The following is a 57,671-nucleotide window of genomic DNA, read 5'->3' on the forward strand; positions in this document are numbered from 1 at the left end:
CCCACGTCTGTGCCGGACCTGGCTAATAGGCCCAGCGGGCGCCGTAGGCGAGGCTGGGGGTCAGGTCCCGGAACCGGAGGTGCACGTCGCCGCAGGGGTCCGGGGTGAGGGACTGGTGGTGCGGGACCGGGTCGTCGACCTCGCGTTGGAGCACCTGGTGCAGCAGCCAGATCCGGGGTGGCGGGCGGTCGCGGTCGAACCGGACCCGCAGGTCGAACAACTCGCACGGGAAGCGGGGCACGCAGACCACGTGCGGACGCACCAGTTCGCGTTCCGGCAGGCGGAAGTGCAGCGCGAAGTCATGCGTGTCGCCGCAGGCCAGCGGCCGGGGCAGGGCCAGGGTGAAGGCGAACCGGTCGGACGACTCCATCCAGTGCTTGGTCAGCGTGCCGCCGTGGACGACGCCCACGTCCAGGCGGCCGGTCCGGGCGGCGGCCGCCTGGAGGTGCGGCGCCACCAGGGTCACCGCGAGGTCGAGCTGGGTGAGGTCGTTCTGGTGGGACACGATCGTGCGCTGCTCGATGGCCTCCGGGAACGTCCGGTCGGCCACCAGCGTGATGCCGAGCTCGGTGGTGTGCCATCCGGTGTCGGCCCCGGCGATGGCCGCGACCCGGTCGACCGAGCCGATCATCAGCTGGGCCAGCTGGTGGATCCCCTCGTCGACCCGCCGCCGCGCGGTCCGCGGATCGCGGTCCAGCGCCAACCCGGCCCAGCGGACCCGTTCCTGGTAGGTCGGCAGGCGCGAGTCCGCGCTGACCGCGAACGCGGCGAGCACCGCGACCCGCAGGTCCGGCGGCAGCGCGCCGGACAGGACGTCGAGTCTTCTGGCGAGCTTCCGCCGGATCTCGGCCGGATCGTCGCCGGCGACCACCTGGCAGGCCTCCTGCAGCGCCGGCCCGACCCGCTCCCCGATTCTGCTCGCGTAAAGACCCCGTCCCTTGCGCAGGGTCTTCAACTCGTTAACCAGTTCCCCATGCACGTCCATTTGGCATCAATCCGTCTTCAGATGGATTTGTCGGGTCGTTTCCCGTTGCCCCTCCCACCGGGTGCGGGAAACGCATTGCCGGAGCCGACCGGCCACCAGCACAGTTGGGACAAGCGCCGCGCGGTATGACCGGCTCACATGAGAAGAGACGCAGATGAACATCTTGTGCGCGTTCTCCGTCACCATGCGGATGACGCTTCTGGCCTTTGTCGCCGGACTCGCCATTGGTCTCGTTCTCGGCTACCGTACGAGCGTTGATCCGCCCGAGCAGAGCCGGCCGCCGGCGGCCGGAGCCTCGTCGCCCCAGGCCACCGGCGCTCCCACCCTCGGCTGGTCCGTTCGGCCCCACTAATGAACCTCCATCGGATTACCTCCCGCCTGACAAGTCCACTCCGGAATCAGCAGCGGCCGGTGGACATCCTGGACCCCGGGGATGGACCGGATATGGACCAAACCTGCATACGTGCCAATCACGGCTCACGAACCGGCCAGCAGGCACCTGGCGAACCCGCACAGGGCCGCGCCCGGGCTCACCGCCTCCCGCCCGACGAAGGACCGGAACGTGCCGACCCTGCCGATCGTGGCCGGATCCGCGTCCCCGACCCCGAACGCGATCATGTTGGGATGCGCCGGCCAGGACGGATCGGTCAGCGCTGCGTGGGCCGCCGGCCAGGTCACCGGATCCGTCGGCTGGCCGTCGGACAGGAAGAACACGGCCGGCCGGTGCACCCGGTAGTCCTGGGCGGCGAGCGTGGCCGTGTCGCGCTCGATGGTGTCACGCAGCAACGTGAACGCGGCGCCGAAATTGGTGGCGCCGGCCGGGGTCAGCCCGTCGACCTCGGTGATCTCGCGCGGGCGCCGCAGCGGCACCACGACCGTGGCCGAGTTGGAGAACCCGATCACGCAGATCCGGGTGCGGTCCGCCACGACCGGGTCGGCGCCGGCCGTCCGGCACAACTCCAGGACACTGCCGTTCACCGCGTCAATGTGCTCCGTCATGGAGACGGAACTGTCGCAGACGACATAGCAGGGCAACACGTATGGGGATGGCATATACGTGGTTCTCCTCGACAGAGCTGCCGGACAAGTCACGTCAGCGTGCCGTCGAGACGTTGATGGAACATGGACCAGAAAAAGATCAGCCGGGCGACACCGGTGGCATGGTTTCGGCGATGTTTCCCTCGACGAGAAGTGGGAGACAGGTGTGGAGTTTCGGTTGTTGGGCCCGTTCGAGGCGTGGCACGACGGCGCCCCGGTGGAGCTGGGTGATCTTCAGCAGCGCTACATCCTGGTGGTGTTGCTGCTGCACCTGGGCCGGCCGGTGGCCACGGACCGGCTGATCGCCACGGTGTGGGGGGACAACCGGCCGAGGACGAACCTGGTTCCGGGCTACATCGCCAAGATCCGCAAGCTGCTGAAGGACGCCACGGAGGTGTCCCTGGACACCACCCCGACCGGGTACGTGCTGCGGGTGCCCGAGGACCGGCTGGACACCGTCAGGTTCACGAAGCTGTGCGAGGAGGCGGACCAGGCCCGGCGCAACCGGGACCGCGACCGGGCGACGGCGCTGTTGCGGACCGCGGTGGCCCTGCGGCGGGGTCAGTTCCTGGAGGACCTCGACATCGACCGGGTCGGCGGCAGCGAGGTGATCTCGCCGGACGAGGCCTATTTCGACGCCCTGGGTGATCTGGCCGAGGGCGAGCTGGCCGAGGGCAACCACCGGTGGGTGCGCGACCAGCTCTGGCCCGCGGTGCACGCCGAACCCAGCCGGCAGCGGCTGGCCCAGTTGCTGATGCGGGCACTGCTGACCAACGGAGACCGGGTCCAGGCGATGGAGGTCTATCACCGCACCCGGGAGGCCTTGGACGAGTACGGCATGGAGACCTCCACCGACCTGCGCCGCCTGGTGTGGCTGGCGCAGCACGGCGAGCCGCTGAGCACGCTGCCGCCGCGGCCGGCCACGTTCACCGGGCGGGCCGAGGAGCTGCAGGTGATCGAGTCACACCTGCGGGAAGAGGGGCCTGGTCTGGTGTGGTTGAGCGGGTTGCCCGGGGTGGGCAAGACGGCGTTGGCGGTGGAGGCGGCGCACCGGCTGCGCAGCCGGTTCACCGACGGCCGGCTGTTCATCGAGCTCAACGGGTTCACCCCGAACACCGAACCCACGCCGGCAGCCGAGGCACTCGCTCGGCTCTTGGCTGACCTGGAGGTGCCGGCCGAGCGCATCCCGGCCGGCGCGGCGGCCCGGGCGGAGCTGTACCAGGACCGGCTGGCCGGCACGCGCACCCTGGTGGTGCTGGACAACGCCCGGTACGCCGAGCAGGCCCGGCCGCTGCTGCCCGAGGATCCGGGTTGCCTGGCGATCGTGACCAGCCGGGTGACCGGGGACCTCGACGCCGGCATCAACCTGCGGCTGCGCCCGCTGCCGGCGGACAACGCCGCGGAGCTGTTCCGCCGGCTGGTCGGGACCCCGCGCGTGCACGGCCGCTCCGCCCAGGTCACCGACGTGGTCACACGCTGCGGCCGGCTGCCGCTGATGATCAGGGTGGTGGCCGCCCAGTTCCGCCGGCACGAGCAGTGGCCGCTCGACCATCTCATCCGGATGCTCATGCAGGCCGGGCCCTGGCGCCGGGACGCCGGCTTCGGCGACACCGGCGCGGTCCCTTACCTGGTGTCCTACCAACAACTCGACGGCCCCCAGCGCACCCTGTTCCGGCTGCTCGGCCACCTCCCCGGCCACGACCTGAGCGGCTACGGCGCGGCCGCGCTCATGGCCTGCGACCTAGCGGACGCTCGGAAGTTGCTGGACGGGCTGCACGCGATAAGCCTGCTCGAGGAGAGCACCCCGGAGCGGTACCACCTGCTCGACCCGCTCAAGGAGTTCGCCACCTCGCTCGCCGGCCCGGACGGCCCCCACGAACCGGCCGAGGCGCTTGGCCGGCTGCTCGACTTCTACCTGGTCACCACCTCCGCGGCGGCGGCCACGGCATTTCCGTTCGATCGCGAACAGCAGCCGGCGGTGGAGCGGAAGTGCCTGGTGATGCCGATGTTTCCGGACCAGAAGGCGGCATTGGCCTGGCTCGGCGCGGAGCGGCCCAACCTGGTCGCCGCGATCACCTACGCCGCCGAGCACGACTTCCCGGAGCACGCCTGGCGGCTGGCCGTGTTGCTGTCGCGGTTCTTCGGCACCAGCGGGCATCTCAAGGACTGGACCCAGACGCTGGAACTGGCCAAACGCACAGTACTGGCCAACCAGGACAACCGCTCCGGACAGGCTCACGTGTTGCTGCGGCTGTCCACCGCGCACTGGCGCTCCGGGCGGCTGACCGAGGCACTCGAGGTCGCCGCGCAGGCGCTGACCCGCTGGGTCGCCCTGGGCGACGTCCAGGGCGAGGCCGACACACTGTGCGCCATCGCATTGCCGATGGTCGGTCTGGGTGATCACGAGCGGGCCATCGCCCATTTCGGCGCCGCGCTCGACAGGTACGAGAGGACCGGGGACCGCAGCGGGCAAGCGCATGCGCTCAGCCAGCTCGGCGCCCTCAACGAGCAGCAGGGCGACCTGGAGTTGGCCGAGCGCCAGCAGGTCACCGCCGTCGAGCTCCTGCGCACCGTCGGCTATCCCCGCGGTCTGGCGCACACCCTGGACAACCTGGGCTCGGTGCGGCAGCGCCTGGGCCGGCTGGACCAGGCCATGGCCAACCACGCCGAGGCACACGCGCTGGCCGTGGACATCGGCGACCGCAGCCTGCAGGCCTACACCCTCAACTACATCGGCAACGCCCACCGCCGCGCCGGCCGCCTCAACGAAGCGGTCCAGTACCAGGAGCAGGCCGCTGCCGCCGTCGCGAACACGATCACCGACGCGAACCTGCAGACCCGGCTACACCTCGACCGGGGCGTCACGTGCCAGGCCCGCGGCGAGCAACCGGCCGCCCTCGGCGCTTTCCAGTCAGCCCTCGACCTGGCCACCGGCACCGGCGACCGCCGCACGCAGGCCCAAGCCCATCACGGCATCGCCCAAGCACTGCACGCGCTCGGCGAGCATGACCGCGCCACCGGCCACTGGCACACCGCCGAGGCCGAGTTCGACCAGCTGCGCGCACCCGAAGCGGACGAAATCCGCCACGAACGCCAGCAGTTGCCGTGCGCCTGCGCCGGTGGTTAACCCGCCAGCTGGGTGGTTCTCAAGGCGCGGCTCAGGTCCGGGTAGAGCTCGCGCACGGCGTCGTGGTTCCGCCGGCGGGCCAGCGTGATAGCCAGTTGCTTGAGGTCGGACCGGATCGTGGCGGAGTCGACCGGAACGGCGTCCGCCAGGACTTCCCGGGCCAGCAGGCAGGCGTGATCGATCTCCCCCTCCGAGGCGTAGGCAAGAGCCCGGATGCTCCCGAACCGGGCGCGGGCGCGGCGAGCGGACGCCGGAATGTGAACCACGTGCCGGTCGAGGAGCTCCGCGGCCTTCGCCGGAGCGCCAAGGTGGTTGAGCGCCCAGGCACGGATCAGCGGCACCTCGTCGGTCACGCTGGACGAGCCGAGCACCAGACCATGGGTTCCGGCCGGGTCGGCCACGGCGAGCAGCTCGGCGGCCCGGTCGAGCGCACGCTCACACGCGTCGCGGTCGCCGTCGAGCGCGTGCCCCTGCGCCTCGCACCGCGCCGCGAGACCGCGAATCCGCGGACCCACCCCGCGGTCCGCCTGCGCGAGCTGAGCCAGTTCGATTGCGCTGAGCAGGTCGTGCCGGCACAGGGCGATCTCCGCCTTGCGAACCAGCGCGTAGCTGGCCAGCTGCTGGTCCTGGCCGGCCTCGGCGAACACCACCGCGCGCCGCAGCCAGTCGAGTGCCGCGGGCTCGTCACCGGCTTCCTGGCTCAACCAACTGGCGTACTCGGCCACTCGCGAGGCGAGCAGCAGCAGCTGGGTGCGCACCGGTTCCGCGTTGCCCTCGGCCAGCGCACGCAACGTGCGCACCTGCGAGATCACCGGGTCCAGCACGACGGCCGGGCTGGTCAGCATGCCGAGGCGGCGGTAGTCCTCGAACGAAGCTCGCAGGCCGGTGATCACCTGCTCGTCGACGGCCGGCCGCATCCCGCGGGTGACCGCGAGGCCGACGATCGCCCCGGCGCCGGCCAGCACCCGGCGGCGATCAAGGTGGTGGCGGGGGTCCCCGCCGTCGTCCAGCGACATCAGCCACACCTCGTCATCGCTGCTCTCCTCGGCGACCTGCGGCCCGGGCACGGCCGGGACGAGAGCGGAGAGCACCCCGCCCGCGTCCAGCTCGGCGTCGCACCGCCGGGCCAGGACCGGGTTCGGCGGCTTCAGATCGTTTTCGATCTTGCTTAAATAGCTCTTGCTGTAGTTGATCCGCCGGGCCAGCTCGCTCATTGAAATGCCAGCGGCCTGACGGTGTAGCCTCAACTGTGTTCCAAATGACACAGTCACGGCGCCTCCCAGGTGACGTCCCTCCCCTGCCTCACCCGGATTACATCATTTGTGACAGGCGGGCGCAATATCATCCCGGCGGAGCCCGGCCTCCCGACGGGAATTAATCCGGGGTGGCCGGGCGGCGATCCAGGCCCGTCACTTGTCCCACAGATGGTCGTCGACCCCGGCTGGGGACGGGTTCTCGCTGGAGCTTCCGGTGTCCGCAATCGACGGCGCGGTGCTGAGAACCGGAATCGCGAGGGCGAAGAACACGGCTCCGGCGAGCGCGGCGACCTTGGCCGGGTTCAGGGCAAAACGGAGCAAGGACATGACGGCCTCCATTGTGTGATCGGCGCCTGCCAGGTTTGATTTCGGGCGCCTACAAAGAGGATTGGCGATGTCCTGCGCACCAACAAGAAGGTGACCGTTTCCAACAGAATGGGAAACGGTCAACGGGCGGAATTGTTCCTACGGCGTGATTCGGCCCAGGGCGAAGGCGCTGAGCACCGCGAACGAGCTGCCGGCGTGCGGCAGCTCGCCACCGCGCACCATCGCCAGGACCCGCTCGAACGGCAGCCAGTGCAGCTCGAGGTCGGCTTCCCCGGCCTCCAGCCGGGCCGGCCCCTGCCGCAGCCCGGTGGCCAGGAAGGCGTGCTCGCGGAGGTTGGTGAACGAGTCGGCGCAGGTGATCGCCCCCAGGCGCTCCAGCCGGTCGGCCGAGATCCCGGTCTCCTCCCGCAGCTCGCGGCGGGCCGCCGCCTCCGGGTCCGGATCGGTGGCCTCGATCCGCCCGGTCGGCAACCGCCACTGCGGCGCGTCATGCACGTAAATCCACTGCCGGGTCACCGCCAGCCGCCCGCTGTCGTCGACCGCGAGCACGGTCACCGATCCCGGCACGATCACGTGGTCATACGTTCCCCACGACCCGTCCGGCCGGGTCGTCTCGTCCCGGCGCACCTCGAACCACCTGGACGAGAACATCACCGTCGACGACTGGCGCGACCAGGACGCCGTTCCGCTCACGGCTCCTTCGATCATGCGGCCAGTCAATCACAAGGGAACGCAGCGTAACGGCCTGACACGTCCTGACCGGAAAATGCCCAAAACACCCTCAGATCGGCCATGGCCACGGAGGCATGCCGTGATCTAACGTGCCATGCGCATGTGTGCATCGGGGTGCGCACGGGTGGGCCAAGGGGCGCACTGAACAACGAAAGGGATTCCATGCGACGTAGACGATTAGTGGGAGCCGCGGCCGCCCTGCTGCTCGTTCCTGTGCTGCAGGTGCTTCCGGGGTCGACGGCCGGCGCGGCGGGGCCTTCGGGTACCGCATCGGCCGACGCGCCCGACACCAGGGAGCTGAAGCGCACGGACTTCACGCTCGACGGCAAGAAGGTCGACACCCCCCAGCGCTACCAGCCCAGCGCCCAGCGACGCGCCGCGGTGGCCGCCACGACCCCGCCGGTGGGCACCGTGCGGCAGTGGCTCGGCCTGGACGACTTCAACGGCATCCTCTACCGCAAGAACTACACCCTCAAGGGCGTCGGCGACAAGATCGAGGTATGGGTCTCCAACGACACCGCATTCCCGGCCGGTGACTGCCGCGCGCAGATCCCCAACTCCACCACGGTGACCGACGCGCAGGTGGCCGGCCTGGTCGACCAGTTCGACCACAACATGTTCCCCAAGGAGACGGCGACATTCAGCACGCCGCCGGACCGGGACGGGAGCAACTCGCTGATCCCGCCGGACGCCAACGGCAACGGCGGCGTCTACACCGGTGCCGGCGACAGGACGGTCGCGCTGATCGACAACGTCCGGGACGACAACTTCTACGACTTCCCGGCCGCGCCGACCTACATCGCCGGCTTCTTCTCCGCGCAGTTCAACCAGCTGTTCGACCGCAACGTGATGACGATCGACGCGTTCGACTGGGCGCACCGCACCGGCGCGACCGTGCCGGACGAGCCGACCAACGACCTGTGCACCAGCCGGCCGGCCCGGCCGCGGCTGTACGAGGGCACGTTCGCGCACGAATGGCAGCACCTGCTGCACTTCTACACCGACCCGTTCGAGACCACCTGGATGAACGAGGGCCTGTCCGACTTCGCCCAGACCCTGGTCGGCTACGTGGACGGCACGAAGACCGTGTTCGACAGCGGGTTCGACAACCACATCAACTGTTTCCTCGGGTTCGGCAGCGTGCAGACGCCGTTCAACACCAACCCGAGGGACTGCGGCGGGCCGGAGAACTCGCTGAACCTGTGGAACGAGGGCGAGACCGGGACCAAGGTGCTCGCCGACTACGGCAACGCGTACTCGTTCATGCTGTTCCTGTTCGACCGGTACGGCACGGCGTTCATGTCGCGGCTGCACCGGGACGGCGCGCTGCAGGGCTTCGCCAGCCTCCGGGCCGCGCTGCAGGGCGTCGGCGTCACCGACATGTACCAGGTGCTCCACGACTTCCAGACGATGAACCTGGTGGACAAGATCGTCGGTGACTCGCGCCGAGGCGTCATCCTCGGTGTGCCGAAGAACCGGGTGACCACGCCGAGCCTTCGCTCCACGGTCAACTTCGGCAACCCGGACGTGAACAACGACCCGGGTGCCGGCCCGAACGGCGCGGACTACGTGCAGCTGCAGAAGGCGAACGGCACCGTCCTCAATGGACGCGACCTGCGCTCGCTCAGCTTCCAGGGCGCGCGGGCACTGCCGCCGCTGCCGCTGATGTGGACCGTGGTGTCCAACGACCCGGACCGGAACGGCAACCCGGTGTTGTGGTCGGGCAACAGCACCAACCTGGACGCCGCGGCGGTCACCTCGGTGACGGTGCCGGCCACCGACCCGACGCTGCGCTTCCTGGCGAAGTACGGCGCCGAGTTCGGCTTCGACTACGCCTACGTGCAGGTCTCCACCGACGGTGGGGCGACCTACACCTCGGTGGCCGGCGACAAGACCGTCGACGCGCCGCTCGGGCCCGGACTCAACGGCACCACCACGGGTTTCGAGGCGCACTCGTACGACCTTTCCGCCTACGCCGGGAAGACCGTGCTGCTCAGCTTCCGGTACGTCAGCGACGGCGGCGTGAACGAGGGCGGTTTCCTCGTCGACGACGTCACCCTCGGCGGCACCGCGATCAGCGACGGCGCCAGCCTGGACCGCTTCGACTCCCCCACGGAGGTCAAGCCGATCCAGGTCAACAACTGGAACCTGCGCCTGATCGGCGTCGACGAGCAGCACTCGCTGGCCCTGCAGGTCGAGTTCAACGGCAAGGACTCCGTGCGCCTCGGCCGGCTGCAACTCCTCCTGCTCTCCCTGTTCCCCAAGGTCGTCGCCGTGGTCGCCTACGACGAGCCGACCGAGCAGGTGCAGCAGTACGCCCCCTACACCCTCACGGTGAACGGCGTGACCCAGCCGGGTGGCGCCAGCACTCCGTAACCTCTTGTAACCTCATGTCGCCGGTTGTGCCCCCGACGCGGATCGCGTCGGGGGCACACCCCTGTCCACGGGGTCGTAGTTCTGCAGCAGGGCCATGCCGAGCGAGGTGAGGGCGTGCAGAACGGTGTTGCGGTTGCGGCAGGTGGTGATCAGGCCGGCTTCGCGCAGGATGGAGGCGTGCTGGCTGGCACCGGCGGAGGAGATGTTGAGGCGCTGGGCCAGTTCGGTGGTGGTGCAGCTGTCGGTCAGGGCCTGCAGGGCGGCGGCGCGGGTGTGGCCGACGAGCGCGGAGAGGGCCTGGTCGTTGGTGTCGGGGGCGCTGCAGAGCGCGGTGACCGTGGCGGCGGAGATGGGGATGGGGAAGGCGAGGGTCGGCGGGCCGTCAGGGTTGCCGGCGCCGAGGATGCAGGGTTTGTCGTAGAGGAACAGGGACGGGCAGAGCTGCAGGCCGCGGCCGGACAGGTGGACGTCGACGTCGCGGTCGGCGGGGGCCTCGAGGACCGGGGCGCGCCAGCGCAACTTCGGGTGCAGCGTGCTCAGCAGGTGCTCGACCCCTTTGGCGATCACGATGCGGCCGCGGGCGTCCCGCTCGACCTCGAGCTGGGACTGCACCCGGCTCCAGTACGGATCCACGGCGGCCTGGCGGAACTCCAGCAGCGCGGCCAGCATCCGCGCGCGCCGCTGGTCACCGGTGCCGGCCGGCCGGTCCAGCACCCACAGCAGGTCCGGCACCGGGCGGTGGTACCGGGCCAGCGCGGCGAGCGCGTCGGCCCGCCCGCCGAGCCGGTGGCGGACGTGCCGGCGCCAGCCGTTGAACGCGACGCTTCCGCCGCGCACGAACAAATCCAGGGCGAACAGGCTCTCGGCCAGCGGGCCGAGGGTGGCTCTCATCCGGACCCGGGCCATATCCTGGGCAATGAAGTGAAATCTTAACACGCGAAAACCCCCGACAATTTCAGCGCACGTAGGAATGCCCGATGACGGTGGGTTCGCCGCGGTGATGCCGGCGCTCGCGAGTGGTACGCTATGCGACCAAAGGCATCGAAAACAGCAGGTTAACACCGGCGCAAGGGGAACCGGCGAGCGAAGGGTCGCGTCCTTCTGAGATGCCGCCGTCTTCTTGCGTCCAGTTGCAACGCTAACTCGCCATTGTTGAGCCGGCAACTCGGCCCACACTATGAGAGAACGACTGACCACGCCGGTGGTTATGCAAGAGTGTTCTTCGGCTTTATTCGCCGGCAACCAATTCAGCGGTAAACCTGGATCTACCGCCATTCGGCGCCCCGGTGGCGGCGTCGAGGCGGGTGCCGATGTCGGCGACCAGCCCGGCCTCGCCCGACACCAGGTAGAAGTGGTCGCCGGGGAACACCGCCAGGGCGAAACCGGCCGTGGTGATCTCGGACCAGGCGCGCAGCTGCCCGACCCCGACGGTCGGGTCCGCGTCGCCGGCGTAGGCCACCACCGGGACCTGCACGAGCGGCTGTGACGGGCGGTAGGAGTCGGCGACCTGGTAGTCGGCCCGGATCACCGGCAGCATCAGCTCGCGCATGTCCGGGTCGTCCAGCACGGCGGAGTTGACCGGGTCCAGCATCCGCACGTCGGCGAGCAGGGTTTCGTCGTCGTGGTGCACGTCGCGCGGCCGGTGGTGCCGGGGCGGCAGCCGCGCGGAGACGAGCAGCAGGACGATGTCCGCGCCGTGCGACCGTTCCAGCCGCACCGCGACCTCGTGCGCGAGCGAGGCGCCCATGCTGTGGCCGAACAGGGCCAGCGGCCGGTCCAGGAACGGCAGCAGGGCGCTGGCCACCAGGGTGGCGAGCCGGTCCATCCGGTCGACGCAGGGCTCCCGCAGCCGGTCCTGGCGGCCCGGATACTGCACGGCGAGCACCTCGACGTCGTCCGGTAGCCGGTGCGGCCAGGAACGGTAAACGCTGGCCGAACCCCCGGCGTGCGGAAAGCACACCAGCCGGACCCGCGGCTCGGACACCCGCCGGTACCGGCGAAACCAGTCGGTCATGTCCACACCTTTCGGCGGATAGGCCACGCTACCGCGCCACCGGCCGTCCGCCAGCAACATTCGGCCCTGACTGAACACCCTTGCCACCGCCGGTGGAAACGGTAAATGATCGTGCGCGGACGACCGGCGAAAGGACTCCGATGTCCAATCCCTTCGAAGACGAGAACGCCACCTACCGGGTGCTCGTGAACGACGAGGGTCAGCATTCGCTCTGGCCGTCCTTCGCCGAGGTGCCCAGCGGCTGGCACGTCGTGCACGACGAGGACACCCGCGCGGCCTGCCTGGAGTACGTCGAAACCCACTGGACCGACATGCGCCCGGCCAGCCTCATCCGCGCCATGGAGGAGCGGTGATGCCCTGAAGGCGGCCTTCAGGGCGTTGAGTGTCCCGAAGGACGCCTTCATCGCGCTCCAGTCAGCCGCGCAGGTAGGTGAGGACGGCGAGGACCCGTCGGTGACCGTCCGAATGGGACAGTCCGAGTTTGGTGAAGATGCTGCCGATGTGCTTGGCGACGGCGGCGCGGCTGATGCCGAGGGTGGCGGCGATGTCGGCGTTGGTCCGGCCCTGGGCCATGACCGCCAGCACTTCACGTTCGCGGGGTGTGAGGCGGTCCAGCGACCGGGTCACACCCCTGGTATCGCTCACGAAACGACCTTACGGCGGGCGCCGGGGCTCGGCTTGACGCGCGTCATCTGGCTGGGGTTTCGGGGTGGAGGGCGGGGAAGCGGCGCAGCGTGGGGCTGAGGGTGGTGCCGAGCGCGACGGCGGCGAGGGCGGCGGCGCAGATCGGGACGCCGGCGCCGCCGGCGCTGGTCATCAGGATGCCGCCGAGGAGTGGGCCGAGGGCGCCGGCGGTGCCGCCGGCGAGGCCGGTGACGCCGGCGAGGCGGCCGCGCAGCTCGTCCGGGGTGATCATCATCTGGTAGGTGAGGATGGTCGTGTTGGCCACCGGGGCGAAGAAGGCGGCCACGCCGATGATCACGCCGAGCGGGAGGCCGCCGGGGACCAGGGTCATGGTGGCGGTGAGGGCGGCGGCGATCCAGGAGAAGCCGATGACGATCACCGGGGCGGGCAGGGCCGAGTGCAGGCGGGCGGCGGCAACGGCGCCGAGCAGGCCGCCGGCGCCGAAGAACGCCATCATCAGGCCGATCTCGCCGGGGCCGGCGCGGTCCTCGCCGGCGACCGCGAGGATCACGATGACGAGGGCGCTGAACACCAGGTTGGTGAGCACCACCCAGACCATCGTCGTGCGGATCACCCGCTGCCGCAGCACCCAGCCGAACCCGGCGAGGGCACCGCGGCCCGTCTCGGGTTCGGCCGGCTCCTCGCGCGCGGGCAGCCGCAGGAACAGCAGGCCGGCGAACGACACCGCGTAGGAGATCGCGTCGGCCAGGAACGGCACGATCCGGTTGATGCTGAACAGGAAACCGCCGACGGCCGGGCCGGCGAGCCCGGCCAGGTAGGTCCGGGCGGCGTTGCGCGCGACCGCGTTCGGCAGCTGTGACTCGGGCACGATGCGCGGAACCGTGGCCTCCTCGGCGGGTCCGAACAGCGAGCTGAACGCGCCTTCGACGATGGCGACGAGCACGACGTGCCCGAACGAGTAGTGCCCGAGCAGCAGCGCGATGACGAGGCTGGCCAGCGCGAGCGCCCGGACCCCCTCGCACAGCAGCATGATCTTCTTGCGGTCGAAGCGGTCGGCCAGCACCCCGCCGGGCACCTCACCCACCATGTGCGCCGCCGCGGTCGCCGCCGACACGATGCCCATCTCCAGCGGCGATCCGGAGGTGGCCAGGATCAGCAGCGGGAACGCGATGTACGACATCTCGGTGCCCAGCTCGGAGATCACCTGGCTGGCCCACAGAATGTTGTAGTTCCCATTCCGCGACAGCGGAACCGGAGCGGCGCCGACCCGGACCATGCTCACCACGACAACCTCACCTCGCCCCGGATTGCCCGGCGGCCTCGCGAGCGCGTCACACACCTACCCAGGGGCGTAACACAGCTACGCGAACGCGAGACACACGCCGGTTCGCGGCTCCGCCTCGGCGTGTCTCGCGTCTGCGTAGTCGTGTTACGCGTCTGCGTAGTCGTGTTACGTGTTGGCGTAGTCGTGTTACGCATTCGCGTGTTCATGCCGTGCCGCCGATCTCACGTAGGGCCTGCAGGAACTCGTCGGCCAGCCGGCGGATGGTGGACTCGCGGTGCAGGTTGGTAGACCAGGTCCAGGAGAAGCCCAGCTGTCCGTTGTGGACACTGCCGGCCAGTTCGATGAGCCAGGGGCGGGTGGCGGCCGGATCCTGGTCCTCGCCGATGGGCAGTAGATCCGCGCCGAACGGGCCGGAGCCGTCGCCGGCCGCGGCGTCGAACTGGCCGAGGTAGTTGAAGCTGATCTCGGGGAGGACGGCGCCGGCCAGTTGCGGCGCGGCCCGCAGGTAGCGCAGCGCGCCGTAGCCGAGGCCGCGGCCGGGCACCGCGCGGAGCTGGCGCCGGACCAGGCGGATCACCTCGGCCCAGCCGCCGTCCGGCGGGACGATCAGGGATACCGGGAAGAGCGTGGTGAACCAGCCGACGGTCCGGGACAGGTCCACGTCGTCGAACAGGTCCTCGCGCCCGTGGCCTTCCAGGGTGATCGCCACCCGGTCCCGCCCGGTCCACCGGCACAGCACCTGGGCGGCCGCCGCCAGGAGGACGTCGTTGATCCGGGTGCGGTACGCGGCCGGCACGGTGCGCAGCAGCGTCGTGGTCTCGGCCACGCTCAGCTCGGCGGACAGGGTGGCCGTCGAGGCGACGGTGTTCTCCCCGCCGCCGTCGAGCGGGATCGGCATGATCTCCACGGACGCCCAGCGGTCCAACTCGCCGTCGAACCGGCCGGCCTCGGTGTGCTCGGCCAGCCGCCGCGCCCATTCCTGGTAGGAGGTCGTCCTGGCGCCGAGGTCGACCGGATCCCCGGCCAGCGCCTGGCGGTACGCGGTGTCCAGATCGGACATGAGGACCCGCCAGGACACCCCGTCGATCACCAGGTGGTGCGCGGTGACGAAGAGCCGCCGGCCGGTGCCGAGGTCGAACAGCAGCATCCTGATCAGCGGGCCGGTGTCCAGGGCGAAACCGCGCTGCGCGGCGACGGCGGCCGCCTCCATCGCGGCGTTCTGATCCTCCACAGTGGACAGATCGATCCGGGTGAGCACCTCGCCGGGCTCGGCCACGGCATTGTGCTGCCACCACCACCCGTCCACCGGCGTGAACCGCAGCCGCAGCGCGTCGTGGTGGTCCAGCAGCGCCGCAACCGCCACCCGCAACGCGGACTCGTCCGCGCCCTCGGCCAGTTCCACGAACACCGACTGGTTGAAGTGCGCGGCCGTGCCGGCGTGCTCGGCGAGGAACCAGTGCTGGACCGGGATGAGCGGCACCGCGCCGGTCACCGGTGCGCGGCCCGGCCGCGCCGGCTCGTCCGGCGTCGCCTCGCCGGCCAGCTCCGCGATGGTCTGCCGGAGGAACATCGCCTTGGTGGTGAGCCGGAGCCCGGCCCGCCGCGCCCGGGCCACCACCTGCATGCTCAGGATCGAGTCGCCGCCGAGCGCGAAGAAGTTGTCGTGCACGCCGACCCGCTCGACGGCGAGCACCTCCGACCAGACCTCCGCCAGGGTCTGCTCCGTCCCGGTGCGCGGCGCCACATAGCCCTCCGGCGTGGCACCGACGTCCGGAACCGGGAGCGCCCGCCGGTCCACCTTGCCGTTCGGGTTCAGCGGCAGCCGGTCCAGCAGCAGAATCACCTGCGGGACAAGGTATTCCGGCAGCTGCTCGGCCAGGAACCCGCGCACCTCCTCGATCGCGAGGTCCCCCTGCGGCACCACGTAGCCGATGAGCCGCTTGTGCCCCCCGGTCCCGGCATGCGCGACCACGGCCGCCCCGGCCACACCGGGATGCCGGTGCAGAACGGCCTCGATCTCGCCCAGCTCCACCCGGAACCCACGCACCTTGACCTGGTCGTCCCGGCGGCCTAGAAATTCCAGTACTCCACACGTCGTCCACCGCACCAGGTCGCCGGTCCGGTAGAGTCGCTCGCCGGCGTCCCACGGCGCGGCCACGAACCGCTCCGCGGTCAGCCCCGGCCGGCGCAGATAGCCCCGCGCCACACCGAGTCCGCCGATGAACAGCTCGCCGGGCACGCCTGCCGGAACCGGGTTCAGGTCCGCGTCCAGCACGAAGATCCGGGTGTTCGCGATCGGCCGCCCGATGGGCACCGGACCCGCCGGGGCCTCGGTGATCCGGTGGCAGGTGGTGAACGTGGTGCCCTCGGTCGGGCCGTAGCCGTTCACCAGCCGGAGGCCCGGGACCGCCGCCAGCACGCGGGCGCAGTGCGCGGGCGAGAGCACGTCACCACCGGCCAGCAACCACCGCAGCCCGGCCAGCAGCTCCGCCCCGGCGTCCACCACCTCGTGGAACATGCCGGCGGTGAGCCAGAGCACGGTCACCCCGGCCGAGGACAGGAACTCGCCGAGGCCCTCGACCGACGGCACCTCCACCGGGGCGACCGCCAGCGTCACGCCGTTCAGCAGGCCGCCCCAGATCTCGAAGATCGAGGCGTCGAACGACACGGGCGCGAACTGCGCCACCACGTCCGACGGCTGCCACTGGATGACGTCGGTGGCGCAGGCCAGCCGCAGCACCGACCGGTGCTCCACCGCGACGCCCTTCGGCCGCCCGGTCGAACCGGACGTGTAGCAGACGTAGGCCAGGTTCTCCGGACGCACCCCGGTCTCCGGCGGGCACGCCGCCGGGTCGCGTCGCTCGGTGTCGACGCACAGCACGGCGGCGGCCGTCGCGGGGAGCCGGTCCCGCAGCCGGCGCTCGGTGAGCACCACCGGCGCGGCGGCGTCGGTGAGCATGAACGACAGGCGCTCCGGCGGGTAGCCCGGATCCAGCGGCAGGTAGGCCCCACCCGCCTTGAGCACCGCCAGCAGGCAGACGATGACGTCCAGGCCGCGTTCCAGGCACACGCCGACCAGCACGTCCGGCCGCACACCGCGGTCCACGAGCTCGTGGGCGAGACCGTTGGCCCGCGCGTCGAGCTGCGCGTAGGTCAGGCTCGAGCCGGCGAACGTCACCGCGACGGCGTCCGGCGTCCGCGCGGCCCGGTCGGCGAAAACCTCGTGCACGCACCGGGTTGCCGGAAGCTCGGCGGCGGTGTCGTTCCAGTCCACGAGCAGCTCGCGCCGCTCCGGCGCGGTCAGCAGCGACAGCCGGCGCACGGCCGTGCCGGGGTCGGTCGCGATTCCTTCCAGCAACGCGGAAAGATGCCCGGCCATCCGCTCGATCGTGCTCGCGTCGAACAGGTCGCTGCTGTAGTCGATGGCCACCGCGAGGCCGTCGCCGGCCTCCTCGAACTGCACGACCAGGTCGTGGCTCACCGCGTCGGTGGGCAGGTCGACGTCGTCCAGGCGCAGGCCCGGCAGGTCCGTCCCGCGCGCCGGGGTGTTCTGCAGCACCACCAGCGCCTGCACCAGCGGGGTGCGGCCGGGGTCGCGGTCCGGCGCCAGCACCTCGACCAGCCGCTCGAACGGCACCTCGTCGTGCGCGAACGCGTCCAGCACGGTCGAGCGGACGCCGGCCAGGAAGTCGGTGAACGACGCCGAACCGTCCACTTCGGAACGCAGGACGACCGTGTTGACGAAGAATCCGATCAGCGGCTCCAGCTCGGCCCGGTTCCGGCCGGACACCGCCGTGCCGACCGCGATGTCGCGCTGCCCGGAGTACCGGGCGAACAGCACCTGGACGGCCGCGACCAGCGTCATGAACAACGTGGCGTCCGCCGCCCGCGACACGGTCCGCAGTCCCGCCAGGATCTCCGCGGGGATCCGGACGTCGTGGTTGGCGCCGGTCGAGGTGCGCACCGCCGGACGCGGCCGGTCGGTGGGCAGTTCCAGCGGGGTGAGGCCGTCCAGCCGCTCCCGCCAGTACGCCAACGCATCGTCCACGTTCGCCAGCCGCTTCCGTTGCCACACCGCGTAGTCCGCGTACTGCACCGGGAGCGGTGGCACGGGGTCGGGCTCGCCGCGCACCGCGGCGGCGTAGCGGGCGCCCAACTCCTCGGCGAGCAGGCCCATCGACCAGCCGTCGGTGACGATGTGGTGCAGCGCCAACGAGAGCACGTGCTCGTGCGGGCCGAACCGGACCAGGGATGCCCGGAACAGCGGGCCCTGCCGCAGGTCGAACGGGCGGGCCGCCTCCGCGCGCAGGATCACTGCTCGGTCCTCTTCGGACAGTGCGGAGGCGTCGACGGTGTCGAGTGCGACCGGAGCCGGCGGGTGGATCACCTGCACACCCCGGCCGTCCACGGAGTCGAACGTGGTCCGCAGCGACTCGTGGCGGGACACCAGCCCGTCCAGCGCGGCCGACAGCGCGGCCACGTCCAGATCTCCCGACAACCGCAGCGCGGCCACGGTGTTGTACTCGGTGCCGCCGGGCTCGAAGTCGTCCAGGAACCACAGCCGCTGCTGGGCGAAGGACAGCGGCAGTGGCTCGGCTCGGTCGGCGGTGGTGATGGGCGCCGCGCCGGCACGGTCTCCGGCCGAGAGGGCGGCCGCGAGAGCAGCGATCGTGGGAGTGTCGAACAGCTGGCGCGGGGACACCTCGACGTCCAGCGCGCCCCGGATCCGGGAGGCGGCCTGGATGCTGAGGATGGAGTCCCCGCCGAGGTCGAAGAAGCCGTCCTCGACGCCGGGCGCGGCGATGCCGAGCACCTCGGCCCAGATCTCCGCCAGCACGGCCTCGGTACGGTTGCGCGGCGCGACGTGCGGCACCCCGGTGTCCACTGTGGATGCGAGGGCGGGCAGGGCGCGGCGGTCCAGCTTGCCGGTCGGGCTCAGCGGCAGCGCGTCCAGCGTCACGAACGCGGCCGGCACCATGTACGCCGGCAGCCGTTCCAGCAGGAACGTGCGCAGCTCCAGGAGGTTCGGCTGCGCACCGGCACCGGGCACCAGGTAACCGACGAGCCGCCGGTGGCCGCCCTCGTCGTGCACCGCCGCCGCGGCCGCGGCGACCGAAGGGTGTGCGGTGAGCCAGTTCTCCACCTCGCCCAGCTCGATCCGGAAGCCGCGGATCTTGACCTGGTCGTCGACCCGGCCGAGGAACTCCAGCACCCCGTCCTGGCGCCAGCGGACCAGGTCGCCGGTCCGGTACAGCCGGCCGTAGGGCGAGCGCACGAACCGCTCCGCGGTCAGGTCCGGGCGGTTCCAGTACCCGCGGGCCACGCCGCCGCCACCGACGTACAGCTCTCCGGCCACGCCGGCCGGCATCGGGTTGCGGTCCGGATCCAGCACGTACACCGTGGTATTGGCGATCGGCCGGCCGATGGGGACGAACTCTCCGGTGCCGAGCTCGCTCGCCACGGGCCGGAACACCGTCGCGTCCACGGTCAGCTCGGTGGCGCCGTAGGCGTTCACCGCGGCACCCGGTTCGACGCGGTCGAGCAACGCGGCACAGTCGCTGGTACGCCAGCCCTCCGAGCCGACCGACAGCAACCGGAACGAGTCGAACCGGATGTTCCTGCGGACCGCTTCGTGCAGAAGCGCGTTCAGCAGGGACGGCACGATCTCCAGGACCGCCGGCCGGGTCCGCTCGATCAGGTCGACCAGCGCGGGCGGATCGGTGACCGTCTCGGTTGGACAGATCACGAGCGAGCCGCCGAAGGTCAGCGAGCGGATCACGTCGGCGACGAACAGGTCGACCCCGATGCCGGACACCGACAGCACCCGGGGCTTCAACTCGGTGAGCCCGTAGTCCTGGTCCCAGGCATGCGTGATGTGGCACAGGTTGGCGTGGTCCACCATGACCCCCTTCGGGGTCCCCGTGGTGCCCGAGGTGTAGATGACGTAGGCCAGGTTCTCTTGGGAGACAACGATGTCCGGCGCGGACCGGGACCCGCCGGGCAGGTCCTCCAGGCACACCGCGGTCGCGTCGTGCCCGGGCAGCCGGTCCAGCAACGCCTTCTCGGTGACGATCACCGCGGCCGAGGTGTCGGCGAGCACGAACGCCAGCCGCTCGGCCGGGTAATGCGGATCCAGCGGTACGTACACGCCGCCGGCCTTGAGCACGCCGAGCAGCCCGATGACCGCGTTGTGGCCGCGCTCGACGTACAGGCCGACGCGGACGCCCGGACCGACCCCGAGATCCGCGAGCCGGGCGGCGAGCTGGTTCGCCCGCGTGTCGAGCTCGGCGTAGGTCAGCGCCTCGGTGCCGTGCTCGACGGCGACCGCGTCCGGATGCTGCCGGACCTGGTCGGCGAACCGCTCGGGCAGGGTCCGGGTGTCCGGGTTCCCGACCTCGGTGCGGTTCCACTCGACGAGCATCCGGTGCAGCTCGGCGTCGCTCTGCATGGGCAGCTCGGCGAGCCGCCGCTCGGGATCGGCGAGCAGCCCGTCGAGCAGGATCGCCAGGTGCTCGCCGAGCCGCTCGACGGTGACCGCGTCGAACAGCTCCGGGTCGTAGTGCAGCAACAGGTGCAGCCGGTCGTCGGTGTGTGCGGTCAGGGTCAGCGGGTAGTTGGTGGCGTCGTCCTCCTCCATGTCCCGGACCCGCACGCCGACCCGGTCGAGCAGGTCGGGGTCGTACGGGTAGTTCTCGAACACCACGAGCGTGTCGAACAGGTTGGTGCCGCGCGGAACCTCGCTGACCGCCTGGACCTCGGCCAGCGAGACGTACTCGTACTGCCGCGCCTCCACCTGCTCGGCCTGCAGCGCACGCAGCCACGAGACGGCGTCGCGGGTGCCGTCGATCCGCACCCGGACCGGCAGCGTGTTGATGAACAACCCGACGATGTCGTCCACTCCGGACAGTTCGCCGGGTCGCCCGGAGACGGTGGCACCGAAGCACACGTCCTGTTCGCCACTGTGCCGGGACAGCAGAATGGCCCACAGTCCCTGCAGGATCGTGTTCACCGTCAGCTGGTTGCGCCGGGCCAGTTCGAACAGCCGCGCGGACTGCCCGCCGGGCACCGCGACCGGGACCTCGACGGCACCCTTCGCGCTGTGGGCCCGCACCGGTGGCCGGTCGAACGGCAGCCGGGTGGGTGCCTCGAAACCAGCCAGAGCGGCGCGCCAGTGCTCCGCCGCGGCGGCCCGATCCTGGCCGGCCAGCCATTCGACGTAGTCACGGAACGGGCGGCGCGGCAGGGCGGCCGGCTCGGTGCCACTGACCAGTCCGGTGTAGACGGACAGCGCCTCACCGGAGACGTCCGCCGTGCTCCAGCCGTCCAGCAGCAGGTGGTGCATGGTCTCCACGAGCAGTACCGAGTCGTCGGACAGTCGGGCGATGGCCATGCGCAGCAGTGGCGGCGCGGTGAGGTCGATGCCCGCGGCCCGGTCGGCTGCCAGGTACTCCGCCAGCGCCACCCGGCGCTGCTCAGCCGTCAGGTCACGCCAGTCGAACCGCGCGACCGGCAGCCGGACGTCCCGGTGGACCACCTGCACCGGCTCGGGTAGCCGCTCCCACGCGATCGCGGTGCGCAGTACCGGGTTCCGGTCGACGACCCGCTGCCAGGCCACGGCGAGCAGGTCGGGATCGGTCACCCCGTCGAGCACGGCGGAGGACTGGTTGAGGTAGACGTCGTCGTCCGGAGTGGACAGTGAGTGGAACAGCATGCCGCTCTGCATGGGCGTCAGCCGGTACACGTCCTCGACCGCGCGGCCGTCGCCCACCAGAAGATCCACTGTGGACTGATCCAGCCGGGCCAGCGGGAAGTCCGACGGCGTGGCACCGCCCGCACCGGGTTCCGCGCAGTGCCGGGCGATCTGCCCCAGGGCGGCCACCAGCCCGGTCGCCAGGCGCTCGATCGTCGCCTCGGTGTGCACGCCGGCCGCGTAGGTCCAGGAGAACGTGAGCCGGCCCTGCTCCACCATCCCGACGATGTCGATGAGGAACGGGCGGATCTCCCGCGGATCCTGGATCTCGCCGGACAGCTCGGAATGGCCGCGGAACAGGACGCCCTCGCTCATTCCGTCGACCTGGCCGTGATAGTTGAACGAGATCGCCGGCCGCACACCCGCGCCGGACCAGGCGGGGCTGAGGTAGCGCAACACGTCATAGCCGAGCCCGTTGCCGGGCACCGCCCGCAGCTGCTCCTTGACCGACTTGAGCACCTCACCCCAGCCATCCTCGGAAACGTCGAGCACGACCGGGAAGTGCGTGGTGAACCAGCCGACGGTGCGGCTGAGATCGATGTCGGAGAACAGCTCCTCGCGACCGTGCCCCTCCATGCCAACCAGCACGCGCCGCTCGCCGGTCCATTCGGACAGCACCCGGCCGAGCGCGCTGAGCAGCACGTCGTTCATCCGGGTCCGGTAAACCGGCGGCACCTCGTGCAGCAGCGCGGCCGTGGTCTCGGCGTCGACCGCCACGGTGACGGTCCGCTCGGAGCCGCTGCGGTTCTCCCCCGGCAGGTCGACCGGCACCGCCGCCGGCAGCTCGGCCGTGGCGGCCCGCCAGTAGTCGAGTTGATCATCGAGGCCACCGCTGGCGGCGAACTCGGCCAACCGGCGGGACCAGGCCACGAACGACGTCGTCCGGGGCTCCGGCTCGCGGCCCTGATACGCACTGTCCAGATCGGACAGCAGGATCCGCCACGACACGCCGTCGACGACCAGGTGGTGGATGCTGAGCAGCAGGAGCGAGGGCAATCCCTTGCCGCGCACGAACAGCACGGCCTTCGCCAGCGGCCCGCGGGCCAGGTCGAGGCTCGCGTTCGCGGCCGTGGCCAGCTCCTGGATGTCCTGATCCGTGGCGTCGACGGTCTCGAATACGGTGTTGTCCTCGCTGGGAGCGTTGACCTGCCGCCACCGGCCGTCCACCCGCTCGAACCGCATGCGCAGCGCGTCGTGGTGCGCCACCAGGGTTTCGAACGCCGTGCGTAGCCGCTCGGGGTCCACACCGCCGGCCAGCTCGAGGCAGACCGGCATGGCGTAGTGGTCGGGGTTGACCGTCTGCGTCTCGAAGAACCAGTGCTGGACCGGGGTCAGCGGCGCCGCGCCCGACACCGGCCCCTGCGGCTCGGCGGCCGGCACGTCCGGCGTCACCTCGGGCGCCAGCGCCGCAATGGTCTGCCGCTGGAACAGCTGCTTGGACGTCAGGCGCAGCCCGGCTCGCCGCGCCCGGGAAACCAGCTGGATGCTCAGGATCGAGTCGCCGCCTAGGTCGAAGAAGTTGTCCAGGACACCGACCCGGTCGACGCCGATCACCTCGGCCCAGATCCCGGCCAGGGCGTGCTCCACCTCGGTGCGCGGTGCGACGTAGGCATCCTCCAGCTCGGGCAGCCCCTCCGGGGCGGGCAGGGCACGGCGGTCGAGCTTGCCGGCCGGGGTCAGCGGCAGCTTGTCCAGCGGCACGAACGCGGCCGGCACCATGTACTCGGGCAGCCGTTCCTCCAGGTAGGTGCGCCACTCGGCGGCGGTCGGAGCCGCGCCGTCGCGCGGCACCACGTAACCGACCAGCCGGGTGCGGCCGCCATCGGTCAGCGCCGCCGCGGCGGCCGCGGCCACGGCCGGATGCGCCGCCAGCCAGTTCTCCACCTCGCCGAGCTCGACCCGGAAACCGCGGATCTTGACCTGGTCGTCGACCCGGCCGAGGAACTCCAGCACCCCGTCCCGCCGCCAGCGGACCAGATCACCGGTCCGGTACAGCCGGTCCGCGCTCCACGGCGACCGGATGAATCGCTCCGCGGTCAGGTCCGGGCGGTTCCAGTAGCCGCGGGCCACCCCGCCACCGCCGATGTAGAGCTCGCCGGGAACCCCGACCGGCACCAGCTCGCGGTTGGCGTCCAGCACGTAAACGGTGGTGTCGGCGAGCGGCCGGCCGATCGGAACGAACTCTCCGGTGTCCAGAGTGGACTGGTCAAGGGCTGGACGGTACACGGTGCCGTCCACGGTGGTCTCGGTCGCGCCGTAGGTGTTGACGGCGGCGGCCGGATCGACGCGACCGAGCAGCTCCACGCAGTCGCTCGTGCGCCAGCCCTCCGAGCCGACGGTGAGCATGCGCAACGAGTCCAGCCGGGTGCCCCGGCGCACCGCCTCCTGCAGCACCGCGTTCAGCAGGGTCGGCACGATCTCCAGGCCCGCCGGCCGGGTGCGCTCGATCAGGTCGAGCAGCGCCGGCGGGTCAGTCACCGTCCCGGTAGGACAGATCACCAGCGAGCCGCCGAACGGCAGGGACCGGAACACGTCGGCGATGAACAGGTCGACGCCGGTCCCGCACACCGACAGCACCCGAGGCTTGAGCTCGGTGAGCCCGTACTCCAGGTTCCAGGCCTTGATGATGTAGCACAGGTTGCGGTGCTCGATCATCACGCCCTTCGGCTTCCCGGTGGTGCCCGAGGTGTAGATGACGTACGCCAGGTTGTCTTTGGTGACAACGATCTCCGGCGGGCGGGCGGGCAGCCGGTCGAGCTCGGCGCGGTCCCGGTCGAGGCACACCACCGCCGTGTCCGGCGCCGGCAGCCGGTCCAGCAACGACTCCTGGGTGACGAGCACCGGCGCCGCCGTGTCGGACAGCATGAACGCCAACCGGTCTGCCGGGTATCGCGTGTCCAGCGGCACGTAGACCCCACCGGCCTTGAGCACGCCGAGCAGCCCGATCACGGCGTACAGGCCGCGCTCGACGAACACCCCCACCGGGACGTCCGGGCCGACCCCGAGCTCCCCCAGCCGGTGTGCGAGCCGGTTCGCCCGCGCGTCGAGCTCGGCGTAGGTGAGGACATCGGTACCGTGCTCGACGGCGACCGCGTCCGGCTGCCGCCGGACCCGGTCGGCGAACTCCTCGTGCGCCAGGCGGAAACCCGGACCGTCCGACGCGGTCCGGTTCCACTCGATCAGCAGCTGCTGACGCTCCACATCGGACAGCAGCGGGAGCCGGGCGACGGGGGTGGCCGGGCCGGCGGCGATGCCGTCGAGCAGCACGCGCAGGTGGCCGACCATCCGCTCGATGGTCGAGGCGTCGAACAGATCGGTGTTGTACTCGACGAAACCGGCGAGCCTGCCGTCCCGCTCGTAGAAGTCCAGCGACAGGTCGAACGCGGCCGCGGCGACCGGCGGCAGGAACTCCTCGATCCGCAGCCCGGGCAGGTCCAGGTCCCGGCTGGGATTGTTCTGCAGCGCCACCATCGCGGAGATCAGCGGGGTGCGGCTGAGGTCGCGTTCCGGCGCGAGCGCCTCCACCAGCCGCTCGAACGGCACCTGGTCGTGCGCGAACGCGTCCAGCACGGTGGCGCGCACCGCGGCGAGCAGGTCGGTGAACGGCAGCGAGCCGTCGACCTGGGAGCGCAGCACCAGGGTGTTGACGAAGAATCCGACCAGCCGCTCCAACTCGACGCGGTTCCGGCCGGAGGTCACCGTGCCCACCGCGATGTCCTGCTGGCCGGAGTAACGCGCGAACAGCACCTGCGTCGCGGCCACCAGCAGCATGAACGTCGTCACGCCCTGCTCGCGGCAGAGCTCGGTCAACCGTGCGGAAAGCGCAGCCGGCAGCGCGAACGGCAGCACGGCGCCGACCGGCCGGCGCACGGCGGGACGTGGCCGGTCGGTCGGCAGCTCCAGCGGATCGAGCCCACGCAGCTGCTGCTCCCAGTAGGCGATCCCGTCTTCGAGGGACCGGTCCCGTTGCCACACCGCGAAGTCCGCGTACTGCAGCGACAGCGGCGGCAGTTGCGCCGGCACGCCCCGGGTCGCCGCGGCGTAGAGCGTGCTCAGCTCGTCGGCGATGATCTCCATGGACCAGCCGTCGGTGATGATGTGGTGCAGGGTCAGCATCAGCACGTGCTCGTGCTCGGCCAGGCGCACCAGCAGCACCCGGAACAGCGGGCCCTCGCGCAGGTCGAACGGCTGGCGAAGCTCCGCGCCCAGCAACGGGTTCAGCTCCGCCTCGGTGGTCTCGACCAGTCGGACCGCCACGTCCGAGGGTGGGTGCACGAGCTGCACGCCGTGCCCGTCCACGGTGCCGAACGTGGTGCGCAGCGGCTCGTGCCGGGCGACCAGGCCGTTCAGGGCGGCGCGGAGGGCGGCTTCGTCCAGGTTTCCGGTCAGTCGCATCGCCGTGATCGTGTGGTACTCGGTGCTGCCCGGGTCGAGGTCGTCGAGGAACCACAACCGCTGCTGGGCGAAGGACAGCGGCAGCGGGCCGGCACGGTCCACGGTCGCGATCGGATCGTCCGCGGCCGTGCCGGTGCCGGCGATGGTCCCGGCCAGCCCGGTGATCGTCGGCGTGTCGAAGAGCTGGCGGGGTGACAGGGGCTTGCCGAGCACCGCGCGGATTCGGGACGTCACGCCGATGCTCAGGATGGAGTCGCCGCCCAGGTCGAAGAAGTTGTCCTCGACGCCGATCCGGTCCAGACCGAGCACCTCGGACCAGATGGCGGCCAGCGCCTGCTCGGTGGCATTGCGCGGAGCCACGTAGCATGCGTCCCCATCCGGGCGGCCCTCGGGGGCCGGCAGGGCGCGCCGGTCGATCTTGCCGGTCGGGGTCAGCGGCAGCTCGGCCAGCGCCACGAACGCGGACGGCACCATGTAGCCGGGCAGCGAGCTGCCCACGAACGCGCGCAGCTCCGCGGTGCTCGGCGCGGAACCGTTGGTGGAAACCACATAGCCGACGAGCTGGCGCACGCCGGGGCGGTCCTCGCGCACGGTCACCGCGGCCCGCGCCACGCCGTGGTGGGCCTCCAGCGCGGCCTCGATCTCGCCCAGCTCGATCCGGAACCCACGGATCTTCACCTGATCGTCGGCCCGGCCCAGGAACTCCAGGTTTCCGTCCGGCCGCCAGCGCGCCAGATCACCGGTCCGGTAGAGGCGTTCCGAGGCGTCCCAGGGCGCCGGCAGGAACCGACGCGCGGTCAACTCGGGTGCGTTCCAGTACCCGCGCGCCACCCCGCCGCCGGCGACGAACAGCTCCCCCGGAACTCCGACCGGCACCGGGCGCAGGTCGCGGTCCAGCACATACACGCGCATGTTGGGCAGGGGCCGGCCGATGGGGACGAAAGTGCGATGAAGGCGGCCTTCGGGACGTTCAATGCCCTGAAGGCCGCCTTCATCGCACTCGACCCCCGTCGCGTCGACCGTGGTCTCAGTGGCCCCGTAGGCGTTGACCACCAGCGTGTCCGGCCCGACATGCCGGAGCAGCTCGGCGCAGTCGGCCACGCGCCAGCCCTCGGAGCCGACGGACAGCAGCCGCAGCGAGTCGAGCCGGATCCCACGGTGCGCGGCCTCCTCGACCACCGCCTTGGCCAGCGACGGGCTGATCTCCAGGGCGTTCGCCCCGGTCCGCTCGATGAGGTCGAGCAAGGCGGGCGGGTCGGTGACGACCTCGGTGGGGCAGACCACCAGGCAGCCGCCGAAGAAGACCGAGCGGAGCAGATCGGCGAAGAACAGGTCGACGGAGATGCTGGCCACGCAGGCGAACCGCGGCCGCAACTCGCTCAACCGGTAGGCGGACTCCCAGGCGTGGGCGACCCACCACAGGTTGCGGTGCTCGATCATCACGCCCTTCGGGGTGCCGGTCGAGCCGGAGGTGTAGACCACATAGGCCAGGTCGTCCGGGGTCACACCGGCCCGCGGCGGGGTCGCCGGGTGCAGGGCGATCGTGGACCGGTAGTGGTCGAGCCGGACGAGCGTGGCGCCGTGCTCGCCGAGCCGGCCGGCCAGCGCGGACTCGGTGACCACCACCGGCGCGGCGGTGTCGGCCAGCATGAGACCCAGGCGCTCGGCGGGAAACTCGGGGTCCAGCGGCACGAACGCCCCGCCGGCCCGGAGCACGCCGAGCATCGCCACCACCACGTCGAGGCCGCGCGGCAGGCAGATCCCCACCGGCACGCCCGGCGCCACACCGAGCCCGGTCAGGTGGTGGGCCAGCCGGTTGGTCCGCTCGTCCAGCTCGGCGAACGTGAGCGAGTCCGGTCCACTGATCACCGCGGTCTCGTGCGGCCGGGCGGACACCTGGCGGGCGAACAGGTCGTCAATGCACCGGGCCGGCGGGAACTCCTCGGCAGTGCCGTTCCACCCGGCCAGCAGCCGGCGCTCGGGCTCGGTGAGCATCGACACGGCGGCAAGGCTCGCCGGCTCGGCGGCGAACCCGAGAAGCAGCGTGCGGAGGTGCTCGAGGATCCGCTCGGCCGTCGCGCGGTCGAACAGCGCCGGATCGTAGCCCAGCGCCAGGTCGAGGTCCCGGCCGGCGTGCGCGACCAGGCTGAGCGGGTAGTTGGTGCTCTCCACGGCGTCGAACTCCCGCACCGCGAGGCCGAGCCGGCCGGCTTCGTCGGCGTCGTACGGGTAGTTCTCGAACACCACGATGCTGTCGAACAGGTTGGCCTCGCGCGGCACCTCGCTCCAGGAGCGCAGCTGCGCCAGCGAGACGTGGTCGAACTGGCGCGCCTCGACCTGCCCGTCCTGCACGGAACGCAGCCACGCCAGCGGATCCCGGTCGCCGTCCACGGTCAGCCGCACCGGCAGCGTGTTGATGAACAGGCCGACGATGGTGTCGACGCCGGGAAGCTCCGCCGGCCGCCCGGACACCGTTGCGCCGAAGCAGACGTCGGATTCGCCGCTGTACCGGGACAGCAGCATCGCCCAGGCGCCCTGCACCACCGTGTTGACGGTCAGCCGGTGCTGCTTGGCGAACGCGTACAGCTCCGCCGCGTCGCCCTCGCCGAGGCGCAGCGCGATCTCCTCGGTGGAGCGCGCCTCGTGCACCCCGCCGGGCGCCCGGTCGAACGGCAGCGGGGTCGGCCCGGAAAGTCCATTGAGGACACTGCGCCAGTACTCCCCGGCGGCGTCGCCGTCCCGAGTGGACAGCCAGCTGAGGTAGTCACGGAACGGGCGCCGGGCCGGCGGAAGGTACCCGGCGCCGCCGGCGTACTCCCCCAGCACCTCGGACAGGATCTGGGTGCAGCTCCACCCGTCCAGCAGCACGTGGTGCGACGACCACAGGACGCGGACGCTGGCGTCGGACAGCCGGATGACGGTCAGCCGCATGAGCGGCGGGGCGGCGAGGTCGATGCCTTCGGCGCGGTCCCGGGCAAGCACGGCGCGGAACCCGTCCCGCTGCTCGGGCTCGGGCCGGTCGCGCCAGTCCAGGTGGGTGACCGGCAGCCGCGCCTCCCGGTGCACGACCTGGAGCGGCTCGCGCAGCCCGTCCCACACGATGGCCGTGCGCAGCACCGGAATCCGGCTCGCCACCCGCTGCCAGGCCTCGCCGAGCGCGGCCGGATCGGTGACGCCGTCCAGGGTCAGCCCGAACTGGTTGGCGTACACGTCAGAGTCCGGTTTGGACAGTGAGTGGAACAGGATGCCGCTCTGCATGGGCGTGAGCGGGTACACGTCGCTGATCGACTTTCCGTCGCCGGCGACGCGGTCCACGGTGCGCTGGTCCAGCCGGGCCAGCGGGAAGTCGGACGGCGTGCAGCCACCGGCGCCGGGTTCCGCGCAATGGTCGACGATCCGGTTCACCGCGTCCACCACACCGGTGGCCAGCCGCGTGATCGTCTCCTCGTGGTGCACCGCGGTCGAGTAGAGCCAGCGGAACTCCAGCTCGCCGTCCTCCACCACCGCGATCACGTCCAGCAGGTGGGCGCGCTCCTGCCCGGGATCGTGGTCCGGGCTGGAGTCCGGAAGCCGGCGGCGGATCAGCTCGCCCGGCGCGGTGTCGAACCGGCCCAGGTAGTTGAAGCTGACCGCCGGGTGCGGCCCGGCCGCCAACCCCGCGCAGTACCGCAGCACGCCGTATCCCAGGCCCCGCCCGGGAACCGCGCGGAGCTGCTCCTTCACCGACGTCAGCAGCGCGCCCCAGTCACCGTCGGAGATGTCCAGCACGACCGGATGGAGCGTGGTGAACCAGCCGACCGTGCGGGACAGGTCGACATCGTCGAACAGGTCCTCCCGCCCATGGCCCTCCAGCGCGACCGGCACCCGCCCGCGCCCGGTCCACCGGCCCAGCACCCGGCCCAGCGCGGCCAGCAGCACGTTGTCGGTGCGCGTCCGGTACACAGTGGACACGTCCTGCAGCAGCGCCCGGGTGCGCTCGGCGTCCAGCCGGGCGGTCACCACCCGCGTGCTCGCCACGGTGTTCGCCCCCGCCGCGTCCACCGGCAGATCCGGGTCCACCCGGCCGCCCAGCTCGGCCCAGTAGTCCCGCTCCCCGTCGAACCCGCCCTCGGCCGCGCGCCCGGTCAGCCGCCGCGCCCACCGCTGGACCGATGTCGACCGCGGCCCGAGGTTCGCCGACTTGTCGCGGGTAGTTCCCGCGACAAGTGGGACCTGTCGTGGGTAGTTCCCGCGACAAGTCGAGCCGTAGGCGAGCTCGAGGTCGGTGAGGAGGATCCGCCAGGACACCGCGTCCACCACCAGATGGTGTGCGGTCAGCAGCAGCTGCCGGCCGCCGATCAGGGCGGCGCGGAACACCGGCCCGGCGGCCAGATCCAGGCCGGCCTTCACGTCTTCGACCTGGTCTACAGTGGACAGCCGGTCGAACGCGGCCGGCTCGACCGGGGCGACGTGTTGCCGCCATTGGCCGTCCTCGATCACGAACCGGGTCCGCAGCGCGTCGTGCTGCTCCACCAGTGCGTCCAGCGCCGCGCGGAGGGTGGCCTCGTCGAACCCGGCCGCCAGCTCCAGGAGCACGGACTGGTTGTGGTGCGCGGGGTTGACCGTGACGGTGTCGAAGAACCAGTGCTGGATGGGGGTGAGCGGTACGTCGCCGGTCACCGGCCCCTCGCCGGCCGGGGTGATCTCCTCGACGGACAGTTCGGCGGCGAGATCGGCGATGGTCTGCCGGAGGAACATGGCCTTCGAGGTCAGCGCCAGCCCGGACTGCCGGGCCCGGGACACCACCTGCAGGCTCAGGATCGAGTCGCCGCCGAGGTCGAAGAAGTTGTCCTGCACGCCGACCCGCGGCACGCCGAGGGCCTCGGCCCAGATCCCGGCCAGCGCCTGCTCGACCGGGGTGCGCGGCGCGACGTAGGCGCCGTCCAGCTCGGGCCGCCCCTCGGGCGCCGGCAATGCCCGGCGGTCCAACTTTCCGTTGCCGGTCAACGGAAGCTCCGGCAGCGTCACGAACGCGGCCGGCACCATGTACCCCGGCAGCTCGCCCGAAAGGAACGCGCGCAGCTCGCTGGCGCTCGGCGCGGCCTCCCCGGCCGGCACCACGTAACCCACCAGACGCCGGTCGCCCGGGCCGTCCTCCCGCACGATCACGGCGGACTGCGCCACGCCGGGATGCCGCTGCAACGCCGCCTGCACCTCGCCCAGCTCGATCCGGAACCCGCGGATCTTGACCTGGTGATCCGTGCGGCCCAGGTACTCCAGGTTTCCGCCGGACGTCCACCGCGCGAGGTCGCCGCTGCGGTACATCCGCTCCCCGGGTGCGCCGTACGGGTTCGCCACGAACCGGGCCGCGGTCAACCCGGGACGGTTCAGGTAACCCCGCGCCAACCCCGGCCCCGCCACGTAAAGCTCGCCGGGCACGCCCTCCGGCACCGGGCGGAGCGCCGCGTCCAGCACGTACATCCGGAGGTCCGGCATCGCGGTGCCGACCATGCTCCCGGTCGCCCGCCGCGCGAGCTCCCGGTCCAGGGCCAGGTACGACACGTGCACGGTGGTCTCGGTGATGCCGTACATGTTGACCAGCACCGGCGCGTCGTCGGCATGCCGCTCGTACCAGTCGCCCAACCGGGCCAGATCCAGCGCCTCACCGGCGAACACCGCCTGGCGCAGCGCGAGCTGCCGGCCGAGCTCGGGGTTCTCCCGGTCGGCGCGGACGAGCTGGTAAAACGCCGACGGCGTCTGGTTGAGCACGGTGACCCGCTCGCGCACCAGCAGCTCGAGGTAGTCCTCCGGCGAGCGGTTGACCCCGGGCGGCACGACGACGAGCCGCCCGCCGTGCAGGAACGCCCCCCACAGCTCCCACACCGAGACGTCGAACGCGTAGGAGTGGAACAGGGTCCACACGTCGTCGGGGCCGAAGCCGTAGTACGGGCGCGTGGTCCGCAGCAGCCGCACCACGTTGGCGTGCGTGACCGCGACGCCCTTGGGCCGCCCGGTCGACCCGGAGGTGTAGATCGTGTAGGCCAGGTTGTCCGGAACCGTGCGGACCTCGGGCGGCGTGGCCGGCAGTTCGTCCACAATGGACCATCCGGTGTCCAGGCACACCGTGCTGACGTCCGCGGCGGTGAACCGGTCGCGCAGCGCGTCCTGGGTGAGCAGCACCCGAACCCCGGAGTCCGCCAGGATGTACGCCACACGGTCGGCCGGCTGCTCGGGGTCGAGCGGCACGTACGCGCCGCCGGCCTTGAGCACGCCGAGCAGCCCGACCACCAACTCGAGGCTCCGTTCTACGCACACGCCCACCAGAACGTCCGGCCCGACTCCTTGAGAGACAAGGAAATGTGCCAGCTTGTTGGCCCGCTCGTCCAGCTCGGCGTAGCTGAGGCCCGCGCCCTCGAACGTCAGCGCGGTCGCGTCCGGGGTCCGCGCGGCCTGTGCGGCGAACCGCTCGTGCAGGCACTCCCGCACCGGCGCCGTGAGCTCGGCGGGGTTCCAGTCCACCAGAACCTGCCGCCGCTCCGCCCCGGTCAGCACCGGCAGATCCCGCACGGGGGTGGCCGGGTCGGTGACGATTCCCTCCAGCAGCACCAGAAGGTGCCCGACCATCCGCTCGACCGTCGCCTCGCCGAACAGGTCCGTGCTGTAGCTGAACAGGCCGGACAGCGCCCCGTCCCGCTCCCGGAAGTCGACCATCACGTCGAAGCTGGCCGCGGACACCGGCGGCACGAACTCGGTGATCCGCAGTCCCGGCACCTCAAGCGTGCGGGCCGGGGTGTTCTGCAGCACGACCAGCGCCTGCACCAGCGGCGTCCGGCTCGGATCCCGCTCCGGTTGGAGGATCTCCACCAGCTTCCCGAACGGCACCTCGTCGTGCGCGAACGCGTCCAGCACGGTCGAGCGCACCCGCGTCAGGAGCTCGGTGAACGGTAGGGAGAAGTCCACATCGGAGCGTAAGGCCACGGTGTTGACGAAGAACCCCACCAGGTTCTCCAGCTCCGCACGGTTCCGGCCCGATGTCACCGTGCCCACGGTGACATCGGGCCGACCGGTGTACCGGGCGAACAGCGCCTGCACGGCCGCCACCAGAACCATGAACAGTGTCGCGCCCGATTCATGGCCCAGCTGCGCCAACCGCCCGGTCAACCCGGCAGGAACCTCGAAGGGAAGAATCGCGCCCGCCGACGTCCGCACCGCGGGGCGCGGCCGGTCCGTGGGCAGTTCCAGCACGGGGACACCGTCAAGCTGCCGCTGCCAGTACTCGATGCCCGCGTCCACTGCCCGGCCGGCCAGCCGCTCCCGCTGCCAGGCCGCGAAGTCGGCGTACCGCACCGGAATCGCCGGCAGCCCGGCCGGCTGGCCACTGAGCTCAGCGGTGTACAGCACACCCAGCTCGGCGATGATCAGCCCGATCGACCACCCATCGGTGATCATGTGATGCATGTTCAGCAGCAGCCGGTGTTCCCGCTCATCCAGCCGCACCAGCAGCGCCCGGAACACCGGGAGCCGGCGCAGGTCGAACCGGCGCGCCAGCTCCTCGCGCAACACCTCGTCCAGTGCCTCCGGGGAATCCGAGAGATCCACGACCGGCAGCGACACCTCGTGCGTCGGGTTGACCACCTGCACGCCCCGCCCGTCCACCGAGTCGAACGTGGTGCGCAGCGACTCGTGCCGGGCCACCAGCGCGGTCAGCGCCGCCCGCAACGCCGCGACGTCCAGTTCGCCGGAAAGCCGCAGACCGCACGGGCTGTGGTACTCGACGCTGTCCGGCTCGAACTCGTCGAGGAACCACAACCGTTGCTGCGCCAGCGACATCGGCAGCTCGTCACCCAGAACCGGCGTGATGTCCGGGTCAGCTGGGGAACCCGCGACGCGACCGGCCAGCTGCTGGCGGACCAGCTCGCGGACCTCCGGGGGTAGGGCCGCGAGCCGGTCGTCGCGCGCGGGCTGAACATCCATCGCAGTTCTCCCGATCAGTGATCAGTGGGTCGTTTGAGCTGGTTCCCAGCGCCACGCGCGGGTAGGGAGCCCCAAACAGTGATCTTGTGGACGGTGATCACCATTTGTGGACGAAAGTGCTTGATTTCCACCCATTTCCGTCCCGAAACGGTGATCATGAACCTCACGGCCACCCCAACACTCCCTAATTGCGCTCGCTCGCGAGCCGTTCGCCGGCCGCCGCCTCGTACTGGGCCAGGATCAGGTCTTCCAGCCGGCCGGCCAGGGCGGCGACGGTCGGGGCCTCGAAGATCACCCGGGGCGACAGCTCAACGCCGAACGCACGGCGCACCCGGGAGGCGAGCCGCAGGCTCACGATGGAGTCGCCGCCCAGCAGGAAGAAGTCGTCTTCGACGCCGACCCGGGACGCGCCGAGCAGCTCCGACCAGATGCCGGCCAGCGCCTCCTCGGTCGGGGTGCGCGGCGCGACGTGGCCGTCCCCGTTTTCGCCCGGCTGCTCGAGCTTCGCCAGGGCGGCCTGGTCGATCTTGCCGTTCGCGTTGAGCGGCAACCGGTCCAGCGCCACGATTTGGGCCGGCACCATGTAGCCGGGCAACCGCTCGGCCAGCCAGCCACGCATCTCGGCGGTGTCGACGGCCGGTGCCACGAACGCGGCCAGTTGGGTGCGGCCGGACTCCCGCCGGACCTGCACCACGGCCTCGGTCACCCCGGGACACGCCCGCAGCGCCACCTGGATCTCGCCCAGCTCGATCCGGAACCCGCGCACCTTCACCTGGTTGTCCGCCCGGCCCTGGAACTCCAGGTCGCCGGCGCGGCCCCAGCGGACCAGGTCCCCGGTGCGGTAGAGCCGGCCGCCCGAGCCGAACGGGTCGGCCACGAACCGTTCCGCGGTCAGCCCCGGCCGGCCGACATATCCCCGCGCCAGGCCGGTTCCGCCGAGGTACAGCTCCCCGGTCACGCCGGCCGGCACCGGCCGCAGGTATGGATCCAGCACATAGGCCAGCGTGTTGTCCATGGGCAGGCCGATCGGCGCGATCCCGGCCCGGGCCTGCTCAACCGTCATCTCCCGGCAGGTCGCGTAGGTGGTGCACTCGGTCGGCCCGTAGACGTGGAACGCCACGGTGTCCGGGCAGTGCTCGAGCACCCGGGCGAACGCCCGTGGTGAAGCCGCCTCGCCGCCGGTCCAGACCTCGTACACCCCGTTGAAGCAGTCCGGCTGCTCGTCGGCCAACAGGTTGAACAGCGCCGTGGTGACGAACACCGTGGTGAGGCCGTGCTCGGCGACCATTCGCCTGACCAGCGCGGCGTCCACATCGGACGGTGGGACCACGATCCGGCCGCCGTTCAGCAGCGGCGTCCAGATCTCGTAGGTGGACGCGTCGAACGCCTGGGGTGAATGGAAGGGCACGCACTGGTGCGCGGGCGACCGCAGCCGGTGGTCCCACGCCAGGCTCACCACGCCTCGGTGCGTGACGCCCACGCCCTTCGGCTGTCCGGTCGAGCCGGAGGTGAACATCAGGTACGCCAACCGGTCGGGTTCGATGGTCAGGCCGGGGTCGCTCTCCGGCTGCCGGTCCAGGTCGGGCTCCTCGTCCACGACGATCACCGGTAGGTCCCCCGCCCGGCCGCGCGTCGCCTTGTCCGTCAGCACCACCGCCGCCCCGGTGTCCTCGAGGATCAGCCGGGTGCGTTCCGCCGGGTTACTCGGGTGCAGCGGCACGTACACGCCACCGGCCTTGAGGATCGCCAGGAACGCCACCAATGGGTTCGCGGAACGGTCGAACAGCGTGGCCACCCGCGACTCGGCGCCGACGCCCCGCGTGATCAGCAGGTGCGCCAACCGGTTCGCCCGCGCGTTCAGCTCCGCGTAGGACAGGGTCTCGGCGGCGGACACGGCGGCGACCGCGCCCGGGGTGCGCCGCGCCCACTCCTCGAACAGCTCCGGCACGGCCCGGGCCGGATAGGCGGTGGTGGTCTCGTTGCACCCCTCGACGAGCCGCCGGTGATCCCGTTCCGGGAGCAGCGGAACCATACACAGTGGACGGTCGAGGTCGGCGACCATCCCGTCCAGCAACACGGTCAGGCTCTCGCCGAGCCGCCGCACGGTCCGCTCGTCGAACAACTCCGGGTCGTAGCGCAGCACGAACGACAACCCGCCGTCGGCGTACACCACGAGGTTCAGCGGGTAACCGGTGACCTCGACCCCGCTCACCTCACCGAGCCGCGGCCCGTGCCCGTTCGTCGGCGCCTTGTCGATCGGGTAGTTCTCGAACACCACGATGCTGTCGAACATGCCGGCGCCCCGCTCGAGACCCGCGACGGCCTGCATCCGGGTGAGCGCGAGGTAGTCGAACTGGCGGGCGCGCACCTGCTCGGCCTGCAGGTCGTGCAGCCACGCCCGCACCGGGCGCGGACCGTCCACAGTGGTCCGAACCGGCAGCGTGCTGATGAAGATGCCGGCGATGCCGGCGGCACCGGTGAGCCCCGCCGGGCGCCCGGACACCGTGGCACCGAAGCACACGTCGGGTTCGCCGCCGTGCTCGGCCAGCAGCAGCGCCCACCCGCCCTGCACGAGCGTGTTGAGGGTCAGCCCGTTGCGCCGCGCGCATTCCGTGACGCGCGTGGCGAGCCCGGCCGGCAGGCTCAGCTCCTGCCACCCGGTCGCGCGCGGCTGGTACCCCGGTGCCGGCGTCCGGTCGTAGGGCAGCCGGGTCGGCGAGCCGAGGCCGGACAACGTGCCCCGCCAGTACTCCTCCGCGGCCGCCTCGTCCTGATCCCGCAGCCAGGCGACGTAGTCCCGGAACGGCCGCCGTACCACCGGTGTCGCTCCCGCGTAGCCGGCGAGCACGTCGGACAGCACGTGGAACGCGCTCCAGCCGTCCAATAGAAGATGATGGAACGTCCATACGAGACAGACACGGTCACCGGTGACCTGAATGATCGCCACCCGGGTCAGCGGCGCCCGGGTCAGGTCCATGCCCATGGCCCGGTCGTCTGCCAGCAGCCGGCGCAGCCGGTGCCGCCGCTCGGCTTCGGACACGCCGCGCCAGTCGAGGAGCACGACCGGCAGCCGCACCTCACGCTGGACGATCTGCTGTGGACGATCCAACCCCTGCCAGGCCGCCGCCGTGCGCAGGATGGGGGTCCGGTCGACGACCCGCTGCCACGCCTCGGCCAGCGCCCGGGCGTCGGTGACGCCGTCCACCTCGACGTCGAGCTGGGCCAGGTACACGCCGGCGTCCGGGGTCATCAGCGAGTCGAACAGCATGCCGCTCTGCGTGGGCGTGAGCGGGTAGATGTCCTCGACGCCCAACCCCGCCAGTGAGTCCACAGTGGACTGATCCAGCCCGGCCAGCGGGAAGTCCGACGGCACGAACGCACTCGCGCCGTTGTCCGCGCTGTCCCGCACGATTCCGCGCAGCGCCCAGCACAGCTCGCCGGCCAGCCGCCGCACGGTCTCCTCGCGGTGCAGGTTCTCCGAGTAGTACCAGGTGAACTCCAGCCGGCCGGCCCGCACGGCGCCGACCACGTCCAGCTCGTGCAGCCGGGTGTCCGCCGGATCCTGGTGCAGATCCAGCTCGGACACCGTGCGGTACCGGCCTTCTCCGGGCCCGGCGTCGAAACGGCCCAGGTAGTTCAGCCCGACACGGGGATGCGGGTCGTCCGCCAGCTCGCCGGCGAGGTAGCGCAGCGCGCCGTAGCCGAGTCCGCGCCGCGGGACCGACCGCACGGCCTCCTTGACCGAGCGGAGCAGGTCGTCCCAGCCGGCGTCTGCGGGCGTGTCCACGGCCAGCGGGTAGTACGCGGTGAACCAGCCGACCGTGCGGGTCAGGTCGACGCCGTCGAACAGGTCCTCGCGCCCGTGGCCCTCCATCGCGATCAGCACCCGGTCCCGGCCGGTCCACCCGGTCAGCACCCGGCCAAGGGCGGCCAGCAGCACGTCGGTGAGCTCCGCGCGGTAGGCCCGCGGAACGTCCCGCAGCAGCGCCCGGGTGGTGGCGGTGTCCAGCTCGATCCGCACGGTTCGGGTCGACCCGGCCGTGTTCGGGCCTGAGCCGTCCCGCGGCAGCCACGGATCCGCCTTCCGGTCCGGATGCGTCCAGTACGCCAGCTCGCCGTCCACGCCGTCCTGCGTCAACCGGCGCGCCCAGTCCCGGAACGAGGTCGTCCGGGCACCGAGGTCGATCGCCGCGCCCGAACCGGCCTGACGGTAGGCGGTGGCGAGGTCGTCCAGCAGGATGCGCCACGACACCCCGTCCACCACCAGGTGGTGCGCCACGATCAGCAGCCGGTTCGCCCGCCGGTCGAGCACGAACCGGATCAGCGGGCCGTGCTCCAGATCCATCGGGCCCAGGAATGCGATGAATGAGTCATTCACTGCGTCGGGCGCACTGAATGAGTCATTCATCGCATCAGCCGCCACGTTGACCTGCCGCCACTGCCCGTCCACGCGGGTGAAGCGCAGGCGCAGCGCGTCGTGGTGCGCCACCACGGCGTGCACCGCGGCCCGCAGCGCCGCCTCGTCCACCTCGCCGGCCAGCTCCACGGTGAGGAACTGGTGGAACACCCCGGGCACGGTGAGCCGCTCGAAGAACATGCGCTGGATCGGGGTCAGCGGCACGTCCCCGGTCACCGGCCCGCTGGCAGTGCCCTTCCCCGCCGCGTCCACGGTGACCCGCTCGGCCAGCGTGGCGACGGTCTGCGCCAGGAACAGGTCCTTGGAGTGCAACCACAGCCCGGCCTGCCGGGCCCGGGACACGAGCTGGATGGCCAGGATCGAGTCCCCGCCGAGCGCGAAGAAGTTGTCCTCCACGCCGACCCGCTCCACGCCGAGCACCTCGGCCCAGATGGCCGCCAGCCGCTCCTGCACCGGATCGGCGGGTGCCACGAAACCGGTCTCCGGGAGGGAGTCCGGCGCCGGCAGCGCCCGCCGGTCGATCTTCCCGTTGGCCGTCATGGGGAGCTCGTCGAGCACCAGGAACGCCGAGGGCACCATGTAGACCGGCAGCGACTGCGCGACGAACGCGGTCAGCCCGGCAATGTCCACAGTGGACCCATCGGCCGGCACCAGGTAGCCGACCAGGCGCTTGTGTCCCGGCTTGTCCTGCCGGGCCAGCACGACGGCCTTGGCCACGCACGGATGCTTGGCCAGCACCGTCTCGATCTCGCCCAGCTCGACCCGGTAGCCGCGGATCTTGATCTGGTTGTCCAGCCGCCCGACGAAGTCCAGGTTCCCGTCCGGGAGCCAGCGGACCAGGTCGCCGGTCCGGTACAGCCGCGCGTCTTCGTCGGGGCTGAACGGATCGCGGACGAACCGCTCGGCGGTCAGCTCCGGCCGGCCGGCGTAGCCCCGGGCCAGGCAGTCGCCGCCGATGTGCAGCTCGCCGGGAATCCCGATGGGCACGGGGTTTCCGTGCGCATCGAGCACGTACAGCCGGGTGTTGGCGATGGGCGCGCCGATCGGCGGCAGCACACCGGCCGGCGCGCTCCCCTCGTCGGCCACGTCCACCCCGGTCACCAGCACGGTCGCCTCGCTGGGGCCGTAGTGGTTGACGAACCTCAGCGCGGAGCCCGGGCGCGGCCGGCGGCGCAGCACGTCGGCGCCGGTCATCAGCACCCGCAGCCGGGTCGGCACCCGCTTCAGCTCGTCCAGCACCGCGTCGATCCGCGGCGTGGGCACGAGCGTGATCGTCACGTCCAGGTCGGCGAACCACCGGACCAGGTCACGCGGATCGGCCAGGACGTCCTTGGTGGCCACCGCGACCCCGGCGCCGGCGACGAGGCTGCCCCAGACCTCCAGCGCCACCGGGTCGAACCCGACCGACACGATCTGCGCGCCCCGGTCCGCCGGCGTGATCCCGTAGTGCGCCCGGTACCAGGTGGCGAGGTTGACCACGGAGCGGTGCTCGACCTGCACGCCCTTGGGCTGCCCGGTCGAGCCGGAGGTGTACACCAGATAGGCCAGGTTCCGCGGCCCCACCGCCGTTCGCGGCGCGTCCGCCCGGGCGTGCCCGCCGATCAGCACCGTGTCCACATCGGACGGTGGCAGCTGGTCCAGCATCGCGGACTCGGTCAGCACCACCGGCATTGCGGTGTCGGCGATGATGTAAGCCAGCCGCTCGGGTGGCAGCTCGGGGTCGAGCGGCACGTACGCGCCGCCGGCCTTGAGCACGCCCAGCAGGCCGACGACGAACCCGGGGCCGCGCTCCAGGAACACACCGACCGGCACGTCCGGCCCGACGCCAAGACTCGCGAGCCGGTGCGCCACCCCGTTGGCCCGCCCTTCCAACTCGGCGAACGTCAGGCTCTCCGTGCCGCAGGCCACGGCGACGCCCTCGGGCCGGCGCCGGGTCTGCTCGGCGATCAGCTCGTGCAGGCACCGGTCCGCGGGGAACGGCATGGCGGTGCCGTTCCACTCGACGAGCACCCGGTGGCGCTCGGCCCCGGTCAGCAGCGGCAGGTCGGACAGCGGCCGGGTCGGGTCGGTGAGCACGCCGTCCAGCAGCACCAGCAGGTGCCCGGCCAGGCGCTCGACGGTCGCGGCGTCGAACAGGTCGGTGTTGTACTCGATCACCGCGGTGAGCGCGCCGGCGGACTGGGTGAACTCGATGTCCAGGTCGAAGATCGCCGAGACCTTCGGCAGCTCGATCTCCGCGCAGTCCAGGCCGTCCAGCGCGATCGGGCCCATGGGCGCGTTGTGCAGCGCCACGATGACCTGGGCCAGCGGCGTGCGGCTCGGGTCGCGGTCCGGGCACAGCTCGTCCACCAGCCGCTCGAACGGCACGTCCTGGTGGGCGAACGCGCCGAGCACGGTTTCCCGCACCTGGCCCAGAAAGTCCGCAAAGGACAGATCGGCGGCCACGTCCGACCGGAGCACCAGAGTGTTGATGAAGCAGCCGATGAGACCCTCGAGCTCGGGCCGGTTGCGCCCGGACATCGCGGTGCCGACGACCACGTCGCGCTGCCGGCAGTACCGGGCGAGCAGCACCTGGCAGGCCGCCACCAGCACCATGAACAGCGTGGCGCCGGTGCGCCGGCCCAACTGCCGCAGCCCGGCGGTGATCCCGTCCGGGACGGCGAACCGGTGCGCCGCGCCCGCGGTGGTCTTCACCGCCGGGCGCGGCCGGTCGGTGGGCAGCTCCAGCGGCGCGAGATCGTCCAGCCGGTCGCGCCAGTACCGCAGCTGCCCGTCCAGCGCCTCGTCGGTGAAGACCCGGCGCTGCCACACCGCGAAGTCGTGGTACCGCACCGGAAGCGGAGCCAGCCCGGCGTCCCGGTGGCGCCGCGCCGCGCGGTAGAGCGCACCCAGCTCGTTCGCGAGCACGCCCATGGACCAGCCGTCGATGACCGCGTGGTGCATGCTGAGCACCAGCACGTGGTCGTGGATGTCCTGACGCACCAGCAACATCCGGAACAGCGGCCCGCGCCGCAGGTCGAACGGGCGGTTCGCCTCCTGGCGGAGCAACCGGTCCAGGCCCTCCGCGCGCTCGTCTTCCTCCAGCTCGAGCAGGTCGGCGGCGGCCACCGGAAGGTCCACTTCGGACCCGGTCACCGCGGTCGGGCGCCCATCCACGACAGTGAACGTGGTACGCAGCGGCTCGTGCCGGGCCACCAGCTCGCGGCAGGCCACCGTCAGCGCCTCCACGTCCAGCTCGCCGCGCAGCCGCACGCCGTGGCAGACGTTGTACTCCACGGCGTCCGGCGCGAACTCGTGCGAGAACCAGAACCGCTGCTGCGCAAAGGAAAGCGGCAGATCAGCGTCGTCCGCTACCGGCTCGATCCGCTCCTGCGCCCCGGTGTCCCGTCCGGTGAGCCGGGTGGCCAGCGCGGCCACCGACGGCGTGTCGAACAGCGCCTTCGCCGGGAGGTCGACACCCAGCCGGGAGCGGACCCGGGACAGCACCCGGACGCCGAGCAGCGAGTCGCCGCCTAGGGCGAAGAAGTCGTCCGTGGCGCCGACCCGGTCCAGGCCGAGCACCTCGGCATAGATCGCCGCCAATGCCTCCTCGGCCGGGTTCGCCGGGGCGACGTGATCCCTGTCCGGGCCGGTGGGCGCCGGCAGCGCCTTCCGGTCCACCTTCCCGTTCGCGTTGAGGGGCAACCGGTCCAGCACCACGAACGCTGCTGGCACCAGGTGGTCCGGTAGCCGGTCGGCGAGGAACTCGCGGCAATTCGGGTTTCCGGTGGCCACCACGTAGGCGACGAGCCGCTTGTGACCCGATTCCTCGGTGCGGGCCACCACCACCGCGTCGGCGACCTCGGGGTGCTGGCGCAGCGCGTGCTCGATCTCGCCGAGCTCGATCCGGAACCCGCGGATCTTGACCTGGTCATCGGCCCGGCCGAGGAAGTCCAGCGAGCCGTCCGGCCGGCGGCGCACGAGGTCACCGGTGCGGTACAGGCGTTCCCCGGGTGCGGCGACGAACCGTTCGGCGGTCAGCCCCGGGCGGTTCAGGTACCCACGGCCGACCCCGATGCCGCCGGTGTACAGCTCGCCGATCTCTCCGTCCGGCACCGGCCGCAGCCGGTCGTCCAGAACCCGCACGGTGGTCCCGTCGATGGACCGTCCAATGGGGACGGCGGATACGGAGGACCGCTGCGGGATCACGTGGCACGTGGTGAACGCCGAGTTCTCGGTCGGCCCATAGCAGTTGACCAGGCCGAGCTCCGGGTACCGCTCCCGGATCCAGGCGAAGTGGGTGGGCGAGGCCAGCTCGCCGCCGGTGAGCAACCAGCGCAACCCGGCGAACACCGAGATGTCGTCGTCCACGACCTCGTTCAACATCGCGGTGGTCAGGAAGAGCACGGTGCAGCGCGTTTCCCGGAGGAGCACGCCGAGCTCGGTCACCGAGGGCACGCCGGGTGGCGCCAGCGCCAGCCGGCCGCCGTTCAGCAGCGCGGCCCAGACCTCGAACGTCGAGGCGTCGAAGGAGATCGACGCGACCTGAGTGACCACATCGGACGGGGTGAGCGTCATGTAGTCCGGATCGCACACCAGCCGCACCACGCCGCGGTGCTCGATCAGCACGCCCTTCGGCAGCCCGGTCGAGCCCGACGTGTACATCACGTACGCGACGTTCTGCGGCCGTACCACGACATCCGGCGGCTCGGCACGCTCGTGGTCGAGGAACAGCACGGCGGAGTCCGGCACCGGCAGCCGGTCGCGCAGGTGCGCCTGGGTGAGCACGACCGGTGTGCCGCTGTCCTCGAGCATGAACGACAGGCGCTCCGGCGGGTAGGCCGGGTCCAGCGGCAGGTACGCGCCGCCGGCCTTGAGCACCCCGAGCAGCGCCACGATGAGATCGAGGCCACGCTCGAAACACAGGCCCACCAGCGTGTCCGGCCCCGTGCCGCGCGCGATCAGCCGGTGCGCCAACCGGTTCGCCCGCCCGTCCAGCTCCGCGTAGGTCAGCGAGTCCGAGCCGCAGGTCACCGCGACCTGGTCCGGGGTCCGCGCCGCCCACTCCGCGAAGATCTCGTGCACGCACCGCTGGTCCATGTCAAACCCGTGCTTTCCGCCGGACGACCCGGCCGCCGATCTCCATGAGCCGAATCGAGTCGCCGCCGCGGACGAACCGGCCCGCCACGGGAAGCTCCGTGCCGGTGGGGTCCTCGGCGGAGAACAGCAGGCCCTCGTAGAACGTCAGGTGCCGGGGCAGCCCGTCGTCCAGGTCGAGGGTGAGCAGGCCGTCGCCGCCGCGGGCGACCGCATAGATGACGTCGCCGTTGAGGTACTCGCCGGCGCAGTCCGGCACCTCGGCGGCGGGACGCGCGGTGACCGTGGGCGCCGGGTAGTTGCCGACGTCCAGGCCGGCCTCGCGCAGCTCCGCCAGCAACTCCTCCCAGAGCCGCAGACCATTGCCGGCGTTGGTGGTCATGGCGAGCACCACCCCGCTGTCCGGCTCGAACCGCAGGTTGCAGGTCGTGCCGTCGGTGGTGCCGTCGTGCCCGAACCAGTCCACGTCGCCGGCCCGGAACCGGGCGAGGCCGAGCCCCCAGCCGGCGGCCAGCCCGAACGGTGTGACCTCGCCGGCACCGGTCCGCATCCGCCTGAGCTCCGGGTCGGCCAGGTGCATCCGGCCGAACGCCAGCAGGTCCGCGGCACTGCCGGCGAGGCCGCCGGCCGGGGCGTCGAACACCGCGCACAGCGGTTCGACCGGAATCGTGCGGTCCAGCTTCAGGCTCACCGAATGCCCGGAGACGGAAGGCCCGCGCCGGGGCGGGTTCCGCGGGTCGGCGCAGAACGCCGGCTCGACGCCCATCGGATCCAGCACCAGCGACTCGACCGCGTCCCACCAGGACAGGCCGGTGACGTCCTCGACCATGAGTCCACAGAGGACGAACCCGGCATTGGAGTAGGAGAACGCGACCCCGGGAGGTTGGATCGGCTCCAGCGCCCGGGCGGCCAGCGCGTGCCGGCGGAACGAGGCCGGTGCGGCGCCGTTCTCCGGGAAGTCGCAGGGCAGCCCGCTGGTGTGGCTGAGCAGATGGCGCGGCGTGACCATCTTGTCGAAGCGCTTCGACGCTCCGGCCAGTTCGGGGATCACAGCACCGATCGGCTCGTCGAGGTCGAGGTCGCCCTCGGCGGCCAGCCGCATGAGCACCGTCGCGGTGAACGACTTCGTCACCGACCCGTAGGGAAACGTGGACGCCCGGGTGACCGGCGCCGCAGCGCCGAAGCGCTCCACCCCGGTCTCGGCGAACAGCGCCGCGCCGCCCACGCACAGGGCGACCTGCGCGCCCGGCGTCCGGTTCCGCTCCGCCAGCGCGGTGAGCATGCGTCCGAGGTGGTCCGTGTTCATCAGCCGCCGCCCTTTCGCTTCCGCCCGCGGCCGCTCAGACGATGACTCTGGTCAGCGACCGGGTCTCCACGAACACCCGGCGGATGTCGCGGATCACGTTGACCCGCTTCAGCCAGCGGTCGTGGCCGTCGTAGCGCGGGCTGAACGGCTCGCGGCCGTGCACCACCCGGTAGTTGTCCAGGAAAGCCATGTCGCCCGGTTCGAGCACCACCCGCTCCACCGACGCCCGGAGCGACTCGAACGCCTGGCTCATCGCCGCGTCCGCCTTACCGTCCAATGCGGACGCGAAGTCGAAGTCGATGCGCAGGTAAGGGAACTCCGGCGGTCCGAAGAGGACCGACCCGTCCTGGCTCACCCGGTTCTCGTGCCGCCCGGCGAGTTGCTCCGCGTCCAGCTCGGTGTTCTCGTGCGAGTCGTCGGCGTAGAACCGGAACCGGTCGGCGGAGAGGATCTCCCGGACGTCGTCGGGCACGTCCATCCGGTCCACCCGGACGAACGTGGTTCCGGTCGCGTCGGGGTTGCGCAGACAGAGCAACCCCACGTAGTCGCTGCGGCAGGGGTGGTGCACATCCTCCGTGTGCAGCGCGAGGTTCAGCTCGCTGCTGGCGCTGGTGAGCGAGCGCTCCAGGCCGGGCGCCGGGCACACGTCGTGCACGATCCGGCCGTTCTGCTGGTCCGACCAGCCGAACGGGTCGCCCAGCGCGCCGGCGCAGAGCATGCACAGCAACTCCTCACGCAGCCCCGCGCCGGTCTTCGCGGCCAGCTCCCAGCCGGTCGGCGTCGGCACGAGGTCCTCGCTCAGCGGCAGCCCGGACACGATGGTCACGTCGGCCTGCTCGGTGCGCGCGCGGGCGAGAAAATGCCGCAGCCGCGCCGGCAGGTACTGGGCCACCGCGGCGGCCTCGCCGGTGAACGCCAGCGCGTCCCACGGCTGCCGCCGCGCCAGGGTCTCGTCTCCCAGCCGGGCGATCTCGGCACGCTCGTCCGCGCGCAGGACCAGGGACTCCACCGAGCCTGACCGTTCACCGGCACGCTCGTTCACCCGCAACATCCCAGATTTCCTTTCAAGGGCCGCATCGGAACCAACACCTGCGCCCGGACTCACTCAGCGTCCCCAAGGCCTCACGCGGTCTCTACGTCTTTAAGCCACCGCTGAACGTGCCGATCAGTCCGTTTAGGACGCTGCAACCGGGAATGCGTCCGCTCAGCGGGCGGCCGCGTGCGAATGCCCAGGAAACCCGCGATTGGCGCACCCGGCGGCGCGTGCCAGGATCGGCATCCTTCGACCCACCAGGAGGGATCCATGCGCCGCTCGTCCGTGGTGCTCGCCGTGCTCGGCGTCCTGCTCATCGCGGCCGCCGCCGTCACCCGGTTCGCCATCGTGCCCGCCGGGACCAAACTGCCGGGCGACCTCGACACCACCGTCCACTACGCGGGCAAGGGCTCGGCCCTCAACGCGAGCGCGATCCTCGGCGGCAACCCCGCCAACGCCATCGCCCGCAACGTCGACATGACGCTGGACAGCCACTTCACGGTCTCCCGGACCGACGGCGACACGGCCGTCATTCACATCGATTCGACCCTGAACGGCGCCGGCACACCCATCGCCGACAACCACGTCTACGCCATCGACCGGCGCACCCTCACCGAGGCCGCCGCCCCCGCCGGCGAGCAGGTCGAGAAACACTCGGGCCTCACCATCGCGTTCCCCGTCGACCCCAAGGCGGACAACTCCTACAAGTACTTCGACCCGACCACCCAGACCTCCCCGACGTTGACCTTCGTCGGCACCGACACCAAGGGCGGCCGCGCCGTCAACCACTACACCGCCCAGGCCACCGGCCCGGTCAAGGACTCGAAGCTCTCCGCGACCCTGCCCCCGGTCCTCCCCAAGGCCCTCGCCACCCAGCTCCTCCCGCTGCTCCCGGCCGACCTCCAGGCCCGCCTCGCCCCCATCGCCGCCCAGCTCCCCGACCTCCTCCCGCTCACCTACACCGCGACCGCCAAGTACGACCTCTACGCCGACACCAAGCTCGGCGCCCCCATCGAAAGCGCCACCCAGCGCACCATCACCGCGAACGTGTCGCTCGGCGCCCAGAGCATCCCGCTCCTGCCGGTCCTCGACGTCAACCTGACCCAGACCCCCGCCTCGGTGCAGGAGCTGGCCGACCGCGTCAACTCCGACGCCACCAAGCTCGCCCTGCTCGGCACCTGGCTCCCCCTCGCCGCCCTGATCATCGGCGTCCTCCTCATCGGTTTCGCGGTCATCCGGCGCAAGCCGGCGACCACACCGGCTGCGCCGGCTGCCAAGGAGGCGAGCCCTGAAGAGTGACGGTTGGCAGGTGGACCGCCCGGCCCACCTGCCCCGTCCTCGATGAGCGGCATCCTGGCCGGCAGCTCCGCTCGTCTGCTGCCGGCCGGACGGCCCGGCCTCACTTCACGTGCCGGGCGAAGAACCGGTTCGCGTCGTCCCCCTCGAACTGCGGGACGCCGGTGTGCCCGCCCATGTTGGCGTGCAGCGTCTTCTCCGTGGAGCCGAAAGCGTCGAACAGGTCCAGGGCCAGCTGCCGGTCATTTCCTTCGTCGTCCCACTGCAACAGGACCAGCAGCGGAATGGTGACCTGCCGGGCCTGTTCGAACAGGGTGCGGGGCACGAAACTCCCGGCGAACAGCAGGGCGGCCGAGATGCGCGGCTCGACCACCGCCAGCCGGATGCCGATGGAGATCACCCCTCCCGCGTACCCGACCGGGCCGCCGATCTCAGGCAGCGCAAGGAGGGCGTCCAGGGCGGCCCGCCATTCCGGGACCGCCTTGTCGACCAGTGGGAGGACGAGCCGGTCGACGATCTCGTCGTCGACCGGCTCGCCGGCCTCCAGCGCCCGGCGCAGGTCGGCGCGGGCCTCCTCGGCGGCGGCGGAACGGGGCCGGTCACCGCTGCCGGGGAGCTCGAGGGTGGCCGCGGCGAAGCCCTCCGCCACGCAGTGCCGGGCCCGGGCCACCAGGCGGGGGTACATCCGGCGCAGACCGCCGGGGTGGCCGACCAGGATCAGCGGAGCCGGTGCGGGTGCGGATGCGGGCGTCCACAGGACGCCGGGGATCTCGCCGAGGGTGAACTCGCGCTCGAGGACACCGCCGTCAAGGCGCTGTTCGGAGGTGAATCGCATGGTCGTGCCTTTCGGGAGTGCTCTTCAACGGCGCTCCCGGACGACCTACCGCCCGACCGTGACCCCGGAGGGAAGCACCCATGTCGATACGTTCACGGGTACCACCTCCTCGATCTTCTCGCACGGCCTCCGGCAAAGTAGCCGTGGTCGCCGTGGTCCGCCAACAGGTTTTCGCGGAGGCTCCCGGACCCGCCGCGAAGGCGGTCACGCTCGGCCAGCAAGCGTGGTTCAGCGCCTCGTCTCGTACCGGGTCAGGACCACGCCGCCGGGGAAGGTCCGCGTCTCGACCAGGTTCAGGTTCACCCAGCTGTCCAGCGCGGTGAACAACGGCGTGCCGCCGCCCACCAGGACCGGGTAGGTGGCCAGCACGTACTCATCGATCAGCCCGGCCCGCATGGCCGCCCCGGCCAGCGTCGCGCCGCCGATGTCCATCGGGCCGCCGTCCCCGGCCTTGAGCCGGGTGATCTCGGCGAGCGCGTCGCCGGTGACCAGGCGGGTGTTCCAGTCGACCTTGTCGATCGTCGAGGAGAACACCACCTTCGGCAGGTCCCGCCAGAGGCGCGCGAACTCGATCTCCCCCGGCGTGGCGTCGGGCTGCTGGTCGCCGGTCGGCCAGTAGGAGCTCATCGTCTCCCACAGCTTGCGCCCGTAGAGCGACAGGCCGCTGGCCCGCACCTGGTCGCTCCACCACCCGAACAGCTCGTCGCTCGGTGGCCCGCTCCAGCCGATGTCGTCGCCGGCCGCGGCAATGTAGCCGTCCAGGGTCAGGTTCATGCCGAAGATCAGTTTCCGCATCGCGCCAGCCTCCCGTGAGTCGGTCTCACGCATACCGACCGGACCCGCGCGAGAAACTCATCGGTGTGCGATCGGATCGCTGACGGCCGGCGTCCGGAAAGTTCGTCAAAGAAGTTCGGGAGGCGGTGTCGGATCGGGGTGGTGGTGTTCGTAGCAGCGGTGCGGCCGCCTACAAGGGGGCGGCGCCGAGGTAAAGGAACCGCGATCATGAAGCTGACGACCGTGACTCAGGTCACCATCGATGGAGTGATGCAGGGAAACGGTGGTGCGTCGGATGAGGACCGCAGGAACGGATTCGAGCGCGGCGGATGGGCCCTGGGGGCGGGTGACAGCGAGACCCACGCGTTCATCAACCAGACCTACCAGCGCGCCGAGGCGTTCCTGTTCGGCCGGCGGACCTACGAGCTGTTCGCCGGCTCGTGGGGGTCCTTGACGGAACAGGATGTCCCTGGCTGGGAGCCCGTCATGCGGGCATTGAACACACGGCCCAAGTACGTCGCATCGACCACCCTCACCGATCCAGCGTGGTCGGGCACCACCGTGCTGTCCGACGACCTCGCGACCGCCATCGCGGACCTGAAGGCCAAACCGGGAGGTGAGCTGCAGGTGCACGGCAGTGGCGCGCTGACCCGGTGGTTGCTGGCGAACGATCTGGTCGACGAGCTGATTCTGATCGTCGTTCCCGTGGTTCTCGGCCAGGGCGCGCGGTTGTTCCCGGAGGCCGGCCCGGATCTTGCGCTCGACCTGGTCGAGTCGCGGGTCGACTCGAAGGGCGTGACGATCCAGGTCTACCGGCCGGCCGGGCGCCCGCAGTATGCAGGAAACTGACGCACCTGACCGGTACACCACACCGTCTCGACACCACAGGGGATGATCTTCAGATGCAGTATCTGGTTTCCGTGATCGATGACAAGAGCAATCCCGGCCGCACCGACCGGCAGCCTGCCATCAGCGCGTTCAACGAACGACTGATCGCCGAGGGCTACTGGGTTTTCGCGGGCGGACTCGCGGACACCGACGCGGCCACGGTCATCGACAACCGGGGCGAGCAAGCGGTGTTCAGCGACGGGCCGTTCGTGGAGTCGAAGGAGTACCTCGCCGGCGTCTGGGTGTGGGAGGCCCCGGATCTGGATGTGGCGCTCAAGCTCGCCGCCGAAGGGTCGAAGATCTGCGACCGGAAGGTCGAGGTGCGGCCGTTCCTGTGAGCGTGGTCGACGTCCGGGAGACGATCACCCAGGCCCACCACGAGGAGTGGGCCCGGGTGGTCGCCGCCCTGACCAGGCGTTTCGGTGACCTCGACATCGCCGAGGAGGCCGCGGCCGAGGCGTTCGCGACCGCCGTCGAGCGGTGGCCGGCCGACGGCGTGCCCCCCAACCCCGGCGCCTGGCTGACCACCACCGCCAACCGCAAGGCCATCGACCGGCTCCGGCGCGAGAACAAGCGCGACGACAAGCACATGGAGGCTCAGCTGGTGTACGACGACGACCCGCCCGAGCCTCTCGGCGCCATCGACGACGAGCGGCTCCGGCTGATCTTCACCTGCTGTCACCCGGCGCTCGCGATGGAGACCCGCGTGGCGCTGACGCTGCGCATGGTCGGCGGTCTGACCGTGCCCGAGATCGCCCGTGCCTTCCTGGTGCAGGAGACCGCCATGGGGCAGCGGATCACCCGCGCGAAGGCCAAGATCAAGGCGGCGCGCATTCCTTATCGGGTGCCGTCCGCGGAGGATCTCCCGGCACGCGTCTCCGGCGTACTCGCCGTCCTGTTCCTCGTCTTCAACGAGGGCTACCTGGCGACCGGCCCCGACGCCGATCCCGTCCGTCACGACCTGACCGCCGAGGCGATCCGGCTCACTCGCCTGATCCGTGCCCTCCTGCCGGACGACGGTGAGGTGGCCGGGCTGCTGGCGCTGATGCTCCTCATCGAGGCCCGCCGCACCGCCCGGGTCTCGGCCAGCGGCGAACTGGTCCCGCTCGATGAGCAGGACCGCGGCGCCTGGGACGCGGCGCTGGTCGCCGAGGGTCACCGGCTGGTGCGCGAGCGCCTGGCCGCCGGGGTGGCGCCGGGTCGCTACCAGATCCACGCCGCGATCAACGCCGTGCACACCTGCGCCCGCGACATACGCGACACCGACTGGTCGCAGGTCCTCGCCCTCTACGACCAGCTCGTCCACCTCGACCCCTCGCCGATCGTCGCCCTCAACCGGGCCATCGCCCTCGCCGAGCTGGACGGACCGGAGGTGGCACTGGCGGCCGTCGACCGTCTCGAGGACAAGCTGGCCGGCTATCACGCCTACCACGCCACCCGCGCCGACCTGCTGCGCCGGCTGGGCCGCAGTCAACAGTCACGCGCGGCCTACGACGAAGCCATCGAGCTGGCCGGCAACACCGCCGAGACCGCCTACCTGACCCGCCGCCGCGACCAGCTGGGGTAGCGCCCACGAATCCCGATCGACACCCCGCGCGTGGCTCTCGCCCACCACCCAGGTCCCACGTGCCACACCGGACACTCCTGCCCCGTAGGCCTCGATTGTCACCCGGGTGGTGGGACGGCTCGTGTCGTTAGGGTGTGGGACACACCTGGTCGGGCACGATGCTTCGGTGGATGGTCGAGCCGGGGCGATGGGCGGTCGGTGGAGGTGAGGGTGCGGGTGAGCGTGTCGCCTGAGCACGCGGAGCCGGCGCGGGTGGCCGACCTGGTGCGGCGGTTGAGCGAGGAGCCTGACCCGGCTTGGTTGGTCGAGCACCACAAAGAGGTGCTGGGCGTCATTCTCGCCTGTGACCGGGACGGGCTGCGGGAGATGGGGGCACGGCTGGCGTTCGCGGTGTGGCCGGTCGCGGGCTCGGTGCCCGACCCGGAGTGGTGGCGGGAGCTGGCCGGCGCGGGTGAGGCGCTGGCGATCGCGGTGCGGGACCCGGCGATGCTGGTGGACCTGCTGGATCGGAGTGCGCGGGTGTTCGCGGCGCAGGGGCAGCGGGCGGACGCCGAGGCTCAGTGGGTGCGGGCATTGGCGATCACGCGGCGGCCACCGGGTGCGGAGCTTCGGGGGCGCGGGGTGGCGATCCTGAGTGAGCTGGGGGCGTTGTACCGGGAGTGGGGGCGGCTGGGGAAGGCGCTCGACGCTTACCTCGGGCTGGTTGACCTGCGGCGGGCGGCCGGCGATCCGCGGGAGACGGCTGAGGCGCTGGCCACGGTCGCGGCGACGATGTATGCGGCGGGCCGGGCGGGGTCGGCGGCCGGGTATTTCGCTCAAGCAGCCGACGCGATGCCGGAGGACACCGACGATCCGCTGTATCCGCGGATTCTGGTGTGGTGGGGCCGGGTGCTGTGGGAGCAGGGCGAGCGGGGGCCGGCGCGGCGGCGGTGGAGCGAGGCGTTGGCCAGGGTCGTCGACGTGGACGAGGAGTTGGCAGAGCACGTCCGGGCGTTGCTGGCTGCCGAGGCTGATGCGCCGCTTCCGGGTGGGTACCCGATCACTGGTTGAACACCTGGTCGTCCCCGTCGGGTGGCATGGGGTCGCTCAGTTCGAACAGGTGCAGCACGTCGGGCACGACGAAGACCTGGCGGTAGGACTTGCCGTTCAGGCTCTGGAGCACGCCGATGCGTTTCAGTTGTTTGGTGAGGCTTGCCGCGTGTTGTACGGACATGCCGTTGCGCTGGGCGATCTGAAGGTTCGTGGTGAGCGGGGTGGCGGTGAGGTCGCGGGTGACCCGAATGATTCCGTCCATCCGTTTACCGAGCCGTGCGAGGTGTTGCTCGCTGAGCTCTTCGACGCGGTAGATGAACCGTAGCTGGTCTCGGCACAATGCGACGATTCCGGTGGCGAAGAACACCAGGAATCCGTCGAGATCGCCGTCGTGCACGAGGGCGAGAATACGGTCGCGGTAAATGTCGCGCTCGCGGCTGAGCCAGTCCGATATGGGGAGCAGGGCGTCGCGGAGGGCGCCCTCGCGAATCAGGGCGAGGGTGATGTAGAGCCGGGCAAGATGGGCGGAATAGGCGACGGGCGACAATACGGCCAGTTGATAGTGGCCGAGGGCGACGCGGGCGAGGAGCGGGGCCTCGCAGCCGGAGTCGACCCAGGTCGACCACTGCATGCCGCCGGTCTGGAGCTCGACGCCGGGCGGGGCGGCCACCAGGTAGGCGGCCGCGGGGTCCCGGCCGCCGAGCCAGGTGGGCTCGGTTCGCCACTCCACGCCTTTCACGTGGTCTTCGCCGGGTACGCCGAGCGCGTCGAGCTTGCCGGCGAGCAGGGACCCGAGCCGGGACAGCAGCGTCAGGTTGATCACTCCGCCGCCGCGGACCCAGTCGACGGCCGCGTCGCCGGCATGGAGGTAGCGGGCGAGATTGTGATCTGCCGGGGGTTCCGCCACGACGCCGGGCAAATCGGCGACGAGCAACTCGCGCAGCGCGGCGAACTCGCCGCCGAGCTCACCGGAACTGCGCGCGTCGCGTAATTGGTTCAAACGCACCAGCCCGGCCCGGTTCGGTAAGCGTGCCGCGGCTTCGTCCAGCCGGCCAATGGCCTGTTCGGCTTCGGCGAGTATCCGATAGGTCGACGGCTGCAGTCGAACCATGGACGGCAGCGGATGCGGCAGAAACGCCCCCTCCTGGCGCAGCCGCTCGGGAAGGTCGACGTTCCCTTCCACCGGGAACCACCGGCCCATCTCCCCGGGCACAGCTTCAGACATGGCGGAAAGACTGGCCGACGGAACAGAAAAGCACCAAACCCTTCAAAGCGCACATTCAAGATCACCAACCCGCCCGCGCGCTCACGGGCCGTGACCCCATTGCCCGGCGCGCCAAACCGCAACCCCGCAGCCCACCCTGCTCAAACCGATTTGCACGAAACCCCGCCCCCTCACCTCCAAAACGGTCCGTAACAACAACCGCGACAGCCGCACTCAACATTCGAACAAATGTTCGACCCGATGTCAAGACTGCGCCCAACCCGTGACCCGAAGGTGTGCTGACCCGCCAGGGCATGCGGAAGCGGCGGGCCCCGGGGGACCCGCCGCTACTGGCTCACCGCGGTCAGGGAGCGACGGCGATGGCGTGGAAGATCTGTCCGGCTCCGCTGATGTTCGTCGGGGTGAACACGATCCGGCCCGGGCACAGGCCTCGGCTGGACAGGCCGCTGAGGATCTGCGGCAGGGCCTGGATCGTGGTCCGGAAACCTTCGTGCATCAGGATGATGCCGCCCGGGCGCAGGGTCGAGGCGGCCTGCACGATCTGCGCGGTGGAGGCGCCCGCCCAGTCGCGGCTGTCCACCGTCCAGAGCACCTCGGTGAGGCCGAGCCGGGCCTCGTCGTTGCGGACGGTCGCGTTGGTTTCGCCGAAGGGTGGGCGGAACAGGGTCGGAGTGAGGCCGGTGATCTGGCGGATCACCTGCTGCGCCCCGTTGATCTCGTTGAACGCGGCCGGCTCGCCGATCTGGGTGAGGTGCGGGTGGGTCATGGTGTGGTTGGCGATCCACATGCCGGCGGCCTGCGTGGCGCGCAGCAGGTTCGGGTTCTGCTGCGCGTGCTGGCCCCAGATGAAGAACGTCGCCCGGGCACCGCCGGCCCGCAGCGCGTTGAGCAGCGACTGCGTGGTGCCCGCGTTCGGCCCGTCGTCGTAGGTCAGGCCCACGTAGCCGTTGCTGCAGTTGGCATCCGTGCGGTCGGAGGTGGCGGCCGCGGGGTTGCCGGGCAGCAGGGCCGCGGCCGCCACCATGACCAGGGCGACGACGATGCGCAGGATCCTCATCGGTGTGCCGCCGATCGGTAGGCCCGGGCCATGGCCGCGTAGGCGGGCTTCGGCAGGTAGTTCTCGTCGAACGGCAGGGCCGCACCCTGCCCCGGGAAGAACGGCGGAATCCAGGAGTCGCGGTCGCCGATGCCCCACTGGGTGATGCCGACGCAGCGCTTCACCGCCAGGCACGCGTTGGTCACGGCGGCGTAGTCGGCGGCCTGCTGGGCCAGCTTCGCGTCGTCGACCGGCAGTTGCATCCGGATGTCCAGCTCGGTGATGGCGACGTCCAGGCCGAGCTTGGCGAACCGCTCGATGTTGGCCTGGGTGCTGGCCGGCACCTGACCGAGGATGAGATGCCCCTGGATGCCGATGCCGTCCAGCGGGACGTGCCGCTCTTTCAACGCCTTGGCCAGGTTGTACATGGCGTCGCTCTTGGCGCTGATGCCCTCGATGTTGAAGTCGTTGAGGTACAGCTTGGCCTTCCGGTCCGCGGCCCGCGCCGCCCGCAGCGCGATGGCGACGTAGTCCACGCCCATCGCGTTGAAGAACGGTGTCGACCGGAACGTGCCGTCCTCGTTGAACGGCTCGTTCACCACGTCCCAGGCGTACAGCCGGCCGGCGAAGTGGCCCGCCTCCGCGGCGATGTGCCGTTCCATTGCCGGCCGGACCTGATCGGCCGGCAACTGGCTGACCCATGGCGCCAACTGGCTGTGCCACACCAGGGTGTGCCCGCGCGCCCGGTCGTGGTTCTCCCGCCCGAACGCCAGAATCTGCTCGGCCGGAGCGAAGTTGAACACGCCGGGCGACGGCTCCGTGGTCTCCCACTTCATCGCGTTGCCGGGCGTGACCATGTCGAACTGGGCCTTGGCCACCTCGGTGTAGCCCTGGTTGGTGCCCAACTCCTCGAGCACGAGCGCGTTGCCGTAGTACCGCCCGGTCCGTTCGGCCAAAGTGGACAGTGGAACCCGGTCGGAGAGACCGAAGAACCGGATCACGTACGAGGCGAGGTTGTTCGGGGTGAACACCGGCAGGTTGTGCGAACCGCCCGCGATGCTGATCGCCTCGACCGCCACCCCGCCGGACCGGTCCGCGTACCGGGTGCGGGTCCAGTTCGGCTCCGGGCTGTCGGTGGACGTCGGCGTCTGACTCAGCCCGGAGACGTTGGTCCACTGCTTGATCTCCTCGCCGAAGTTCGGGTAGTGCAGGATGGTGTCCTCGGTGCCGTGCCACAGCTGCATCCGTGGACGCTGTCCATGGAAGCGCGGGTCCGCGGCGCGCACCAGGTCGCCCCACTCCTGCGGGGTCTTGCTGACCAACCCGTTGGCACACTCGCTGTTCCACTCCGACCCGTTGGTCGTGGCGAAGCAGGCGAACGGCACCCCGGCGAACGCCGCGCCGGCCTTGAAGATCTCCGGATAGTCGCCGAGCAGGACGTTGGTCATCATCGCGCCGGAGGACAGCCCCGTCGCGAACACCCGGTCGTCGGCGTGGAAGCGCCGCTGGACGTACCGGACCATGGACACGATCCCGGCCGGGTCGCTGTGCCCGTCGTGCTTGAGCGCCTCGGGTGAGGACACGTCGAAGCAGTGCGAGGCCCGGGTCGCCGACGGGTAGATCACGATGAACCCGTACTGGTCGGCGAGCGAGGCGAACGGGGTGCCGGCGAAGAACACCGGACCGGAGCCGGTGCAGAAGTGCAGCGCCACCACCACGGCCGGGTGTCTTTCCACGGTGTCCGGCACGTAGAGGTGCATCTGCAGGTTGGTCGGGTTGTAGCCGAAGTCGGCCACCTCGACCAGCGACGCCGCCGAGGCCGGGGTGGAGCCGACGAACAGCGTGGTCGTCGCGAGGAGCAGAGCGAGGAGGCCCGACAGGGCCCGGCGCAGGGTACGCATGCGTCTCTCCTTGACGTCGGCGTCAGGGGCGCGACTTGCGAAACATTTCATACCACGATCCGATAGGTTTCAAAAGGGCTGGTCGCACTTAGGTCGCATAGGTTGGACCTTTGATGGTTGACCTGGCAGCCCAGCGCGCTTTACGTTCGAGAAACCTACCGATGATGTTCCGAAAATTTCGGAGTTCGTGATGCGCGTCCGAACGAGGTCATCGTTGCTCAGCATTACCGTGGTGGGGGTGCTCACCGCCGCCGCCCTCTCCGCCGCCCACGTCATCGGCGGCGCCGGCAGGCAGGCGGATCCCGGCTCGGATTTGCGGGGAACCGGCCCGCGGTGGGTCGGCACCTGGGTGTCGATGCCGCAGCTGACCGAGCCCGGCAACATGCCCCCGCCACCGTTCACCGGGACCGGCGTGGTGTTCGCGGACAGCACGCTGCGCCAGACGGTACGGGTGTCGATCGGCGGCAGCCGGCTCCGGCTGCGGTTCTCCAACGCGTTCGGTGGCGCCGCGCTGCCGATCACCGCGGCGTCCGTGGCGCTGCCGGCCGGCGGGCGCGCCGGTACCGGCGCGATCCAGGACGGCACGGCCCGGCCGGTCACCTTCCACGGCCGCGCCTCGGTGACGATCCCGGTCGGGGCGCAGATGGTGTCCGACCCGCTGGACTTCGACCTGGCGCCGCGATCGAACCTCACCGTGACGACCTACCTGGCCGAGGGGCAGGCGTCCACGAACGTCACGTCCCATCCAGGATCCCGGACGACGTCCCACATGCTGGCCGGCAACCACCTCACGGACACCGAGCTGACCGGCGCGACGACGGTCGCCCACTGGTACTTCCTCAGCGGAATCGAGGTGCCGTCCAGAAATGCGGACGCCGCCGTGATGCTGGGCGACTCGCTGACCGACGGCCGGGGCTCCACCACCGACGGCAACGACCGCTGGCCGGACCAGCTGCTGGACCGGCTGCAGTCCGAGCACCGCACGTCCGGCATCGCGATCCTGAACCAGGCGGCCGGCGGCAACCGGGTGCTCAACGACGGCCTCGGCCCCAACGCCCTGGCCCGGCTCGACCGCGACGTGCTGGCGCAGAGCGGGGTGAGGTGGCTGGTGGTGTTCGAAGGGATCAACGACATCGGCACCGCCGCGGCCACCGAGGCCGCGCAGAAGAAGGTCGCCGACGACCTCGTCGCCGCCTACGACCAGATCATCACGCGCACCCACGCCCAGGGTGTCCAGGTCTTCGGCGCCACCCTGCTTCCGTTCGGCGGCAACGGCTTCGACGACCCGACGGGGTTCCGGGAGTCCGCCCGGCAGACGGTCAACCAGTGGATCCGCACCAGCCGGGCGTTCGACGCCGTGCTCGACTTCGACCGGGTGACCCGGGACCCGGCCAACCCCCGC

The 57,671-nt window shown here is 71.1% G+C and carries 26 protein-coding genes and 1 pseudogene (1 of these 27 running past the window's edge); 9 read left to right on the top strand and 18 right to left on the bottom strand.

The features are described 5' to 3' along the window. Window positions 1–22: 22 nt before the first annotated feature. Together VGR06_RS16970 and VGR06_RS16975 are read right to left on the bottom strand one after the other, a co-directional pair. On the bottom strand, window positions 23–985 hold the full coding sequence (locus tag VGR06_RS16970) for a hypothetical protein (protein WP_327560048.1): 963 nt from the start codon (window positions 983–985) through the stop codon (window positions 23–25). A gap of 477 nt (window positions 986–1,462) precedes the next feature. After that, window positions 1,463–2,038 carry a vWA domain-containing protein gene (locus VGR06_RS16975; protein ID WP_327560049.1) on the bottom strand — a complete coding sequence of 192 codons (576 nt, stop codon included), beginning with the start codon at window positions 2,036–2,038 and terminating at the stop codon, window positions 1,463–1,465. 151 nt (window positions 2,039–2,189) lie between these two features. On the opposite strand from VGR06_RS16975, the gene VGR06_RS16980 reads away from it, so the two are divergent. Continuing rightward, complete coding sequence (locus VGR06_RS16980) at window positions 2,190–5,150, top strand: AfsR/SARP family transcriptional regulator (protein ID WP_327560050.1); 2,961 nt, start codon at window positions 2,190–2,192, stop codon at window positions 5,148–5,150. On the opposite strand, the gene VGR06_RS16985 is transcribed toward VGR06_RS16980, so the two are convergent. The 3 genes from VGR06_RS16985 to VGR06_RS16995 form a co-directional block, all read right to left on the bottom strand. Next, window positions 5,147–6,421, bottom strand: a complete 1,275-nt coding sequence (locus VGR06_RS16985) for a helix-turn-helix transcriptional regulator (protein ID WP_327560051.1) — start codon at window positions 6,419–6,421, stop codon at window positions 5,147–5,149. The genes VGR06_RS16980 and VGR06_RS16985 overlap by 4 nt on opposite strands. 138 nt (window positions 6,422–6,559) lie before the next feature. Continuing rightward, entirely contained in the window at window positions 6,560–6,733 is a 174-nt protein-coding gene (locus tag VGR06_RS16990; RefSeq protein WP_327560052.1) for a hypothetical protein, read from the bottom strand. Between the two features lie 138 nt (window positions 6,734–6,871). Next, entirely contained in the window at window positions 6,872–7,426 is a 555-nt protein-coding gene (locus tag VGR06_RS16995; RefSeq protein ID WP_327560053.1) for an NUDIX hydrolase, read from the bottom strand. A 201-nt stretch (window positions 7,427–7,627) separates the two neighbouring features. Between VGR06_RS16995 and VGR06_RS17000 the strand changes: the two genes are divergently transcribed. Then, on the top strand, window positions 7,628–9,841 hold the full coding sequence (locus VGR06_RS17000; protein WP_327560054.1) for a hypothetical protein: 2,214 nt from the start codon (window positions 7,628–7,630) through the stop codon (window positions 9,839–9,841). Between the two features lie 12 nt (window positions 9,842–9,853). On the opposite strand, the gene VGR06_RS17005 is transcribed toward VGR06_RS17000, so the two are convergent. Beyond that, window positions 9,854–10,732: a winged helix-turn-helix domain-containing protein gene (locus tag VGR06_RS17005; protein WP_327560055.1), complete on the bottom strand. Its 879-nt coding sequence runs from the start codon at window positions 10,730–10,732 to the stop codon at window positions 9,854–9,856. A gap of 337 nt (window positions 10,733–11,069) precedes the next feature. Beyond that, complete coding sequence (locus tag VGR06_RS17010) at window positions 11,070–11,855, bottom strand: thioesterase II family protein (protein WP_327560056.1); 786 nt, start codon at window positions 11,853–11,855, stop codon at window positions 11,070–11,072. A 140-nt stretch (window positions 11,856–11,995) separates the two neighbouring features. Between VGR06_RS17010 and VGR06_RS17015 the strand changes: the two genes are divergently transcribed. Next, on the top strand, window positions 11,996–12,208 hold the full coding sequence (locus tag VGR06_RS17015; protein ID WP_327560057.1) for an MbtH family protein: 213 nt from the start codon (window positions 11,996–11,998) through the stop codon (window positions 12,206–12,208). A 61-nt stretch (window positions 12,209–12,269) separates the two neighbouring features. On the opposite strand, the pseudogene VGR06_RS17020 reads toward VGR06_RS17015, so the two are convergent. From VGR06_RS17020 to VGR06_RS17045, 6 genes and pseudogenes are all read right to left on the bottom strand, one after another. After that, window positions 12,270–12,470 (bottom strand): annotated as a pseudogene (locus VGR06_RS17020) (response regulator transcription factor); the annotation flags it as partial. Window positions 12,471–12,543: 73 nt separating this feature from the next. Continuing rightward, on the bottom strand, window positions 12,544–13,776 hold the full coding sequence (locus VGR06_RS17025) for an MFS transporter (protein WP_327560072.1): 1,233 nt from the start codon (window positions 13,774–13,776) through the stop codon (window positions 12,544–12,546). 211 nt (window positions 13,777–13,987) lie between these two features. Next, window positions 13,988–33,883, bottom strand: coding sequence for a non-ribosomal peptide synthase/polyketide synthase (locus tag VGR06_RS17030; protein ID WP_327560058.1), 19,896 nt, complete (start codon window positions 33,881–33,883; stop codon window positions 13,988–13,990). 184 nt (window positions 33,884–34,067) lie between these two features. Then, the gene (locus VGR06_RS17035) at window positions 34,068–43,379 is read right to left on the bottom strand and encodes a non-ribosomal peptide synthetase (RefSeq protein ID WP_327560059.1); all 9,312 of its coding nucleotides are present in this window, start codon (window positions 43,377–43,379) and stop codon (window positions 34,068–34,070) included. Between the two features lies 1 nt (window position 43,380). Further along, complete coding sequence (locus tag VGR06_RS17040) at window positions 43,381–44,682, bottom strand: serine hydrolase domain-containing protein (RefSeq protein WP_327560060.1); 1,302 nt, start codon at window positions 44,680–44,682, stop codon at window positions 43,381–43,383. Between the two features lie 34 nt (window positions 44,683–44,716). Beyond that, entirely contained in the window at window positions 44,717–45,724 is a 1,008-nt protein-coding gene (locus tag VGR06_RS17045) for a TauD/TfdA family dioxygenase (RefSeq protein ID WP_327560061.1), read from the bottom strand. A 261-nt stretch (window positions 45,725–45,985) separates the two neighbouring features. Between VGR06_RS17045 and VGR06_RS17050 the strand changes: the two genes are divergently transcribed. Further along, on the top strand, window positions 45,986–47,014 hold the full coding sequence (locus VGR06_RS17050; RefSeq protein WP_327560062.1) for a porin PorA family protein: 1,029 nt from the start codon (window positions 45,986–45,988) through the stop codon (window positions 47,012–47,014). 100 nt (window positions 47,015–47,114) lie between these two features. Here VGR06_RS17050 and VGR06_RS17055 read toward each other — a convergent pair whose 3' ends face one another. Continuing rightward, window positions 47,115–47,846: an alpha/beta hydrolase gene (locus tag VGR06_RS17055; protein ID WP_327560063.1), complete on the bottom strand. Its 732-nt coding sequence runs from the start codon at window positions 47,844–47,846 to the stop codon at window positions 47,115–47,117. Between the two features lie 228 nt (window positions 47,847–48,074). Beyond that, window positions 48,075–48,641 carry a dihydrofolate reductase family protein gene (locus VGR06_RS17060; RefSeq protein WP_327560064.1) on the bottom strand — a complete coding sequence of 189 codons (567 nt, stop codon included), beginning with the start codon at window positions 48,639–48,641 and terminating at the stop codon, window positions 48,075–48,077. A gap of 207 nt (window positions 48,642–48,848) precedes the next feature. On the opposite strand from VGR06_RS17060, the gene VGR06_RS17065 reads away from it, so the two are divergent. The 4 genes from VGR06_RS17065 (at window position 48,849) to VGR06_RS17080 (ending at window position 52,125) form a co-directional block, all read left to right on the top strand. Then, a complete protein-coding gene (locus tag VGR06_RS17065; protein ID WP_327560065.1) occupies window positions 48,849–49,469 on the top strand; it encodes a dihydrofolate reductase family protein in 621 nt (206 codons plus the stop codon). A 53-nt stretch (window positions 49,470–49,522) separates the two neighbouring features. Beyond that, entirely contained in the window at window positions 49,523–49,846 is a 324-nt protein-coding gene (locus VGR06_RS17070) for a YciI family protein (protein ID WP_327560066.1), read from the top strand. A gap of 2 nt (window positions 49,847–49,848) precedes the next feature. Continuing rightward, window positions 49,849–51,075 carry an RNA polymerase sigma factor gene (locus tag VGR06_RS17075; RefSeq protein WP_327560073.1) on the top strand — a complete coding sequence of 409 codons (1,227 nt, stop codon included), beginning with the start codon at window positions 49,849–49,851 and terminating at the stop codon, window positions 51,073–51,075. Between the two features lie 216 nt (window positions 51,076–51,291). Beyond that, a complete protein-coding gene (locus VGR06_RS17080) occupies window positions 51,292–52,125 on the top strand; it encodes a hypothetical protein (protein WP_327560067.1) in 834 nt (277 codons plus the stop codon). On the opposite strand, the gene VGR06_RS17085 is transcribed toward VGR06_RS17080, so the two are convergent. The 3 genes from VGR06_RS17085 to VGR06_RS17095 form a co-directional block, all read right to left on the bottom strand. After that, complete coding sequence (locus VGR06_RS17085) at window positions 52,115–53,332, bottom strand: Fic family protein (protein WP_327560068.1); 1,218 nt, start codon at window positions 53,330–53,332, stop codon at window positions 52,115–52,117. The genes VGR06_RS17080 and VGR06_RS17085 overlap by 11 nt on opposite strands. Window positions 53,333–53,675: 343 nt before the next feature. Beyond that, window positions 53,676–54,389: a polysaccharide deacetylase family protein gene (locus tag VGR06_RS17090; RefSeq protein WP_327560069.1), complete on the bottom strand. Its 714-nt coding sequence runs from the start codon at window positions 54,387–54,389 to the stop codon at window positions 53,676–53,678. Further along, the gene (locus VGR06_RS17095) at window positions 54,386–56,269 is read right to left on the bottom strand and encodes a PHB depolymerase family esterase (RefSeq protein WP_327560070.1); all 1,884 of its coding nucleotides are present in this window, start codon (window positions 56,267–56,269) and stop codon (window positions 54,386–54,388) included. The genes VGR06_RS17090 and VGR06_RS17095 overlap by 4 nt, the downstream gene beginning before the upstream one ends. 214 nt (window positions 56,270–56,483) lie before the next feature. Here VGR06_RS17095 and VGR06_RS17100 point away from each other — a divergent pair, with 214 nt between their 5' ends. Further along, window positions 56,484–57,671, top strand: partial view of an SGNH/GDSL hydrolase family protein gene (locus tag VGR06_RS17100; protein WP_327560071.1) — the 5' portion only. 99 nt of this gene lie beyond the right edge of the window; 1,188 of the gene's 1,287 nt are visible here — the first part of the coding sequence; it begins with the start codon at window positions 56,484–56,486; the stop codon falls past the right edge of the window.

The sequence above is a fragment of the Actinophytocola sp. genome (genome assembly GCF_036002505.1).
Classification (GTDB): domain Bacteria; phylum Actinomycetota; class Actinomycetes; order Mycobacteriales; family Pseudonocardiaceae; genus DASYTH01.

Coding starts and splice junctions, on each gene's coding strand:
- VGR06_RS16990 (WP_327560052.1), bottom strand. CDS start 6,733: ATGTCCTTGCTCCGTTTTGCCCTGAACCCGGCCAAGGTCGCCGCGCTC.
- VGR06_RS16975 (WP_327560049.1), bottom strand. CDS start 2,038: ATGCCATCCCCATACGTGTTGCCCTGCTATGTCGTCTGCGACAGTTCC.
- VGR06_RS17025 (WP_327560072.1), bottom strand. CDS start 13,776: ATGGTCCGGGTCGGCGCCGCTCCGGTTCCGCTGTCGCGGAATGGGAAC.
- VGR06_RS17030 (WP_327560058.1), bottom strand. CDS start 33,883: ATGGATGTTCAGCCCGCGCGCGACGACCGGCTCGCGGCCCTACCCCCG.
- VGR06_RS17010 (WP_327560056.1), bottom strand. CDS start 11,855: ATGACCGACTGGTTTCGCCGGTACCGGCGGGTGTCCGAGCCGCGGGTC.
- VGR06_RS17050 (WP_327560062.1), top strand. CDS start 45,986: ATGCGCCGCTCGTCCGTGGTGCTCGCCGTGCTCGGCGTCCTGCTCATC.
- VGR06_RS17015 (WP_327560057.1), top strand. CDS start 11,996: ATGTCCAATCCCTTCGAAGACGAGAACGCCACCTACCGGGTGCTCGTG.
- VGR06_RS17060 (WP_327560064.1), bottom strand. CDS start 48,641: ATGCGGAAACTGATCTTCGGCATGAACCTGACCCTGGACGGCTACATT.
- VGR06_RS17005 (WP_327560055.1), bottom strand. CDS start 10,732: ATGAGAGCCACCCTCGGCCCGCTGGCCGAGAGCCTGTTCGCCCTGGAT.
- VGR06_RS17090 (WP_327560069.1), bottom strand. CDS start 54,389: ATGAGGATCCTGCGCATCGTCGTCGCCCTGGTCATGGTGGCGGCCGCG.
- VGR06_RS17085 (WP_327560068.1), bottom strand. CDS start 53,332: ATGTCTGAAGCTGTGCCCGGGGAGATGGGCCGGTGGTTCCCGGTGGAA.
- VGR06_RS16970 (WP_327560048.1), bottom strand. CDS start 985: ATGGACGTGCATGGGGAACTGGTTAACGAGTTGAAGACCCTGCGCAAG.
- VGR06_RS17095 (WP_327560070.1), bottom strand. CDS start 56,269: ATGCGTACCCTGCGCCGGGCCCTGTCGGGCCTCCTCGCTCTGCTCCTC.
- VGR06_RS17035 (WP_327560059.1), bottom strand. CDS start 43,379: ATGGACCAGCGGTGCGTGCACGAGATCTTCGCGGAGTGGGCGGCGCGG.
- VGR06_RS17055 (WP_327560063.1), bottom strand. CDS start 47,846: ATGCGATTCACCTCCGAACAGCGCCTTGACGGCGGTGTCCTCGAGCGC.
- VGR06_RS17070 (WP_327560066.1), top strand. CDS start 49,523: ATGCAGTATCTGGTTTCCGTGATCGATGACAAGAGCAATCCCGGCCGC.
- VGR06_RS17040 (WP_327560060.1), bottom strand. CDS start 44,682: ATGAACACGGACCACCTCGGACGCATGCTCACCGCGCTGGCGGAGCGG.
- VGR06_RS17000 (WP_327560054.1), top strand. CDS start 7,628: ATGCGACGTAGACGATTAGTGGGAGCCGCGGCCGCCCTGCTGCTCGTT.
- VGR06_RS17065 (WP_327560065.1), top strand. CDS start 48,849: ATGAAGCTGACGACCGTGACTCAGGTCACCATCGATGGAGTGATGCAG.